This window comes from Pseudomonas sp. AOB-7 (assembly GCF_003696305.1).
Classification (GTDB): domain Bacteria; phylum Pseudomonadota; class Gammaproteobacteria; order Pseudomonadales; family Pseudomonadaceae; genus Aquipseudomonas.
Genome location: NZ_RFFK01000017.1, coordinates 1 through 54,963, shown reverse-complemented (window position 1 = coordinate 54,963; position 54,963 = coordinate 1). Strand labels below are relative to the sequence as shown.

Genomic DNA, 54,963 nt, shown 5'->3' with positions numbered 1-54,963 from the left:
GTGGCCTCGTGCTTTCTTGTTGGAATCGCCCGGTTTTCCCCGGGAGGCCCTGGATACTGCTTCAACCCTGGCCCGCGGACATATCCGAGGGCGTCACGTTGCGTACCGATTACGGCCATGCGGCGCCCCAACCTCCGTCTGGAGGGGGCGCCGCGCGCTTGGCTGGCGAACCCTATCTGGAGTAGGGTCGGTGTGAGCGGGCGCGGAAGGAGAGGGCGATGCGCAAGTGGCAATGCGTGGTCTGCGGTTTCATCTATGACGAGGCCGAGGGCCTGCCCGAAGAGGGCATAGATCCCGGCACGGCCTGGGAGGACATCCCCGCCGACTGGGTATGCCCGGACTGCGGCGTGGGCAAGACGGATTTCGAGATGATCGAAGTGTCCTGAGCGGCGCGGTTTCTTTCACTGGATCAATGGCGACGGCCCGCGGGCCGTCGCGTCGTATGCGAAGCGAGGAGTTGTGAACATGAGTGCACCTGTGGTGATCGTCGGCACCGGCCTGGCCGGCTACAACCTGGCCAAGGAGTGGCGCAAGCTGGACGGCGATACGCCGCTGCTGCTGATCACCGCCGACGACGGGCGCTCCTACTCCAAGCCGATGCTGTCCACCGGCTTCGGCAAGAACAAGGACGCCGACGGCCTGGCCATGGCCGAGGTGGGCGCCATGGCCGAGCAGCTCAAGGCCGAGATCCGCACCCACACCCGCATCACCGGCATCGACCCGGAGCACCAGCGCCTGTGGATCGGCGAGGAAGCCGTGGCCTATCGCGACCTGGTGCTGGCCTGGGGCGCCGAGCCGATCCGCGTGCCGGTGGAAGGCGACGCGCAGGACGCCATCTACCCGATCAACGACCTGGAGGACTACGCACGCTTTCGCGCGGCGGCGGCCGGCAAGCACCGCGTGCTGCTGCTCGGCGCCGGCCTGATCGGCTGCGAGTTCGCCAACGACCTCAGCGCCGGCGGCTATCAGGTCGAGCTGGTGGCGCCCTGCGAGCAGGTCATGCCCGGCCTGCTGCACCCGGCCGCCGCGGCGGCGGTGCAGGCCGGCCTGGAAAGCCTCGGCGCGCGTTTCCATCTCGGCCCGGTGCTGGCCAGCCTCAACCACAAGGGTGAGGTGCTGCAGGCGCTGCTGTCCGACGGCAGCCTGATCGACTGCGACCTGGTGGTGTCCGCCGTCGGCCTGCGCCCGCGCATCGAGCTGGCCGCCGCCGCCGGCCTGGCGGTGGGCCGCGGGGTAGTGGTCGACCGCCGGCTGCAGACCTCCCACGCCCATATCTATGCCCTCGGCGACTGCGCCGAGGTGGACGGCCTCAACCTGCTCTACGTGATGCCGCTGATGGCCTGCGCCCGCGCCCTGGCCAAGACCCTGGCCGGCGAGCCGACGGCGGTCAGCTATGGCCCCATGCCGGTGACGGTGAAGACCCCGGTGTGCCCGCTGGTGGTGTCGCCGCCGCCGCGCGGCAGCCAGGGCGAGTGGACGGTGGAAGGCAGCGGCGGCGATATCAAGGCGCTGTGCCGCGACGCCGCGGGCAGCCTGCTGGGCTACGCCCTGACCGGCAGCGCCGTGCAGGAAAAACTGGCGCTGAACCGGGAGCTGCCGGCGCTGTTGGCATGATTGCCGGCGGTTCTGTCGGATACGCCACGAAAATGCCCGGCCAAAGTGTCGGACGAGACTGGCGCAGTGCGATGCGGCATGCCATTCTCCCTGGGGTCTGCCGCAGCGCAGAGCTGTTGCGGCGCCTTGGGCGCTGTTCTGGAAGGACAGCACGGACACAACAACAAAAAACCGTCAAAGAGGCATCTATGCGTAAACCGGAACTCGCCGCCGCCATCGCCGAAAAGGCTGATCTGACCAAGGATCAGGCCAATCGTGTACTCAACGCCGTACTGGAAGAAATCACCGGTGCACTGAACCGCAAGGACAGTGTGACCCTGGTGGGCTTCGGTACCTTCGTCCAGCGCCACCGTGGCGCCCGCACCGGGAAGAACCCGCAAACCGGTCAGCCGGTCAAGATCAAGGCCAGCAACACCGTCGCCTTCAAACCGGGCAAGTCCCTGAAAGACGCGGTCAACTGAGCCTGTCGCCCGGAGCCGCTCGGCTCCGGGCCTCTCCCGTCTGGGTGCGTACGACGCAGCCGGCGCCTTCAGCGTCCCCACCGTGCTTTTGGCAGGCTGTAGTCCTGCAAGAAAACCACTACAATGCGCGGCCATCATCTTCGATAATTGGGGCCTGTGCATGAAATTCCGTTTTCTCCTGTGGATGCTGGGCCGCCTCATGGCCAAGGCCAGTCGCGACAACCCGGCGTTTCGTCAGCAGCTCGAAGGCCGCGATATGGTGTTCCAGCTGCATACCCTGGACGGCAAGGTGGCGCGCCACTTCATCGTCGCGGGCCAGCGCATCAGCAGCAAGCGCGGCCCGGCCAGTCAGCCCGCTTTCGCCATCGGCTTCAAGGATGCCGCCTATGGTTTCGCCACCATGACCGCGAAGAACAAGCAGCTGGCCTTCATGCAGGGCATCCAGAACAAGGACATCCAGATCCAGGGCAACCCGGCGCTGGTGATGTGGTTCCAGGGGCTGACCAAGCACCTGACACCGAAGAAGAAGGTCGATTCGGCGAAAAAGGCCGCCTGATCCCCAGTTGCGCGCGCCGTCGCTGGTCGGCGCGCCGCGCTTTGGTTAGGCTGCCCGGCAAGTCCCAGTGGAAAGCCTGGCCATGCGTCTGATCGTCCTGCCCCTCCTGCTGTTGGCGGCCGCCTCGCTGCGGGCCGAGCCGGCCTCTCCCCACGCGCTGTTGCCGTTGTTCGAACTGGCCGGTATCCATCTGCTCTGCGAGCAGAGCGCGCCCTTGCTGCAACGCGGCCAGGAGCCGGCCGAGCAGCAGCGCCTGGGGCAGCTGTTCGCCGGCCCGGCGCTGTGCCTGGAGCTGGCCAAGCGGGTCAGCGCCCAGCTCGATGCCGCGCAGCTGGCGCAGGCCCGCGAGCGCCTCGACAGCCCGCTGGCGCGGCGTTTCACCGCCGCCGAACGGGCGGTCGGCGAGCAGCCGCAGGGCCTGGTCGAGTATCGCCAGCGCCTGGCCGCGCAGCCGCCGCGCGGTGTGCGCCTGGAACTGGTCAAGCGTCTGGATGCGGCGGCGCACACCACGGTGCTGGCCAGCCTGCTGCGTTACGAGGTGGGCAAGACCCAGGCGCTGCTGGCGCTGCGCGCGCGCGGCGAGAACCTCGACGAGGCCGAGCTGCAGGCGCAGACCCAAGCCCAGGCCGCGGCCATTCGCCAGTCCAGCGCGCAGGCGGTGGAATCCTTCATGCTCTATGCCTACCGGCAGATGCCCAGCGAGCAGTTGGCCGAGTATGCCGCGCTGTACGAGCACGCCAGCGTCAACCGCCTGCTCGCCGCCAGCGTGGCGGCGGTACCGCAGCTGTTCGGCGAACGCCGCGAGCAATTGCGCCAGGCGCGCTAGGCGGAGCAAGCCTCGGAAGCGTCGGGCGGAGCGCTGCGCGCGCCCCGTTGGGCTTCGCTGCGCTCAGCGCCAAGCTACGCGCGCCCGTGCATGACCCCACGAGCAGCGCGCGGGTGGCGTCGGCTCAGTGCGGATGCTGGAACTGCGCCGCCAGTTCGCGCAGCGCCACTTCGGCGGCCAGCACCTTGCTCACCGCGTCGTCGGCCTTTTCCCGGCTCAGGCCCAGGGCCTCGAACAGTTCATCGGGAATCTCTTCCTGCGGTCCGGCGCCGATGCCGCGGTTGCGCAGCAGGCGCACGGCCAGGCACACCAGGTTGGCGAAGGCGGCGTGATCGCCGGCGTAGCTGGGGTCGTGCTGGAAGCGCAGGGCGCAGGCCAGTTCCTCGGGCATGTCCCAGTGGCGCATCAGCCAGGCGCCGATCTGTTCGCGGGTGATGCCCAGCAGGTGCTGCTCGATATGGCTGGCCGGCAGGTGCGGGTTGACCTCCAGGTGCCGGCAGATCAGCGAGAAATGCGGCGGGAACACGTGCGCCAGGACCAGGTAGCCGAAGTTGTGCAGCAGCCCGGCGAGGTAGGTCAGGCCGGCTTCCGGGCGCTGCGCACGGGGCATGGCGCGGGTCAGGCCCTCGATCACCGCGGCGCTGTAGATCGCCTGCTGCCAGTAGGGCGTGGCGTGCTGCGGCTGGTCCTTGGGCAGGCTGAGGGTCTTGCCCAGGGCCAGGCCGAGCGCCAGGTTGATCACCAGGTCGAAGCCCAGCACGCGGACGATGGCGTCCTCCACCGAGCGGATCTTGCCCGGCGCGGCGTAGTAGGGCGAGGCGGCCCAGCTGACCACCTGGGCGGCCAGCGCGGGGTCGGTCTCGACCACGCCGGTGATGTCGTCCACCGTGGCGTCGGGGTCGACGCGCAGCTTGATGATCTTCTGCGCGGTCTCCGGCAGCGGCGGAATCTCGATGGTTTCCTCCAGGCGCTGCTGGATGCGCCGCGCGGTGAAGGCCTGCACCGCCTGGGTGATCTCGGCGCGGTCGTCGTCGGGGCGGTCGAGGTTCGGCCTGATCGCGCTCAGCGGCTCGCCGAAGCGCGCTGCGCTGGCCTTGCTCAGCAGCGTCTTGTAGGCCTCGGTGGGAATCTCCAGCAGCACGCCGGGCTGGCCGGATTCCACCAGCAGGCTGGGCACCTGCAGCAGGCGCTCGTCGTACAGGCAGGGCGAGCTGGTCAGCGGTGGCAGGCCGGGCAATAGCGCCAGGTTGTGCTTGCCGAGCATGCGCTCCAGCCGCTCCGGCTTGACCGCGGTGAGCTGGCGCCCGGTGAGTTCGGCCAGGCGGCCGAGGTCGAGCAGCTGGCTGCGCGGGTAGAGCACCAGCAGGGCGCCCACGGCATCCTCCAGCAGCACCGCCTGCAGTCGGGCGGCGGCCGGCAGGCCGGGGCGCTCGGCGCAGACCCGGTAGGGCACGGCGAGCTTGTCCAGCAGCTGCAGGATCACCGCGGGCGGCTGCGGATGGGCGTTGGGGGCGAGGGCGGCTTCAGTCATTTCGGGTATCCGGCGGTGGCGCATGTGCCCCGGAGTATAACCAGCGGGCATCGACGCGAAGGTTCGGGGCGACGGTCGCCCTGTGATTCAGTTCACACTTGACCGTATTGTTGGCCGTGACGCAACCAGCGTTCCAGCAACGGCGCGACATGCTGCGGCCAGCGCTCCAGCAGGGCGGCGGCGGCGTCGCGCACGGCCGGCAGCAGGTCGGCGTCGCGCATCAGGTCGGCCACCTTGAACTGCAGCAGACCGGTCTGGCGGGTGCCGAGCATCTCGCCCGGTCCGCGCAGCTCCAGGTCCTTCTCGGCGATGACGAAACCGTCGGTGGTCTCGCGCATGATGCCCAAGCGTTCGCGGCCCAGTTGCGACAGCGGCGCGTGGTAGAGCAGCACGCAGTGGCTGGCGGCGCTGCCGCGACCGACCCGCCCGCGCAGCTGGTGCAGTTGCGCCAAGCCCAATCTTTCCGGGTTCTCGATAATCATCAGGCTGGCATTGGGCACGTCGACGCCCACCTCGATCACCGTGGTGGCCACCAGCAGCTGCAGCCGGCCCAGCTTGAATTCGTCCATCACCGCGGCCTTCTCGGCCGGTTTCATGCGCCCGTGGATCAACCCCACGCGCAGCTCGCCCAGCGCACTGGAGAGCTCCTCGAAGCTGGTCTCGGCGGCCTGGCAGGTGAGTTCCTCGGATTCCTCGATCAGGGTGCACACCCAGTAGGCCTGGCGCCCCTGCTGGCAGGCACTGCGCACGCGCTCGACCACCTCGTCGCGGCGGCTGTCGGCGATCACCAGGGTGTTGACCGGGGTGCGCCCCGGCGGCAGCTCGTCGAGGATCGAGGTGTCCAGGTCGGCGTAGGCGCTCATCGCCAGCGTGCGCGGGATGGGTGTGGCGGTCATGATCAGCTGGTGCGGGCAGAGCCGGCCGTCGATGCCCTTCCGGCGCAGGGCCAGGCGCTGCTGCACGCCGAAGCGGTGCTGCTCGTCGATGATCACCAGCGCCAGGCGCTTGAACCGTACTTCGTCCTGGAACAGCGCATGGGTGCCGACCACCATCGGGCAGCCCGCGGCTATCTGTTCCAGCGCGGCCGCGCGGGCCTTGCCCTTGAGCTTGCCGGCCAGCCAGGCGACGTCCAGGCCGAGCGGCGCCAGCCACTTGCTGAAGTTGAGAAAGTGCTGCTCGGCGAGAATCTCGGTCGGCGCCATCAGCGCCACCTGATAGCCGGCCTCCAGCGCCTGCAGCGCGGCCAGGGCGGCGACCACTGTCTTGCCGGCGCCGACGTCGCCCTGCACCAGGCGCAGCATGGGTTCGCTTTGCGCCAGGTCGTAGGCGATCTCGGCGCCGACCCGCTGCTGCGCGCCGGTGGGGGCGAAACCGAGGTTGGCGAGGTACTGCTGTGGCAGTCTTTTCGCCGGCGGCAGGGCCGGCGCCTGCTGCGCGCGCACCTGCTCGCGCAGGCGTTGCAGCGACAGCTGGTGGGTCAGCAGCTCCTCGAAGGCCAGCCGGTGCTGGGCCCAGTGGCGGCCCTCGGCGAGCTCCTCGACATCGGCGTCCGGCGGTGGCCGGTGCAGGTAGCGGATGGCATCGCTCAGCGGCGCCAGGCGGTAGTCGCGGGCCAGCTCGTCGGGCAGCCAGTCCGGCAGGCTGTGCGGGCCGAGGCGGGCCAGGGCCAGTTGGCTCAGGCTGCGCAGGCGCTGCTGGGTGAGGCCCTCGGTGGTCGGGTAGATGGGCGTCAGGCTCTGTTCCACCGGGGCCGGCTCGTCGCCGCTCTGCGCGCGGTATTCCGGGTGGTAGATCTCCAGGCCGGTGGCGCCGGGGCGTACTTCACCGTAGCAGCGCAGCGCGGTGCCGCGCTTGAGGCCGTCGCGCTGCGCCTGGCTGAAGTGGAAGAAACGCAGGCTCAGCGTGCCGCTGCCGTCCTGCAGACGCACCAGCAGGCTGCGGCGCCGGCCCATGACCACGTCGGCACCGGCGACGATGCCTTCGACCACCGCATCCTGCCCCGGTCGCAACGCGCCGATGGGGGTGATGCGGGTGCGATCCTGATAGCGCAGCGGCAGGTGGAACAGCACGTCCTGCAGGTTTTCCAGGCCGACCTTGGCCAGCTTCTCGGCCAGGGCCGCACCCACGCCCTTGAGCGCGGTGACGGAAACCGTCGCCAACTCGGTCATGCTGCGACCTCAGGCGCTCTTGGCCTGCGGGTTGCGGGCGACCGAGCAGAGGCGGATGGAGTCGGCCAGCACTTCGATGGCGTTGGGCCGCGGGAAGCTGGCGCGCCAGGCGATGGCCACGGTGCGGAAGGGTACCGGCGCGCTGAGCGGACGCACCTCGATCACGCCGGGCGCGTAGTGGTGGCTGTCCACCGCGGAGAACGGCAGGATCGACACGCCGAGGCCGGAGGCGACCATATGGCGGATGGTCTCCAGCGAGCTGGATTCCACCGTGGTGTGCTTGCCGTGGTCGTCGCCGCCCTTGCGCAGGGTCGGGCAGGCCTCCAGCACCTGGTCGCGGAAGCAGTGGCCCTCGCCGAGCAGCAGCAGGCTCTTGTCGTTGAGCAGCTTGGTGTCGATGGTGTCCATCGCCGCCCAGGGGTGGCCGGCTGGCAGCAGGGCGTAGAACGGCTCGTCGTACAGCGGCTTGGTCAGCACATCGGCTTCCTGGAACGGCAGGGCGATGATGATGGCGTCCAGCTCGCCGGTGCGCAGCTTGTCGCGCAGGATATGGGTGAAGTTTTCCTCGATATACAGCGGCATGTCCGGGGCGACCCGGTGCAGCTGCGGAATCAGGTGGGGGAACAGGTAGGGGCCGACGGTGTAGATGGCGCCGATCTTCAGCGGTGCGGCCAGCTGGTTCTTGCCGGCCTGGGCCAGTTCGCGGATACCCTGGGCCTGCTCCAGCACCTTCTGCGCCTGGGTGACGATGCCCTCGCCGACCGGCGTCAGGCGTACCGCGCTCTTGCTGCGCTCGAAGATCAGCACGCCGAGCTCGTCCTCCAGCTTCTTCACCCCGACCGACAGGGTCGGCTGGCTGACGTGGCAGCGCTCGGCGGCGCGGCCGAAGTGCTGTTCCTGGGCGAGGGTGACGATATAGCGCAGTTCGGTGAGGGTCATAGTGTTTATCCATTAAGTTGCCGACAAGCATAGCCTTTGCATACGAATGAACCAACCGGGCCAACAGGCTGTTTAAAAACTATCTGCGTTGTCATCGCTGCGTTAAAAACAGGCTCAAAATGCTCATTTACAGCTCGTAAACTCCGTTTTTTCGTCTGTTTTTGCCTTGCGCTGACTGCCTCGCCGACGTTTTTAAACGGCCTGTTACACTGCGCCTTCGCACAAATCTCGGGGAGAAAAGCATGTCCGCATGCAACAGCCTGCTGATCGCCGGGTGCGGCGACGTCGGCACCCGTCTCGGCCTGCGCCTGGCCGAAGTCGGTTGGCGGGTGCACGGCCTGCGCCGTACGGTGGCGCAGTTGCCCGCCGCCATCGCGCCGGTGGCCGGCGATCTGCACGCAGACGCCTGCCCGGCGGCCTGGCCGCAGGGCGAGCTGGATTACCTGGTGTATTGCGCGGCGGCCAGCCAGCACGACGAGGCCGGCTATCGCGCCGCCTATGTCGACGGCCTGCGCCACGTGCTGGCCTGGCTGGCGCAGCACGGCCAACGCCCGCGGCGCATCCTGTTCGCCTCCAGCAGCGGGGTATACGGGCAGCAGCAGGGCGAGTGGGTCGACGAGGATTCGCCGGCCGAGGCGCAGAGCTATTCGGCGCGGATCATGCGCGAGGCCGAGCAACTGGCACTGGGCAGCGGCCTGCCGGCCAGCGTGGTGCGCCTGACCGGCCTCTACGGCCCTGGCCGCGAGTGGCTGCTGAGCCAGGTGCGCGGCGGTTATCGGGCCAGCGAGACGCCGCCGCTGTACGGCAATCGCATTCATGTCGATGACGCAGCGGGGCTGTTCGCCACGCTGCTGCAGGCGGACGCCGCGGGTGCGCCCTTGGCCGACTGCTACCTGGGCGTCGACGACGAGCCGGCGCCGCTGCACGAGGTGGTGGCCTGGCTGCGCGGGCAACTGGGCGTCAGCCACTGGAGCGACGAGCAGCGCGTGCGCCGCGCCGGCAGCAAGCGCTGCAGCAACGCCCGCGCCCGCGCACTGGGCTGGGCGCCGCAGTACCCGAGCTACCGCGAGGGCTATGCGGCGATTCTGGCGGGGCGCTAGATGGACGCCAATCGCCTGCTGGCCAAGCCCTGGCTGCCGGGTGTGGAGCTGTTCCATGCCGACTTCTCCGGGCAGGCGTTCGGCCGCCACAGTCACGATGCCTTCGCCGTCGGCGCCATTCTGGCGGGCGTCGGCGGCTACCAGTGCCGTGGTCAGCGCCATGCCCTGCCGGCCGGTACCCTGTCGCTGATGAATCCCGAGGAGCCGCACACCGGCCACGCCGAATCGCCGCGGCTGGTCTACCGCATGCTCTATATCGAGGAGGCGCGGCTGCCGGCGCTGCTCGGGCGCAAGCGCCTGCCCGATGGCTTTCGCAGCCTCAATCCGACCGACGACGGTCAGGTCGCCGCGGGTCTGGCGCGTCTGGCGCAGGAGTTCGAGCGCGGCGACGCGCTGGCGCTGGAGAGCGAGTTGCTGGCCGTGCTGGAACTGGTGTTCGTCCGCCATGGCGGCCTGCGCGCGGCGCGCCCGGCGCCGCGCGACGGCGGAGTGACGGCCTTCGTGCGCGACTACCTGGAGGCGCACTATGCCGAAGCGGTCAGCCTGGAGCAGTTGGCCGGGCTGGTGCAGCGCCATCCGCGTCACCTGATCGAAGCCTTTCGCCGCGCCTATGGCGTACCGCCGCACACCTACCTGCTGCAGCGCCGCGTGCGCGAAGCCAAACGCCTGCTGCTGAGCGAGCAGGCGCCGCTGGCGGTGGCGCTGAGCCTGGGTTTCTACGATCAGGCGCATTTTGCCGGGACCTTCAAGCGTTTTACCGGCGTCACCCCCGGCCAGTTCCGGCGCGGCGCGGTGACCTGAGTTTTCTCCAAGACTCCGGCGCAGAGCCCTCGGGAAACTGATCGCCCTGTTCGCCGGAGGTCGCTTTCGATGTCTGCCTTGTTCGTGCTGGTGGCCAGCACCCATTTCGCCGCCCTGCTGTCGCCGGGGCCGGACTTCTTGCTGCTGATTCGCACCGCCCTCGGCGACGGCCGGCGTCAGGCCGATGGTTGCGCCGCCGGTATCGCCCTGGCCAATCTGCTGAGCATGCTGCTGGTGTTGCTCGCCCTGGGCCTGTTGCCGGGGCAGGGTGGTGGCTTCTGGCGGGGGCTGCAGGCGCTGGGCGGCGCCTACTTCGCCTGGATCGGCCTGCAGGCCTTGCTGTCGCGGCGTGAGCTGCACCTGCCATCGGGCCAGCAGGCGGCGGCCGGCAGCTGGTGGCGCGGGCTGCGCCAAGGGCTGCTGGCCAGCAGCCTCAATCCCAAGCTGCCGCTGTTCTATGCCGGGTTGTTCGGCGTACTGCGCGAGGCGGCCATGCCGGTCTGGGGGCTGGTCCTGGCCATGGCCTGGATGACCCTGGTGGTCTGGCTGTGGGATCTGGCGCTGGTGCGCCTGCTCGGCCGGCGACGCTGGCGGGGCTGGCTGCAGCGTCGGGTACGCTGGCTGGACCGCGGCTGCGGGGCGCTGCTGCTGGCGCTGGGGAGCTGGCTGCTGCTGGGCGCTTTGCGCTGAAGGGGGGGCGGCTGGTGCGGATGCAATCCGGCAATTGCCTGCCGCCACAGTCCCGGATCGCATCCGGGCTAGGTGGCAGCCAGCTTGCCGGCGATCGCCGCGACGCCGCTCAGCGCCGCCTGAGCAGCCAGCGCTGCGGGCCGGGCTGGTACTCGGGCATCTCGTCGAACTGGGCGCGGTTGTGCGCCTCGAAGATGCGCAGCTGGTCGCCCTCGTGGACGAACAGCCAGGGGCTGCCCTGGTCGCCTGCCTGCAGCCACAGGCTGTCGTGCTCGCCGCTCATCGCCGCGCAGTCGCCGGCCAGGCACAGGGCGAAGCGTTCGGCGCCGGGCAGGCCCTGGACCTGGCCGTCGGCGGCGAAACGCACCAGGCCGCCCTGGCCCAGGCCCTCGGCGATCAGCCAGTCGCCGCCGAGGTAGTCGCGGTACAGCGCCTGCTCGAAGCTGCTGCCCAGCGGCGCGCCGTTGCTCTGGCCGGCACTGCGGGCGAAGCGCTGCTCCGGCCAGTAGCCGCTGGCCACCTGGGTCAGCTGGCCGCCGTGCAGGCTCAGCTGCTCCTGGTAGTCGCCGTAGAAGGTCACCTGCCAGCGCCCGTCGCCGGCCGCCTGCAGGCGCCCTTCGGCCAGTTCGAAACCGTTGCTGTAGCTGGCCTGCTGGCGCTCGGGGTCGATCTGCCATTCCAGGTTCGGCCCGTAGGCCAGCAGCGCCTCGCGCAGGCGGCCGCTTTCGCGCGCGGCGTCGATGGCCGCCTGGTTGATCCAGGTGCCGCTCGGGTCGTTGCTCGGGGTGCCGGCGCAGCCGACCAGCAGGGCGCTGCACAGCAGCAGGGAAAGCAGGCGCATGGCGGTCTCCATGCCGGGCGGGAAGAGAGGGCGGGGCAGCGGGCCCCGCCGCAGGACTTACTCGAGAACCAGAATAGCGTCCATTTCCACCTGCGCGCCGCGCGGCAGGGCGGCCACGCCGATGGCGGCACGGGCCGGGTAGGGCTGCTCGAAGTAGCGGCCCATGACTTCGTTGACCTTGGCGAAGTGGGAGAGGTCGGTGAGGAAGATGTTCAGCTTGACGATGTCCTTGAACGAGCCGCCGGCGGCTTCGGCCACCGCCTTGAGGTTCTCGAACACCTGCACGGTCTGCGCCTCGAAGCCTTCGACCAGCTCCATGCTGACCGGGTCCAGCGGGATCTGTCCGGACATGTAGAGGGTGTTGCCGGCCTTGATCGCCTGGGAGTAGGTGCCGATGGCGGCCGGGGCCTTGTCGCTGGTGATGACGGTCTTGCTCATGAATCGCTCCTTGGAAAAGGCAGCTTCAAGCCATGGGCCTCGAGCTGCAAGTAAAGGCGGCTGTCAGGCTACAGGCTGCAAATGGCAGGCTCAAGAAACCGGCTGGTGCTTGTCGCTTGCAGCTTGAAATTTGTCGCTGGCGCTAGGCGCGCACCCGGGTGATACGCATCACGCCCTTGATCGCGCGCAGCTTCTTGATCACCCGGGCCAGGTGCACGCGGTCATGCACGCTGACCACCAGTTGCACCACGCTGATGCGGCCGTCGCGTTCGTCCATGCTGATCTTCTCGATGTTGCCGTCGGCGGCGTTGACGCTGCTGGCCAACAGGGCGATCAGGCCGCGCTGGTGCTCCAGCTCGACGCGCAGTTCGACGTTGAACTCGCCGGTGACATCCTTGGCCCAGTTGAGCTGGATGCATTTCTCCGGGTTGTGGCGGATATCGACGATGTTGCGGCAGCTTTCCATGTGCACCACCATGCCCTTGCCGGCCGACAGGTGGCCGACGATGGGATCGCCTGGGATAGGTGTGCAGCATTTGGCGTAGCTCAGCACCAGGCCCTCGGTGCCGCGAATGGCCAGCGGCCCCTCGCTGCTCGGCAGGGTCTCGTCGCCACTTTCGGCCAGCAGGCGGCGGGCCACCACGTAGGCCATGCGGTTGCCCAGGCCGATGTCTTCGAGCAGGTCCTCGATGACCTCCTGGCGGTACTCGCCGAGCACGGCCTGCACACGCTCGGGGGCGATCTTCTCCAGGTGCGTGTCGAAGCTGGCCAGCACCTTGTTCAGCAGGCGCTCGCCGAGGCTGATGGATTCCGAGCGGCGCTGCTGCTTGAGGGCGTGGCGGATATGGGTGCGTGCCTTGCCGGTGACCACGAAGTTGAGCCAGGCCGGGTTGGGCCGCGCGCCCGGTGCGGTGACGATTTCCACCGTCGAGCCGCTCTCCAGCGCCTGCGACAGCGGCGCCAGGCGGCGGTTGATGCGGCAGGCGATGCAGGTGTTGCCGACGTCGGTGTGCACCGCGTAGGCGAAGTCGACCGCGGTGGAGCCCTTCGGCAGCTCCATGATGCGGCCCTTGGGCGTGAACACGTAGACCTCGTCGGGGAACAGGTCGATCTTCACGCTCTCGATAAATTCCAGCGAGTTGCCGGCGCGCTGCTGCAGCTCCAGCACGCCCTTGACCCACTGCCGTGCCCGGGCGTGGTTGCCCTTGGGCGTTTCGTCCTCGTTGGACTTGTACAGCCAGTGCGCGGCGATGCCGTTGTTGGCCATCTCCTCCATCTCGCGGGTGCGAATCTGGATCTCGATGGGCACGCCGTGCATGCCGAACAGCGTGGTGTGCAGCGACTGGTAGCCGTTGGCCTTGGGAATCGCGATGTAGTCCTTGAAGCGGCCGGGCAGGGGCTTGTACAGGTTGTGCACGGCGCCGAGCACGCGGTAGCAGGTGTCGACCTTGTCGACGATGATGCGGAAGGCGTAGACGTCCATGATCTCGTTGAACGCCCGGCGCTTGCCGCGCATCTTCTGGTAGATGCTGTAGAGGTGCTTCTCGCGGCCGAGCACCTCGCCCTCCATGCCTTCGCGCTGCAGGCAGGCCTTGATCGACTCCTCGATCTTGTTGACGATTTCCTTGCGGTTGCCCCGAGCGCGGCGCACGGCGGCGCGGATGCGCTCGGAGCGCATCGGGTGCATGGCCTTGAAGCCCAGATCCTCGAACTCCACGCGCATGGCGTGCATGCCCAGGCGGTTGGCGATGGGCGCGTAGATTTCCAGGGTTTCCTTGGCGATGCGCCGGCTTTTCTCGTGCGGCATGGCATCGAGGGTGCGCATGTTGTGCAGGCGGTCGGCGAGCTTGACCAGGATCACGCGGATGTCGCGGGCCATGGCCATGGCCATCTTCTGGAAGTTCTCGGCCTGCGCCTCGGCCTTGGTCTCGAAGTTCATCTGGGTCAGCTTGCTGACCCCGTCGACCAGTTCGGCCACGGTCTCGCCGAACTGCGCGTTGAGCGCTTCCTTGGCGATGCCGGTGTCTTCGATGACGTCGTGCAGCATGGCGGCCATCAGGCTCTGATGGTCCATGTGCATGTCGGCGAGAATGCTGGCCACGGCCAGCGGGTGGGTCACGTAGGCTTCGCCGCTGCGGCGGCGCTGGCCATCGTGCGCCTGTTCGGCGTAGAAGTAGGCGCGGCGGACCAGGTTGACCTGGTCGTGGCCGAGGTAGGCCGAAAGTCGGTCGGCGAGAGCGTCTATGCCAGCCATGGGAGGTTCCCCCGTTGGCAGCCGTGGCTCTGCGCCGCGCGACTTCGACCCGGCTTCATCGGTTTACAGAGGCTCGTTGGCCTCTTCCTCGAAGGCGGCGAACAGCGGTTCTTCTTCGACGATGTCTTCCTGGGCGACCACTTCGTAGTCCACCAGGCCGGCGGCGATTTCGCGCAGGGCGACGACGGTGGGCTTGTCGTTTTCCCAGGCCACTTTCGGCTCTTTGCCGCCGGTGGCCAGCTGGCGCGAACGCTTGGTCGCGAGCATGACCAGTTCGAAGCGGTTATCAACGTTGTCCAGGCAATCTTCGACGGTAACGCGAGCCATGGTGTTCCTCGTAACTTGTGCGGATAGGCTTGGCCCGAGCGGGCGAGCGGACTGAATAGTCTAAAAAATCACCAGCGACAATGGAAGCGCTGATTTTCTGCGGCGCCACCGTCAGGCGGCGCGCGCCGGGTCAGGCCAGCAACTCGCTGAGCAGACCGGCGTGGCGCTGCTGCTGGGTTTCCTGGCGCAACTGGTTGCTGCGGAAAATCGCCTTGAGGTCGCTCAGGGCGTGGGCGAAATCGTCGTTGATCACCAGGTAGTCGTACTCGACGTAGTGGCTCATCTCGCTGACCGCCTCGCGCATGCGCCGCTCGATGATCTCGCCGCTGTCCTGGCCACGGTTGGTCAGGCGGTGGCGCAGCGCTTCCTGAGTCGGCGGCAGGATGAAGATGGATTTGGCCTGCGGCATCAGCCGGCGCACCTGCTGCGCGCCCTGCCAGTCGATTTCCAGGATCAGGTCGAAGCCCGCGGCCAGGGTCTGCTCGACCCAGCGCTGCGAGGTGCCGTAGAGGTTGTCGAAGACCTGAGCATGCTCGAGGAACTCGCTGCGCTCGAGCATGGCGTTGAACTGGGCGTGGTCGACGAAGTGGTAGTTGACTCCGTCCTGCTCGCCCGGACGCATGGCGCGGGTGGTGTGCGACACCGACACGCGAATCTGCGCCTCGCTGTCGATCAGCGCCTTGACCAGGCTGGTCTTGCCGGCGCCGGAGGGCGCGGAAACGATATAGAGGGTACCGGTGGTGACGGTCATGGATGCTTCCCGGAAAACGTTATGCGAAGCCTAGCAGCGGCTTACTCGATGTTCTGTACCTGTTCGCGCATCTGCTCGATCAGGACTTTCAAATTGACCGCGGCCTGGGTGCTGCGCGTATCGAACGCCTTGGAGCCGAGGGTGTTGGCCTCGCGGTTGAGTTCCTGCATGAGGAAATCCAGGCGCCGGCCGGCGGCGCCGCCGGCCTTGAGCACCCGGCGCACCTCACTGACGTGGGTACTCAGGCGATCCAGTTCCTCGGCGACGTCGCTCTTCTGCGCCAGCAGCACCAGCTCCTGCTCCAGGCGCTGCGGGTCGAGTTCGGCCTGCAGTTCGGCGAAACGGGTCTCGATCTTGGCGCGCTGAGCGGCGAGCATCTGCGGCACCAGCTCGCGCAATGCGGCGACCTCGGCGAGGATGGCGTCCAGGCGCTCACCCAATAGCTTGGCCAGTTCGGCGCCTTCGCGGGCGCGGCCGGCCTTGAGCTCGCCCAGCGCCTGGTCGAACAGCGCCAGGGCGGCGGCATTCAGCGCCTGCGGGTCGGCGGCGTCGGCCACCAGCACGCCGGGCCAGCCCAGCACTTCCAGCGGGTTGAGCGGCGCCGGTTGCTGGATCAGCGCGGCGACCTGCTCGGCGGCGGCGATCAGTTGGCGGGCGCGCTCGCCGTCGACCTGCAGCGGCTTGCCGGCATTGTCCTCGGCGAAGCGCAGGGTGCATTCCACCTTGCCGCGCGACAGGCTCTGGCGCAGGGCTTCGCGCACCGCGCCTTCGAGGTCGCGGAAGGCGTCTGGCAGGCGCAGGTGCGGTTCCAGGTAACGGTGGTTGACCGAGCGCAGCTCCCAGCTCAGGGTGCCGTGCGCGGTTGCCTGCTCGCAGCGGGCGAAGGCCGTCATGCTGTGAACCATGGGGTACCTCTCGGAAAGTCGGCTCGAAAGGCGGGCGATTGTAGCGCAGTGCGTCGGCCCTACCCAATTCGGCATGTCGCCTGTGCCGCCGGGCCCCTATAATGCGGGCAGATTTCACTCAAGAAGTAGGTATTGTCCCGATGAAACGTCCCAGTGGCCGCGCCGCCGATCAGTTGCGCTCGATTCGCATCACCCGCAACTACACCAAGCACGCCGAGGGTTCGGTACTGGTGGAGTTCGGCGACACCAAGGTGATCTGCACGGTCAGCGTCGAGTCCGGCGTGCCGCGTTTCCTCAAGGGCCAGGGCCAGGGCTGGCTGACCGCCGAGTACGGCATGCTGCCGCGCGCCACCGGCGAGCGTAACCAGCGCGAAGCCAGCCGCGGCAAGCAGGGCGGGCGCACCCTGGAGATCCAGCGGCTGATCGGCCGTTCGCTGCGCGCCGCGCTGGACATGAGCAAGCTGGGCGAGAACACCCTGTACGTCGACTGTGACGTGATCCAGGCTGACGGCGGCACCCGCACCGCCTCGATCACCGGCGCCATGGTCGCCCTGATCGACGCGCTGAAGGTGCTGAAGAAGCGCGGCGCACTCAAGGGCGAGCCGCTCAAGCAGATGATCGCCGCGGTGTCGGTGGGCATCTACCAGGGCGAGCCGGTGCTCGATCTGGACTACCTGGAAGACTCCGCCGCCGAGACCGACCTCAACGTGGTGATGACCAATGCCGGCGGTTTCATCGAGGTGCAGGGCACCGCCGAAGGCGCGCCGTTCCAGCCGCACGAGTTCAACGCCATGCTGGCCCTGGCGCAGAAGGGCATGAGCGAGCTGTTCGAACTGCAGCAGGCGGCGCTGGCCGACTGACCTTTTCCCCGAGCAAGGAGCACCACCATGAGCGACGACGCGCAAACCCCGATTCCGACGCCCAGCCAGGAAGCCCGTCAATGGGCGATGTTCTGCCACTTCGCCGCCTTTTTCGGCCTGGTGTTCCCCTTCGGCAACCTGCTCGGCCCGCTGATCGTCTGGCAGATCAAGAAGGACCTCGATCCCTTCGTCGACGCCCAGGGCAAGGAGGCGCTGAACTTTCAGATCAGCGTGGCGCTGGCGGCGGTGGTCTGCTTCATCCTGATGGTGGTGGTGATCGGTTTCCCGCTGCTGGTGCTGCTGGGCATCGCCGCGCTGGTGCTGACCATCATCGCCGGGATCAAGGCCAACGAAGGCCAGGCTTACCGCTATCCCTTCGCCTGGCGCCTGCTGAAGTAGCCACGGGCGCAATAAAAAAGCCGGCGCGATGCCGGCTTTTTTCTACCTGTCGATCAGACGCTGAGAATCCAGTCGTAGTCGACGATCAGCGGCGCATGCTGGGAGAAGCGCGGCTGGCGCGGCAGGCGCGCGGTGCGCACGCTGCGGCGCATGCCTGGGGTGAGCAGCTGGTAGTCGAAGCGGTAGCCCAGGTTGAGCATTTCCGCCTGCTCGCTGTCCGGCCACCAGCTGAACTGGTCGCCTTCGCGGCTGACTTCGCGCAGGGCGTCGACATAGCCCATGCTGCCGATCACCTCATCCAGCCAGGCGCGCTCGGGCGCGAGGAAGCCCGGCGACTGCTGACAGTCGCGCCAGTTCTTCACGTCCAGCTTCTGGTGCGCCACGTGCAGTGAGCCGCAGTAGATGTACTCGCGACGCTTGCGCCGTTGCTTGTCCAGATAATGGGTGAAGTCGTCCATGAACTTGAACTTCTGGTTCAAGCTCTCGTCGCTGTCCCGCCCCGATGGCAGCAGCAGGGTAGCGATACTTACCTTGTCGAAATCGGCCTGCAGGTAGCGCCCATAACGGTCGGCCATTTCAAAGCCGAGGCCGCTGATCACCGCCTTGGGTTGCAACCGCGAATAGAGTGCCACGCCACCTTGGCTGGGCACTTCACCATCGCATGCATAGAGGAAATAACCATCCAGCTGGAAGGCTTGGTCGTCCATTTCAAAGGCGGAGGCACGGGTATCCTGCAGGCAGATCACGTCGGCATTCTGGGCTTGCAGCCAGCTGAGCAATCCTCGCTCGGCCGCAGCCTGAATACCATTCACGTTCACACTGATGATCCGCATAAATGGCCCCCAAAAACACGTGCGTGTATGATACCCGAGCTCATCTCAATTAGCTAAATCCGTGCCGCCCGGGGCTTTTTCATGCAAGCGTACCAGCGCGATTTCATCCGTTTTGCCATCGAACGCGGGGTGCTGCGTTTCGGTCAGTTCACCCTCAAGTCCGGGCGCACCAGCCCCTATTTCTTCAACGCCGGGCTGTTCGACAGCGGCCTGGCGCTGGCCCAGCTGGGGCGTTTCTACGCCGCGGCCATCGTCGACAGCGGCATCGACTTCGACGTGCTGTTCGGTCCGGCCTACAAGGGCATCCCGCTGGCGGCGACCACCGCGGTGGCGCTGGCCGAGCACCACGGCCGCGACCTGCCCTGGTGCTTCAACCGCAAGGAAGCCAAGGACCACGGCGAGGGCGGCACCCTGGTCGGCGCGCCGCTCAAGGGCCGGGTGCTGATCGTCGACGACGTGATCACCGCCGGCACCGCGATCCGCGAGGTGATGCAGATCATCCAGGGCCAGGGCGCCCAGGCCGCCGGCACGCTGATCGCGCTGAACCGCCAGGAGCGCGGCCAGGGCGAGCTGTCCGCCATTCAGGAAGTCGAGCGCGACTTCGGCATGCCGGTAGTGAGCATCGTGTCACTCGAGCAGGTGTTGGAATATCTGGCGGGGGATGCTGAACTGAAGCAGTATCTGCCGGCTGTGCAAGCCTATCGCGCCGAGTACGGAATCTAGTCCAGCACAAGGTATCTGCCTCTTATGCCCAAGCCGCTCCTGACCCGCTGTACGCTGCTGCTCAGCTTGCTACTGCCGTTGTCGGGGGTGGCCGCCGAGCTGTATCGCTACGTCGACGACAAGGGCGTGACGGTGCTCAGCCGCCAGGGCGTGCCACCGGAGTTCATCGCCAAGGGCTACGAGGTGCTCAACGACCAGGGCCGGGTGCTGCGGGTGATCCCGCCGGCGCCGACGGCCGAGGAGTTCGCCCGGATGCAGGCGGACAAGGCGCGTGCCAGCAGCGATGCGCAGTTGCTGCGGCTTTACACCAACCTGGACGACGTCGACCGGGCCCGCGAGCGCAAGCTCGCCGAGCTGGACGGGGTGACCAGCGTGGCGCGCGGCAACCTGCAGTCGGTGCGTACCCAGCAGGCCAACCTGCAGAGCCAGGCCGCCGACCACGAACGTGCCGGACGGGCGGTGCCGGAGCACCTGTTGGTGCAGATCAACAATCTCAAGGACGAACAGCAGCGCCTGCTGCGCGATATCGCCCGCTACCAGGAGGCGCGCAAGAAGGCCGAGGCCGATTTCGCCGCCGACCGTGCGCGGTTGGCCGAGCTGTTCGGCGCGCCTAAGGCCAAGCCCTAAGCGCTGGCGCCTCAGCTCTGCGGCGCCGTCCTCTCGAAGCCCAGAATCTTCTCCCGCAGCCAACCCGGCAGCGGCGCGCTGCTGCGCGTGGCACCATCGGCATGCACGTAGACGATCTCGCCGCTGGTGAGCAGCTCGCCGTCGCGCCAGATGCCGAGGGCGAAGGTCAGGCTGGAGCGGCCGAGGCGGGCGGCGCGGATGCCGATCTGCAGCTGCTCGTCGAAGCGCGCCGGGGCGCGGTATTCGAGCAGGGTGCGGATGGCGAAGAAGTCGCCGCCGTCTTGCGCCAGATCGGCCGGGTAGGCCACGCCGAGGGCGCGGAAATACTCGGTGATGGCGACGTCGGCGTAGGTCAGGTAGTGGCCGTTGAAGACGATGCTCTGTGGATCGACCTCGGCCCAGCGCACGCGCAGGGGGTGGAAGAAGCTGAACTGGCTGGGTTCTGGCCGGCTGCTCATGGGCGCTCCGTTACAGGGGGTGCCTGGCGAGCGTCGCTCTTGCGCGGACTTGCGGCAAGTTCGAGTCGCCATACAGATGGCCGGTGATAAAGCGGCTCGATGGCCGGCGTTAGCCCACAGGGTGTCGCGGGGCCGCCCAGGCCGTGCGCACCGGCTTTGCGAGTACGCCGGTTGGGTGGTACGGCCCGGGCACCCTCTCCCGGAGGGAGAGGGGCATCGGCAGGCCGCTAGCGGCCGCTTTTCAATGGCGCTTGCGGTTGGTGATCAGGGTGCCGACGCCGCTGTCGGTGAAGATCTCCAGCAGCACCGCGTTGGGCACCCGGCCGTCGACGATGTGCGCGCTGTGCACGCCGCCCTGCACCGCTTCCAGGGCGCAGCGGATCTTCGGCAGCATGCCGCCGTAGATGGTGCCGTCGGCGATCAGCGCGTCGACCTGCTCGGTAGTCAGGCCGGTGAGCACTTCGCCCTGCTTGTCCATCAGGCCGGCGATATTGGTCAGCAGCATCAGCTTCTCGGCCTTGAGCGCTTCGGCGACCTTGCCGGCCACCAGATCGGCGTTGATGTTGTAGGACTCGCCGTCCGGGCCGACGCCAATCGGTGCGATCACCGGGATGAAGTCGCCCTTGACCAGCATGTTGAGCAGGTCGGTGTTGACCCCGGTGACCTCGCCGACGTGGCCGATATCGATGATTTCCGGCTGGGTCATTTCCGGCGTCTGCCGGCTGACCTTGAGCTTCTTGGCGCGGATCAGCCCGGCGTCCTTGCCGGTCAGGCCGATGGCGCTGCCGCCGTGCTGGTTGATCAGGTTGACGATGCTCTTGTTGACCTGGCCGCCGAGCACCATCTCCACCACGTCCATGGTGGCGGTGTCGGTAACGCGCATGCCGTCGATGAAATGACTCTCGATGGACAGGCGCTTGAGCAGATCGCCGATCTGCGGGCCGCCGCCGTGCACCACCACCGGGTTGATGCCGACGGCCTTCATCAGCACGATGTCGCGGGCGAAGCCCTGCTTGAGCTCCTCGCTTTCCATGGCGTTGCCGCCGTACTTGATCACCAGGGTCTTGCCGACGAAGCGGCGGATATAGGGCAGGGCTTCGGACAGTACCTTGGCAACCTGGGCGGCGGCGTCACGCTCGAGGGTCATGGGGGGCTCCTGGAACAAATCGATCAAAAGGGCAGTTGCAGGTCGGGGGCGACCTTGTGCAGTTGGCCGCGGAACACATCCTGGATACGCTGCAACTCTTCCTGGGTGTCGGCCTCGAAGCGCAGCACCAGCACCGGCGTGGTGTTGGAGGCGCGGATCAGGCCCCAGCCCTTGGGATAGTCGACGCGCACGCCGTCGATGCTGGTGAGGTTGGCTTCGCCCCACTGGCCTTCGCGCTGCAGGCGCTCGATCAGCGGGAACTTGCTCTGCTCGGTGACCTGGATGTTGATCTCCGGGGTGGCGATGTCGCTGGGGAAGGCGTTGAACACCAACTCGGCATCGCGCTTGTCGAGGCTGAGGATTTCCAGCAGGCGCGCGGCGCTGTAGATGCCGTCGTCGAAGCCGTACCAGCGCTCCTTGAAGAAGATGTGCCCGCTCATCTCGCCGGCCAGCAGCGCGCCGGTTTCCTTCATCTTCTTCTTGATCAGCGAGTGGCCGGTCTTCCACATCACCGGGCGACCGCCGTAGCCGCTGATCAGCGGGGTCAGGCGGCGGGTGCATTTGACGTCGAAGATGATGTCGGCGCCGGGATTGCGCGACACCACGTCCTTGGCGAACAGCATCAGCAAGCGGTCCGGGTAGACGATGGTGCCGGTGTTGGTCACCACGCCGACGCGGTCGCCGTCGCCGTCGAAGGCCAGGCCGAGGTCGGCGTTTTCCGCCTTGACCCGGGCGATCAGGTCGACCAGGTTCTCCGGCTTGCCCGGGTCCGGGTGGTGGTTGGGGAAGGTGCCGTCGACTTCGCAGAACAGCGGGATCACGCTGCAGCCGAGGGCCTCGATCAGTTGCGGGGCGATCACCCCGGCGGCGCCGTTGCCGCAATCGACCACCACCTTGAGCGGCCTGGCCAGGGCGATGTCGTCGCGGATGGTCTTGAAGTAGCGCTCCAGCACGTCGACCTGTTGCACGCTGCCGACGCCGCTGGCCAGGTCGTTGTTGTCGATGCGTGCCTTGAGCGCCTGGATCTGTTCGTTGGCCAGGGTGTCGCCGGCGATGACGATCTTGAAGCCGTTGTAGTCCGGTGGGTTGTGGCTGCCGGTGAGCATCACCGCGGAGCGGCCTTCGAGCACGTTGGCGGCGAAGTACACCACCGGGGTCGGCACCATGCCGACGTCGGTGACCTGGCAGCCGCAGTCGAGCAGGCCCTGCACCAGTTGCTGCAGCAGCTCGGGGCCGGACAGGCGGCCGTCACGGCCGACGATGACGTTGGGCTCGCCCTGCGCCAGGCTCTGCGAACCGACGGCGCGGCCGATCCAGTAGGCGGTTTCTGCGGTCAGGCTGTCGCCCACCACACCGCGGATGTCGTAGGCGCGGAAGATGTCGGCGGGGAGGGTCGGGGCGCTTTGGCTAATGGTCATTGCGGGTGTCTGCTCCAGTCCCAGGAGATCCTGGTCGTCGTCGAGAATGTCGATATCGAGGATATCGGTGTCCTGGAACAGCGGGTCGACCGCCTCCGCCGGCTTGCTCGCGGGCTGGGCGGCGGGGGCCGCGGTTGTTCCGTTGCCTGTGGCACTGCCGGCACTTTCGTTGCTGCGGCGCGGCAGGCGCGCCAGGCCCTGGGCCAGGCTGTCCAGGGCCGGCAGGCTCAGGCTGATGGCTTTGACGGCTTTGCCCGCGGAGAGTTCTTTGAGCATCTGCGCGAGTCGCTGAACGTCGTCGAGCAGGCGGCGCTGCTGCGCGCCCTGCAGCAGCATCAGGCCGATCAGCGCGCCGCCCAGGGCGAGCAGGGCGGCGAGGCCGAGCAGGGTCGGCGGCAGGCCGCTGGCCAGGGCCGGGCCGGGGGCGAAGCTGAGCGTCCAGTTGGGGTTGCCGGTGGCGAAGCTCTGCGCTGTGCCGCCCTCGCTCTGGCCGCGTTGCAGCAACACCTGGGGCGGGCTGTTGCCGAACTTCTGCACCAGTTGCAGCTGGCCGAGCTCCGCCGGCAGCGGCGGCAGGCTGGCGAGCAGGCGCTGGAGGTCGACGGCCAGCAGCAGGGTGCCCTGCGCCGGCTGGTTGTCGTTCAGGCGCAGCGCCACGGCGCTGTAGGCCAGCCAGCGGTCGCCGACCCGATAGGCCTCCACTGCCGGCTGCTGGCCGCTTTCGGCGCGGCGCAGCATGTCCAGTCCGGCGAAGTTCATCGGCGCAGCGCGGCTGCCGTCCTGCACCGCTTCGGCGCGGCGGTTGAGGTGGGCGTCGACCACGCCGTCCCAGTAGCCCAGGCGTCGCTCGGCGTCGCGTTGCTGTTGGTTGTCGCCGCTCTGCAGCGCCTGCAGCAGCTCGGGGTTGCGCGCGGCGGCGAGGTTGTCGGCCAGCAGTTGCTTGAGTGCCTGCTGCACGGCGGCGGCCTGGCTGCTGCCGATGGCCTGGGTCAGCTCGGCCTGGCGGGCCTGGCTGTCGCTGTTCTGCGCGAACCACAGCAGGGCGCCGCCGGCGCCGATGCCGAGGGCGGCGGCGAGCAGGCCGGGCAGCAAGGGGCCGAGCGCTTTGCCGGTCGGCTGTTTCGCTGCCGCGGCGTCGTTCAGAGGCCTGTCGGCTTCCTTGGCGGTGCGCTTGAAGAGTTTCACGCGGGGGCTCCTCGGCGGGTCGTCCGTGTTGGCATTGGGCTCAGTGGCTGCCGGAGTGGCCGAAGCCGCCGGCGCCGCGCTGGCTCTCGTCGAACTCCTCGACCAACTCGAAATGCGCCTGCACCACCGGTACCAGCACCAGCTGGGCGATGCGCTCGCCGACGGCGATGCGGAACGCGCTCTGGCCGCGATTCCAGCACGACACCATCAGCTCGCCCTGGTAGTCCGAGTCGATCAGGCCGACCAGGTTGCCGAGGACGATGCCGTGTTTGTGGCCCAGGCCCGAGCGCGGCAGGATCAGCGCGGCCAGGTTCGGATCGCCGATATAGATCGACAGGCCGGTGGGGATCAGCAGGGTCTGGCCAGGCTCGAGAACGACGTCCTCCTTGAGCATGGCGCGCAGGTCGAGGCCGGCCGAACCGGGTGTGGCGTACTGCGGCAGGGGAAAGTCCTGGCCGAGGCGGGGGTCGAGGATCTTGGCTTGCAAAGCGTGCATGGTCAGTTCTTGTTCAGGCGGTCGGCGATAAGGGTGATCAACTGGCGGGCGATCTTGCCCTTGCTGGTCTGGGCGAAGCTGCTCTGCTGCAGCTCGCGGTCGATCACGGTGATGGCGTTTTCCTCGCTGTTGAAGCCGATGCTGGGGTTGGCCACATCGTTGGCGACGATCAGGTCGAGGTTCTTGTCGCGCAGCTTGCGCGAGGCGTATTCGAGCAGGTTCTCGGTCTCGGCGGCGAAGCCGACGCTGAACGGGCGATCGGCGCGGCCGGCGATGGTGGCGAGGATATCCGGGTTGCGCACCATTTGCAGGAGCAGCCCATCACCGCTGGTGGGGTCTTTCTTCAATTTGTGCTGGGCGACCACTTCCGGGCGGTAGTCGGCCACTGCGGCGGCGGCGATCAGCACGTCGCAGGGCATCGCCGCTTCGCAGGCAGCGAGCATGTCGCGGGCGCTGACCACGTCGATGCGGCTGACCCGGTCCGGCGTCGGCAGGTGCACCGGGCCGCTGACCAGGGTCACCCGCGCGCCGGCTTCGGCGGCGGCCTCGGCCAGGGCGAAGCCCATCTTGCCGGAGCTGTGGTTGGTGATGTAGCGCACCGGGTCGATGTTTTCCTGGGTCGGCCCGGCGGTGATCAGGATATGCAGGCCGTCCAGCGCCTGGCGCTGGAAGCAGTCGGCGGCCAGTTGCGCCAGCTGCTCGGCTTCCAGCATGCGGCCGAGGCCGACGTCGCCGCACGCCTGGGCGCCTGCGGCCGGGCCGAACAGGCGCATGCCGCGCTGCTGCAGCAGTTCCAGGTTGGCCTGGGTGGCGGCGTCGCGCCACATCGCCTGGTTCATCGCCGGGGCCAGGGCAATCGGCGCATCGGTGGCCAGCACCAGGGTGGTCAGCAGGTCGTTGGCGATGCCCTGGGCCAGGCGCGCGATCAGGTCGGCGGTGGCCGGGGCGATGAGGATCAGGTCGGCCCAGCGCGCCAGCTCGATATGGCCCATGGCGGCTTCGGCGGCCGGGTCGAGCAGGTCGAGGTGCACCGGATGGCCGGAGAGGGCCTGCAGGGTCAGCGGGGTGATGAACTCGCGCCCGCCCTGGGTCATCACCACGCGCACTTCGGCGCCCTGATCCTTGAGTCGGCGCACCAGTTCGGCGCTCTTGTAGGCGGCGATGCCGCCACCGACGCCGACGATGATGCGTTTGCGATACAGCCGCTGCATAGGCCTGCCTTTTATATACAGGTGGATGTGCGCCACGGTGCCAACGCCTCCCCAGGCCGGCCCCGCGTAAAAAGATGGGCTACGATAGCACAGCGCCCGCAGCGGAGCAGCGGGCGCCTGGCTCGGACAAGGAGGTGAGATGAGCATTCGCGATTGGCCCGCGGCGGAGCGCCCGCGGGAAAAACTCCTGGCCCAGGGCGCCGCCTCGCTGACCGATGCGGAGCTGCTGGCGATCTTCCTGCGCACCGGGGTGGCGGGTAGGAGCGCGGTGGACCTGGCGCGCCAGCTGCTCGCCGAGTTCGGCAGTCTGCGGGCCCTGCTGCAGGCCGATCTGGCCGATTTCAGCCAGCACCTGGGCCTGGGCCCGGCCAAGTACGCGCAGTTGCAGGCGGTGCTGGAAATGGCCCGCCGCCACTTGGCCGAACGGCTGCGCCGCGACTCCGCGCTGGAAAGCCCGCAGGCGGTGCGCGACTACCTCAAGGCGCTGCTGCGCCACGAGCCGCACGAGGTGTTCGGTTGCCTGTTCCTCGACGCCAAGCACCGCGTGCTGGCCTTCGAGGCGCTGTTTCACGGCAGCATCGACAGCGCCAGCGTCTACCCGCGGCAGGTGGTCAAGCGCGCCCTGGCGCACAACGCCGCCGCACTGATTCTGACCCACAACCATCCATCCGGCGTCGCCGAGCCGAGCCAGGCCGACCGCGTGCTGACCCAGCGCCTCAAGGACGCGCTGGCGCTGGTGGACGTGCGGGTGCTCGACCATTTCATCGTCGGCGACGGCGAGCCCTTGTCGATGGCCGAGCTGGGCTGGATGTAGCAGGGCGGTGAAGGCAACCGTGCAGGACGCACCGGTGCGCCCTGCCCACGAGTGTGCCCGGCTCAAGGTGCCAGGCTTACCGCGGCGAAATTCAGCCGGCCAAAGGGGCTGACGGTATAGCCCTGCACCTTGTCGCTAATCAGGGCGAAGGCGGTGGGGTGGGCCAGCGGCAGCCACAGCGCCTGCTCCTGGATGATCTGTTGCGCCTGCCGATACAGGCGGCTGCGTTCGGCCTGGTCGCTGCTGGCCTTGCCGGCGGCGATCAGCTGGTCCAGCGCTTCGTCGCAGTAGCGGGCGAAGTTCAGCCCGGACTGCACCGAGGCGCAGGCGAATTGCGGGGTGAGGAAATTGTCCGGGTCGCCGTTGTCGCCGGCCCAGCCCATGAACAGCAGGTCGTGCTCGCCGGCCTTGGCGCGGCGAATCAGCTCGCCCCATTCGATCACGCGGATCTCGGCAGCGATGCCGACCTTGGCCAGGTCGGCCTGCAGCAGCTGGGCGCCGAGGCTGGGGTTGGGGTTGAGCAGGCTGCCGCTCGGCCGGGTCCAGATGGTGGTCTTGAAACCCTCGCTCAGGCCGGCCTCGGCCAGCAGGGCGCGGGCCCGTTCCGGGTCATGGGGGTAACCGGGCAACTCGTCGGCATAGCTCCAGGTATTGGGCGGGTAGGGCCCGCTGGCCGGCTCGGCGCTGCCCTCGAACACCGCCTTGACGTAGCTGGCCTTGTCGAAGGCCAGGTTGATCGCCTGGCGCACCTGCGGCTTGTCCAGCGGCGGGTGCTGGCTGTTGATGCCGACGAAGGCGGTCATAAAGGCCGCGGTCTGCGCGCTTTTGAGCTTGGCGTCGGCGGCGATGGCCTGCACGTCCTGCGGCTTGGGCGACAGGGCGATCTGGCATTCGCCGCGGCGCAGTTTCTGCAGGCGCACGTTGCTGTCCGGGGTGATGGCGAACAACAGGCGGTCGACGGCCGGCTTGCCGGCGAAGTACTCGGGGTTGGCGCGGTAGCGCACCACGGCATCCTTCTGGAAGCGCTCGAAGACGAAGGGACCGCTGCCCACCGGCGCGCTGTTGAGTTTTTCCGGGGTGCCGGCTGCGAGCAGCTGGGCGGCGTATTCGGCCGGGTAGATCGAGGCGAAGCCCATGCTCAGGGTGGCGAGGAAGGTGGCGTCGCGGCGGTTCAGGCGGATGCGCACGCTATGCGCATCCGGCGCCTCGACGCCGGCGATCAGGCTCGGCCACTGCATCGATTGGGCGTGCGGGTAGCCGCTGGCGGCGCTCTGGTGCCAGGGGTGGGCGGGGTCGAGCATGCGCTGGAAGCTAAATAGCACGTCGTCGGCATTCAGCGGCCGGCTCGGGGTGAACTCGGCGGTCTGGTGGAAGCGCACGTCGTCGCGCAACTGGAAGTCGTAGACCAGGCCGTCGTCCGAGATCGACCAGCTGCGCGCCAGGCTCGGCAGCAACTGGCCCTGTTCGGCGTCGAACTCCACCAGGCGGTTCATCAGCACGTCGGCCGAGGCGTTGGTGGTGGTCAGCGAGTTGTACTGCACCACGTCGAAACCTTCCGGGCTGGCCTCGGTGCACACGCTGAGGGTGGCGGCCTGGGCCAGTAGCGGGGCGCAGAGCAGGGCGGCGAGAGCCAGGCGCATGGCGAACTCCTTCTTCACGGAACGCCGGGTTGGCCGGCAACGACCTAACCCTAGTCGATTTGCCGGGAGCTGAATACCGCTTCGGGCGACGAATGGTCGAGCCTGGGTGAACCCCGGCAGGCTCCGGGGCGGCTGGGTGGCGGGGAGCGGGGGACTGTTTTTATCCTGCGCTTTCCCTTGTTGCGCCAGGGGCTTTCTGGTATAAAGCAGCGCTCTTTTCTAGGGGCCCGGTTCTTGCGCTTTGCAGTGCGCCCGGTAAGACCCTCGAGAAACGCGGCGCCGAGCGCCAATGACATTGAGTTTAAGCGGCCAACCCATGCCGGGTTGGGCATGTGGTTTTAGAGGGCTGAGGCATGTCGAGAGTCTGTCAAGTTACCGGTAAGGGTCCGGTAACCGGGAACAACATTTCCCACGCAAACAACAAAACCCGTCGTCGTTTCCTGCCGAACCTGCAGCACCATCGCTTCTGGGTCGAGTCCGAGAATCGCTTCGTGCGTCTGCGCGTCTCTGCCAAGGGCATGCGTGTCATCGACAAGCGTGGCATCGACGTAGTGCTGGCCGAGCTGCGCGCTCGCGGCGAAAAGGTTTAAGGAGAGAGTCATGCGTGAATTGATCCGTTTGGTGTCCAGCGCCGGTACCGGCCACTTCTACACCACCGACAAGAACAAGCGCACCACCCCCGACAAGATCGAAATCAAGAAATTCGATCCGGTCGTGCGTAAGCACGTGATGTACAAGGAAGCCAAGATCAAGTAATTGATCGGCGACCTGTTGAAGAAGCCCGCCGCATGGCGGGCTTTTTTGTGCCTGCGATTTCTGCGGCGCCGGGTATCGCCATGCTCGACCCGGGCGCCGTCGCCGGATCTGCAGGCGGAGCCCGCTCCAGCCTCGCAACGATGTCTCGGCCCCTGGGCTTGGCGGCGATTTCGGCCCATGCTGTAACGAGGCACGCCAGACCTGCTCTAATGGCTGGCCGTCGCCGAGGACTTGTTGATGCACGCCATGCTGCCCCTGCTCGACCAGCTGGCCTTTCCGCCCATCCGTCGCGGTGTGCTGGAAGCGCTGCAGGTCAACCTGACTTACCGCTGCAACCAGCGCTGCCTGCATTGTCACGTCAACGCCGGGCCGACCCGCACCGAGGCCATGAGCGACGAGTGCCTGGCGGTGCTGCATCGGGTGATCGATGCCCATCCGGTGCACACCCTGGATCTCACCGGCGGCGCCCCGGAGCTGCACCCGCGCTTTCGCGAGATAGTGCGGCACGCGCGGCGCGAGGGCCTGCGGGTGATCGACCGCTGCAACCTGACCATACTCGGCGAGCCGGGCCAGGAAGACCTGGCCGAGTTCCTCGCCGGCGCCGGCGTCGAGGTCACCGCCTCGCTGCCCTGCTACTCGCGCGAGAACGTCGACCGCCAGCGCGGCGACGGGGTGTTCGCCGCCAGCATCGCCGGCCTCAGGCGGCTCAACGCCCTCGGCTACGGCCAACCCGGCAGCGGCCTGCTGCTCAACCTGGTGTACAACCCGCAGGGCCCCAGCCTGCCGCCGCCGCAGGCGGCGCTGGAGGCCGACTACAAGCGCCACCTGGCCGAGGACTTCGGCGTCCGCTTCGACCACCTGCTGTGCATCACCAACCAGCCCATCGCCCGCTTCGGCAGCACCCTGGTCAGCAAGGGCCAGTTCGCCGCCTATATGCAGCTGCTGCGCGACAGCTACCGGCCGGAGAATCTGGAGGGCCTGATGTGCCGCAGCCTGGTCAGCGTCGACTGGCAGGGCTACCTCTACGACTGCGACTTCAACCAGATGCTCGATCTGCCGCTGGCGTTGATCGGCCGTGAGCGTGCCCATCTGCGCGACCTGCTCGATGCGCGTCTGGACGGCAACCCCATCGTCAGCCGCGACCACTGCTTCGCCTGCACCGCCGGGCAGGGCTCCAGTTGCGGCGGTGCGCTGCATGACTAGGCCGTGCGCCGTGCGCACCTACGAGACGCGCGGGAGGCGCTGACCGATGAATAGCCGCAAACTGGCCCTGATGGGCCTGATCTTGGCGCTGCTGGGCAGCTTCTTCGTCTTCGACCTCGGCCAGTACCTCAGCCTCGACGCGCTCAAGGCGCAGCAAGCCGCGCTGAATGCCCAAGTCGCCGCCCAGCCCTGGCAGGCCGCCGGGCTGTTCTTTCTCGCCTATGTGCTGGTAACGGCGCTGTCCCTGCCGGGTGCGGCACTGATGACCCTGCTCGGCGGCGCGCTATTCGGTCTGCTCGAAGGCTTGGTGCTGGTGTCCTTCGCCTCGACCCTGGGCGCCAGCCTGGCCATGCTCAGCAGCCGTTTCCTGCTGCGCGACTGGGTGCAGCAGCGCTTCGGCCGGCGTCTGGCCGGGATCGATGCCGGGGTCGAGCGCGAGGGGGCCTTCTACCTGTTCGCCCTGCGCCTGGTGCCGGTGTTCCCGTTCTTTCTGATCAACCTGGCCATGGGCCTGACCCGCCTGCCGCTGCGTACCTACTGGTGGGTCAGCCAGCTGGGCATGCTGCCCGGCACCCTGGTCTACGTGAACGCCGGGCGCGAGCTGGGCCAGCTGGAGTCGCTGGCCGGCATCCTCTCGCCGGGGCTGCTCGGCGCCTTCGTTCTGCTCGGCGTTTTCCCCTTGCTGGCCCGGCGTGCGCTCGATGTGCTCCAGGCGCGCCGGGTCTATGCCGGCTGGCACAAGCCCAAGCGCTTCGAGCGCAACCTGCTGGTGATCGGCGCCGGCGCCGGCGGCCTGGTCAGCGCCTATATCGCCGCGGCGGTCAAGGCCAAGGTCGGCCTGATCGAGAAGCACCGGATGGGCGGCGACTGCCTGCACAGCGGCTGCGTGCCGTCCAAGGCGCTGCTGCGTTCGGCCAAGCTGGCCCATGAGCTGGGCCGTGCCGAGGCGCTGGGCCTGCGCGGGGTGCAGGGCCAGGTGGATTTCGCCGCGGTGATGCAGCGCATCCAGAATGTGATCGCCGCCATCGAGCCGCATGATTCGGTCGAGCGCTACAGCGGCCTGGGCGTCGAGGTGATCCAGGGCCAGGCGAAACTGGTGTCGCCCTGGGCGGTGGAGGTGAACGGTGAGCGTATGACCGCACGCAGCATCGTCATCGCCGCCGGGGCGCGGCCGCGGGTGCCGGAGATTCCCGGCCTGGAGCAGGTGCGTAGCTATACCAGCGAGAGCATCTGGAGCCTGCGCCAGCAGCCGCGCTGGCTGCTGGTGCTGGGCGGCGGGCCGGTGGGCTGCGAGCTGGCCCAGGCCTTCCAGCGCCTGGGCAGCCAGGTGATCCTGCTGCAGCGCAATGCGCGCCTGCTGCCGCGCGAGGACGAGGACGCCAGCGCGCTGGTGCTGACCAGCCTGCGCGACGACGGTGTCGACGTGCGCCTGCGCCACGTGGTCGAGCGCTTCGAACTGGTCGAGGGCGAGCAGCGCGTGCTGGTGCGCGACTTAGGCAGCGGCGAGCAACGCAGCATCGCCTTCGACGCCGCGCTGCTGGCGCTCGGTCGCCAGCCCCATGTCGCCGGCTATGGCGCCGAGGAACTGGGGCTGGCGTTGCGCCCCGACGGCAGCCTGGAAACCGACCAGTACCTGGCCACGCGCTTTCCCAATATCTACGCGGTGGGCGACGTCACCGGGCCCCACCAGTACACCCACGTTGCCGCGCACCAGGCCTGGTACGCCGCGGTCAACGCGCTGTTCGGCGGCCTCAAGCGCTTCAAGGTGGACTACCGCACCATCCCCCATTGCACCTTCACCGACCCCGAGGTGGCGCGGGTCGGCCTGAGCGAGCGCGAGGCGCAGGAGCAGGGCGTCGCCTTCGAGCTGACCCGCTTTGGCCTCGACGACCTGGACCGGGCCATAGTCGACGACGTCGCCCGCGGCTATGTGAAGGTGCTGACCGAGCCGGGGCGCGACCGCATTCTCGGCGTGAGCATAGTCGGCGCCCAGGCCGGCGAGTTGCTCGCCGAGTACGTGCTGGCGATGAAGCACGGCCTCGGCCTGAACAAGATCCTCGGCACCACCCACAGCTACCCGACCCTGAGCGAGGCCAACAAATACGCGGCCGGGCAATGGAAGCGCGCCCATGCGCCGCAGGGGCTGCTGCGCTGGGTCGAGCGTTTTCACGCCTGGAGGCGCGGCTGATGCGGGCGCTGTGGCTCGCGCTGCTGTTGGTCGCGGCGCCGGCACTGGCGGAGAACCGGCTGACGCCGTGGACGGCCGGCCCGCCGGGCGGCCCGTGGTCGCCGCCCTGGCGCCTGGCCGATATCCCGAAGATCACGCCGGCGCAGCGCAGCCTGGTCGAGCAGGACGGCCGGTTGGTGCTGCGCATCCAGGCCGCTGCCGCCGCCGGCGGCCTGCTGCATCCGCTGGAGCTGCCCGGCGAGCGGCCCTGGCAACTGAGCTGGCAGTGGCGCAGCGAGCAGCGGCTGGAACAGGCGCGCTTCGCCACCCGCGAGGGCGACGACTACGTGGCGCGGGTCTATGTGCTGCTGGATTACCCGCTGGAGTCGCTCACCTTCCTTACCCGGCAGAAGCTGCGCCTGGCGCGCACCTTCTTCGACCCCGACTTGCCGGCGGCGACCCTGAGCTACGTCTGGGACAACCGCAAAGCACCGGGCAGCCACGCCCGCAGCGCCTACAGCGAGACGGTGGAGATGCGCGTGCTGCGCGGCCCGGAGGCGCCGCTGGGGCAGTGGCTGGCGGAGTCGCGCGACCTGCGCAGCGACGCCATCGCCGCCTTCGGCCGCGCGCCGCGGCGCATCCTCGGCGTGGTCTTCGCCGCCGACAGCGACAACACCGGCGAGCGCGTCGACAGCTCTTTCGCCGCGCCCGAGCTAATCGAGACCCGCTAGGGTGCGCCGTGCGCACCGCGGCCAGGTGAACGTCAGGCGGTCTGGGGGCGCCCGCCGGCGGCTTGCGGGGCGCGACGGGTCCAGCGATTGGCGCGGGTGAAGGTGCCGAAGTCGTTGAAGCGCACGCCCATCTCGCGCATCACCTGGTGGGCGAAGGGCACGGTCAGCTGGCGGATGTAGAAGGGCTCCTTGACCACGAAATGATGGATCGCGTGGCTGCTGCCGAAATTGCAGCAGAACGCCTGCAGCGGCCACAGCCACCAGGGGTTGAGCACCTGGGTCTGCTGGATCACGTTGCCCGGCTCGACGTCGCCGTAGTAGTGCATGTTGGAGCTGACGAAGTGCAGGCAGAAGGTGCGCAGCACATTGGGCCCGACCAGCACCACCACGGCGACGTTCACCACCTGCATCAGGCCCAGGGTGGTGGCCGACCAGGCGATCGGGGCGCCCAGGGCGGCGGCGGCCCAGTCGAGCAGATGGAAGCCGAGGAACAGGTACCAGGTCGCCCAGTTGAGCAGGCCCAGCGGCGCATAGACCTTGAGCGTGCGGCTGAGGATCAGCCGGCGGTGCTCGGGGTTCTTCGCCCGTAGCCAGCGAATGAAGGAACTCATCATGTTGTCGCCGACCATCAGCAGGCGCGCCAGGCCCCAGGGCTCGCCGTTGGTGATGGCGCGCTCCTCCATGTCGGCCTCGCTGCCGGAGACCTTGTGGTGGTTCAGGTGCAGGTGGCGGCGCACCCAGGGGTTGATGGTGCTCGGCCGCGCCAGCCAGACCAGCGCCAGCATCAGGTTGTGCGGCACCGGGCGTTTGCGGAAGTACATCGAGTGGATCAGGTCGTGCTCCAGCTCGTGGGTCAGCGAGGCGAAGAAGGCGTTGAGCAGCAGGCAGGCCCACCAGGCCATGTGCCCGCCGATATACAGCGCGGCCGAGCCGAGCATGCCGGCCAGGGCGAAGGCGAGGATGGCGGCGCCGAGGGCGTCCTGGTGCTGCAGGATCGGGTAGCGCTGGCGCAGGGCGTTGCCGTGGGCCATCACCCGTTCGCGGATCAGCGCGGCGCGTTGCTGGTCATTAAGGCTTGCGGGGGAGGGGGACATGCCGACATCCTCTTGTGCTTGGACAGTGACGCTACTGTGCCGCCGCGCCCGCCAACGCGCCCGACCGAGCACGCCAACCTGCCTACCGGACACGCCAACCTGCAATGACCGCCGAACCCACCACCCTGGCCAGCTGGACCCGCGCCCTGCGCAAGCAGCTCGACGCCCTGGGCCTGGACAGCGCCGCGCTGTGCCACGCCGCCGGCCTCGAACCGGCGCTGCTCGACGACCCCAACGCGCGCTGCCCGTTGTCGGTGACCACGCGCCTGTGGCAACTGGCGGTGGCGGCCAGCGGCGACCCGGCGCTGGGCCTGAAGACCTCGCAGTACGTCAGCCCGACCACCTTCCACGCCCTGGGCTATGCGCTGATCGCCAGCAGCAGCCTGCGCGAGATGTTCGAGCGCATCGTGCGCTACCACCGGGTGGTCAGCGACGCCCTGGAACTGGAGCTGCGCCAACTGGACGACGCCTACGAGTTCCGTTTTCGCGTGCCGCCCGGCAGCCCGCCGCCGGCCCCGGAGGCGCTCGACGCCTTCGCCGCAATCTACGTGCGCAGCTGCCGCAATCGCCTGAGCCGTGATTTCGCCCCGCTGCTGGTGCAGCTGCAGCGCCCGGCGCCGGCCGATCCCGCGCCCTGGCAGGCGGTGTTCCGCGCGCCGCTGCAGTTCGATGCGGCCGAGAGCCTGCTGCGCTTTCCCCGCGCCGCCTTCGAGCAGCGCCTGGACGACGGCAACCCGGAGCTGGCCGAACACAACGAGGCGGTGCTCAAGCGCAGCCTGGAACAACTTCGCGCCGCCAGTTGCAGCGAGCGGGTGCGCAGCTGCCTGGAGACGCAGCTGCCGGACGGCGAGCCCTCGGCCGAGCGCATCGCCCAGGCCCTGCACCTGAGCCTGCGCAGCCTGCAACGCCACCTGGCCGAGGAGGGCACCAGCTACGAGGCGCTGCTCGGCGACACCCGCCACGCCCTGGCCCTGCGCCATATGCGCGATCCACGCTGCTCCATCGGCGAGGTCGCCTACCTGCTCGGCTTCAGTGACAGCAGCAGCTTCGGCCGCGCCTTCAAGCGCTGGACCGGGCAAACGCCGAGCCAGTACCGCGACGGCTTGAAGCAGCCATGAGCCAGTACGACCTGCTGCTGGCCGGTGCCGGCCATGCCCACCTCGGCGTGCTGCGCCGCTGGGCCCTGGTGGAGCGCCCGCCGGGACGCATCGCCCTGCTCAGCCCCGGCCCCGAGGCCTGGTATTCGGGGATGCTGCCGGGTCTGCTGGCCGGGCGCTACGCCGCCGCCGACTGTCGCCTGGAACTGCAGCCGCTGTGCCGCGCGGCCAAGGTGGAGCTGATCGAGGGCGAGATCGCCGCGCTGGATGCCACCAGCCGCCAGGTCGAACTTGCAGATGGCCGGCGCCTTGCGGCCGAGTGGCTGGCGCTCAATGTCGGCGCCGCGGTGGCCGCGCCGCCGCAGCAGGGCGACGCCATGCAGCTGCTGGCGGTGAAACCCTTCGCCGGTTTTCTCGCCGGCTGGCAGCAGTGGCAGGCCGAGCCACGGCGCCTGGCCATCCTCGGCGGCGGCGCGGCGGGGGTCGAGCTGGCCCTGGCGCTGGCCGGGCAGGTGCCGGCGCTGGCGCTGTTCTGCGCCGGCCCGCTGCTCGCCGGGCACGCCCCGGGCCTGCGCCTGCGCGCCCTCGGCCACCTGCGTCAGCGCGGCGTGCAGGTGCGCGAGCACTGCCCGATCGGGCGGATCGAGGACGACTGGCTGCTCAGCGGCGACGAGCCGGTGTGGTGCGGCCGGCGTCTGCTGCTGGCCAGCGGCGCACGCGCCTGGCCCTGGCTGGCGGCCAGCGGCCTGGCCTGCGACGAGCAGGGTTTCGTCGCCATTCGCCCGAGCCTGCAGAGCCAGTCCCATGCCCAGCTGTTCGCCGTCGGCGACTGCGCCAGCCTGGCTGGCGCGCGGCGCAGCGGCGTCTACGCGGTGCGCCAGGGCCCGGTGCTGGCGGCCAACCTGCAGGCGGCGCTGCAGGGCCGGCCGCTGCGCCAGTACCGCCCGCAGCGCCACAGCCTGGCGCTGCTGGCCACCGGCGACGGCGGCGCGCTGCTCGCCTGGCACGACTGGAGCGCCGGCGGGCAGTTCTACGGGCGCTGCAAGGATTGGCTGGATCAACGCTTTATCCAGCGTCATCGTCTGGTGGGTTAAGGTCGCAGCCAGCTGCGACCAAAGTGCGATGGTGCTGCTGCTTCCAAGGTGTTCGAATCGATTCCATCCTGCCCGAGTTGCGCGCGTCTTTGCCGCCGGGCCTGTCGATCGCGTAGCCTGCGTCAGGTTGCGCGGGAAGTTCGAGGAGAACCCGCCGTGACCCCGTCCGCCTACAGCGCCTCGCCGCGCCCAAGAACAAGAACTCTGAGGTCGGTCATGCAAGCTGCCTTTGTCCGTTCCCCGATTGCCTGCCTGTTGCACGCCCTCGGCCTGGCCGGGTTGATGCTGGTCTACCAGCAGACGGCGCTTCCGCTCTATGTCAGCGTGCCGTCCCTGCTGCTGCTGGCGCTGTGGCCCTGGCTCGGCCCCTGGCAGCGTCGCGACGAGCCTGCGGCCGCGCAGCAGCCGGCCGGCGGCGACTTCGTCGAACTCAGCCGCGGCCTGTCGCGGCACACCTGCCACAACGCGCTGTCCGCCGCCCAGGTGGCGCATGCGGTCAAGCAGCTGGCCGAGCGCCTGCAGTCGCAACTGGCGGCGGTGGCGCAGGTCAGCCAGGCCGCCGAGGCCATCACCCACACCGAGCAGGACAGCGCCGCCCGCGCCGAGCAGACCCTGGCCGCCGCGCGCCAGGTACGCGATGCCAGCGCCAGCGGCCAGGCCGAGCTGAGCCAGGCCATCGCGCGCATGCAGCAGCTCAGCGCGCAGACCCTGGCCAGCCGCGAGCTGATCGACGGCCTCGGCAGCCGCACCGAGCAGATCGAGCAGGTCACCCAGGTGATCCAGTCCATCGCCAGCNGCCGCGGTTTCGCCGTGGTCGCCGACGAGGTGCGCAACCTCGCCGCGCGCACCGCCAGCGCCACCGAGGAAGTCAGCCAGATGGTCGCCGACATCCGCCAGCAGAGCGCCGCGGTGGTCGCCCATATCCAGCGTCAGAGCGGCGAGCTGGAGCAGGCCGCGCAGCAGATCGAGACGGCCGGCAGCCAGCTGCACGGCATCGCCGAGCAGGCCGAGGAGGTCGAGCAGCAGGTGGCGCAGATCAGTGCCGGCACCGCCGACAACCACCAGCGCCTGGCCAGCCTGTCCGCCGCCGCGGTGCAGCTGCAGAGCGACGTGCAGGGCAGCGAGGCGCAGACCCGCCAGCTCGCCGGCGCCGCCGAACAGCTGGTGGGCCAGGCCGAGACGGTCAGCGAGCAGCTTGCCGAGGTCGGCCTCGACGCCTACCACCAGCGCGCCTACGACCTCGCCCGCGAGGGCGCCGCGGCCATCGCCGCGCAGTTCGAGGCGGACGTCCAGGCCGGGCGCATCGGCCTCGACGACCTGTTCGACCGCCACTACCAGCCGATTGCCGGCACCCAACCGCAGAAGTACCGCACCCGCTTCGACCATTACGCCGACCAGGTGCTGCCGGCGCTGCAGGAGCCCTTGCTCGCACGCCACGAAGGGCTGGTGTTCGCCATCGCCACCACCCCCGAAGGCTACGTGCCGACCCACAACGCCGCCTTCAACCACCCGCCCAGCGGCGACCCGGCCAGGGACGCCGCGCGCAGCCGCGGCAAGCGCCTGTTCAACGACCGTACCGGCAGCCGTTGCGGCAGCCACCGCCAGCGCCTGCTGCTGCAGACCTATATGCGCGACACCGGCGAGCTGATGCACGACCTGTCGGTGCCGATCCAGGTTCAGGGCCGCCACTGGGGCGGCCTGCGCCTGGGCTACAAGCCGGAGCCGTAGGGTCGCCCCGACCGCGGCATCATCCAGGCGGCGGTGAGCGTCGGCGTTGCCGGGGCTGGTGCACCGCCTTGCCGCTATCGAACCTGCGGTGCGCGTGGTACGCGCAGGCCCCCGGACGCCACGGCGCATCGGCCAGGCTTGCTCCCGTTGTCGGGCCGGCGCGACAAGCGCCCGGCTCACAGCACGCGGTACACCTGGCCGGTCTGCCGGCCCTCGGCGCTCTTGGCGTAGGCCAGCGCCACCGTGGCCGCCGGCACCGCCTTGAAGCCGCGGAAGTAGGGGCCGTAGGCCGGCAGCGACTCCTCCAGGATGGTCGGGCTCACGCCGTTGATGCGCAGGCCGCGCGGCAGTTCGATGGCGGCGGCGCGGACGAAGCCGTCCAGCGCGGCGTTCACCGTGCTGACCGCCGCGCCGTAGCGGATCGGGTCTTCGCTGAGCACGCCGGAGGTGAGGGTGAAGGAGGCGCCGTCGTTGGCGAACTCGCGGCCGATCAGCACTAGGTTGATCTGGCCCATCAGCTTGTCGTCCAGGCCCACGGCGAACTCCTTGGCGCTGAGTTCCTCCAGCGCGCCGAAGTGGGCGTTGCCGGCGGCGCTGATCAGCGCGTCGAACGGGCCGGTCTGCTCGAACAGGCGGCGGATCGACGCCGGATCGCTGATGTCCACCTGCAGCTCGCCGCTGTGGCGGCCGACACGGACGATGTCGTGGCGCTCGCGCAGCTCGCGGTCGATGGCCTGGCCGATGGTGCCGCTGGCACCGACGAGGATGATTTTCATGCTGGGGCTCCTGAGTGAGGGGGTGTGGAACCAGCTTAGGCGGGATTGGGTTGCCAATAATCCGGGCAATGTGAAACCTTTGGTTCTCATATGGAAACAATGAGTGCCGCGCCATGAGCGAGCTGGAAGACCTGGTCGCCTTCGCCCTGCTGGTCGAGGCCGGCAGCTTCACCGCCGCCGCCGAGCGCCTGGGCTGCAGCAAGGGCCAGTTGTCCAAGCGCATCAGCGGCCTGGAGCGCAGCCTCGGCAGCCAGCTGCTGCACCGCACCACGCGGCGCCTGCACCTGACCGCCGCCGGCGCCGCCCTGCTGCCCGAGGCCCAGGCGCTGCAGGCCCAGGCCCAGCGCGCGCGGCAGGCGGTGCGCAGCCTGCAGGACGAGGTGGCCGGCACGGTGCGCCTGACCGTGCCGGTGTCGCTCGGCGAGACCTTCTTCGATGCTCTGCTGCTGGATTTCGCCAGCCGCTACCCGCGGGTGCGCGTCGAGCTGGACCTGGCCAACGCCTACCGCGACCTGCTGGCCGATGGTTTCGACCTGGCCATCCGCTCCGGCGTGGAGCAGGACGAGCGCCTGGTGGCGCGGCCGCTGTTCGCCCTGCAGGAGATCACCTGCGCCGCGCCGGCCTACCTGGCGCGCCACCCGGCGCCGCAGACGCCGGCCGAGTTGAGCCGGCACCAGTGCCTGCTCAACACCCACTACAGCGGCTTCGAGCAGTGGCTGTACCACCGCCAGCACCGCCTGGAGCGGGTGCCGGTGTCCGGGCAGCTGGCCAGCAACCACTACAGCCTGCTGAAGAAGGCGGCGCTGAGCGGCGCCGGCATCGCCCGCCTGCCGTCCTACATGGTCCAGGACGAGCTGGCCGGTGGCTGCCTGCAATGGCTGCTGCGCGACTACCAGACGCGCAGCACCCCGGTATTCCTCGTCCACCCCTGGCAGGGCGCCCTGCCGCGCCGTACCCAGGCGCTGGCGGACTACCTGCTGGGCTGGTTCGAGCGCAGCCGCCTGGCGCTGGACGGCCTCAGCGCCTGAGCTCGCCGGCCACCTGCTGGATCTGCTGGCGCAGCCAGCGGCGCAGGCGATCGGCGTCGGTGCGCTCGTGCCAGATCTGCATCACCTCCACCTGCGGCAATTCCAGGCCGGCCGGCAGGGGGTGCAGCACCAGCGAGGCGTCGCGCGCCACCGCTTCCTCGGCCACCGAGCGCAGGCAGGTCAGCAACAGTTCGCTGCCGCGCACCAGGCGGCTCGGCGCGATGAAGCTGGACAGCCCGGCCGCCACCCGGCGCGTTTGCCCCTGGGCCTGCAGGGCGCGGTCGACCAGGCCGTTGAGGTCGCCGGTGAGGGTGGTCAGCAGGTGTTCGCAGGCCAGGTAGGCCGGCAGGTCGAGCCCCCCGGCCAGGCGCGGATGGTCGCGCGCGGCCAGCACCACGAAGTCCTCGGAGAGCAGGCGCTGCTGGCGGAAGGTGTCCGGCAGGTTGGCGTAGAAGCCGGCGATGGCCAGGTCGCAGGTGCCTTTCTCCAGTTCCTCGCGCGGCAGCAGGCCGCGGGTGTTGTGGGTGATCAGCAGCAGGTTGGGCGCCTGCTCGCGCAGGCGCGGCAGCAGGGCGGGCAGCAGGGTCTGTTCGATGTAGTCGGTGGTGTAGAGGTGGATGCGCTCGGCGCGCTGCAGGAAGTCGCGGCCCTCGCACTGGTCGTAGAAGGCCTCCAGCTCGGCCACCAGGCCCTGCACCAGCGGCGCCAGCTCATGGGCCCGCGGCGTTGGCGTGAGGCCGCGCGGGGCGCGCACGAACAGCGCATCGCCCAGCTCGTGGCGCAGCTTGTTCAGCTTGTGGCTCAGCGCCGGCTGGCTCAGCGCCATGCGCGCGGCGGCCTGCGAGGCGTTGCGCTCCTGGTAGAGCATGTGGAAGACCAGCAGCAGGTTGAGGTCCTTGTTGGCGATATTCACTTTTTGGATACCAGAAATAAAAGCTTTCGAATTATCGAATCATAACCGCCCGCCTAAGATTCGCCTCATCCGAACGGACCCACGTTCGCCTCATTCAACGGAGACCGCCCATGAAGACCTTCCACCCGCTGGCCCTGGCCGTGCTCGCCGGCCTCGCCGCCACCCCGGCCTTCGCCGCCGAGCCCAAGGGCCAGGTGCTGGTGCTGCTGTCCAGCGAGAACCAGCTGGCGCTCAAAGATGGCCGGCACTACGCCACCGGCTACTACCTCAACGAGTTCGGTGTGCCGGCCGACCGCCTGCTCAAGGCCGGTTACGAGCTGGTGCTGGTGACGCCCAAGGGCAATGCGCCGAGCGTGGATCAGAAGTCCGTCGACCCGCAGTACTTTGGCGGTGACGCGGCCGAGATGCAGCGCATCCAGCAGGTGGTGGCCGGGCTGCCTGGCATCGACGACAGCCTGTCGCTCGACGAAGTGCTGGCCGGCGACCTGGAGCAGTACGAGGGGCTGTTCATCCCCGGTGGCCACGCACCGCTGATCGACCTGGCCAACAACCCGCAGGTCGGCGCGCTGCTGCGCCATTTCCACCAGGCCGGCAAGCCCACCGCCGCCATTTGCCACGGCCCCATCGCGCTGCTGGCGGCGCAGACTGACCCGCAGGGCTACGAGGCGGCGCTGGCTCGCGGCGACCAGCCGGCGGCCAAGGACTGGACCTACCAGGGTTACCGCATGACCATCTTCTCCGACCCGGAGGAGGCGGTGTTCGAAGGCTCCCTGGAGGGTGCGCGCATCCGCTACTACCCGGCCCCGGCAATGGCCGCCGCCGGTGGCGACATGCAGTACGCCAAGGCCTGGCAGCCGCACGTGGTGGTCGACCGCGAGCTGATCACCGGTCAGAATCCCTTCTCCGACAAGGCCCTGGCCGAGGCCCTGCTGACCCTTCTGGAGCGGAACTGAGCGATGAAATACCTGCACACCATGGTGCGCGTCCGGGATCTGGATGCCTCCCTGCGCTTCTACCGCGATGCCCTCGGCCTGGAAGTGCTCAAGCAGCGCGAATACCCCCAGGGCCGCTTCACCCTGGTCTACCTGGCCGCCCCGGGCGATCGGGATGCCCAGGTCGAGCTGACCTACAACTGGGACACCGAGGACTACGGCAGCGCGCGCAACTTCGGCCACCTGGCCTACGCGGTGGACGACATCTACGCCGCCTGCCAGCGCCTGCAGGAACACGGCGTGACCATCAACCGCCCGCCGCGTGACGGCCACATGGCCTTCGTGCGCTCGCCGGACCAGATCTCCATCGAGCTGCTGCAGAAGGGCGAGCCGCTGGCGCCGGCCGAACCCTGGGCGTCCATGCCCAACGTCGGCAGCTGGTGAGCGCACCGTGCGCCTTAACGCCGACTTCGCCCTGCCCGTGGTGATCCGCCCGGGCGATGCGCCCTGGGTTGCCTCGCCGCTGGCCGGGGTGGAACGGCAGATGCTCGACCGCATCGGCGAGGAGCTGGCGCGGGCCACCTCCATCGTGCGCTACGCGCCGGGCTCGCACTTCAGCGCGCACGGGCATCCGGGCGGTGAGGAGTTCCTGGTGCTGGACGGGGTGTTCTCCGACGAACGTGGCGACTACCCGGCCGGCACCTACGTGCGCAATCCCATCGGCAGCCGCCACACGCCCTTCAGCCGCGAAGGCTGCACGATTTTCGTCAAGCTGATGCAGTTTGACCCGGCCGATCGCGCCGAGGTAGTGATCGACAGCCGCCGTGCCGAGTGGACGCCGGGGGCGCTGCCCGGCCAGCACGAGCTGGCCCTGCACGCGTTCGCCGGCGAGCAGGTGCGCCTGCAGCGCTGGGCGCCCGACACCGCGCAAGCGCCGCATGACTATCCCGGCGGCGCCGAGTTTCTCGTGCTCGAAGGCAGCCTGCAGGACGAGCGCGGGGTGTATCCGGCGGGCAGCTGGCTGCGCTACCCGGCGCAGTTCAGCCATAGCCCGGGCAGTGCCGAGGGCTGTCTGGTCTGGTGCAAGACCGGGCACCTCGCGCCCTAGACGCCTGTACTGGCGGGTGCGGCGGGCGGTCTTCAACTGCTCGGCGAGCAGCGCGCACCTATACTGGGAGAGAGCGGACGCAGCGGCGCCATCTGCGGCCGTCCCTGGCCCCGGCATGGCGCGGGAGGCATCCCGATGCCCGGCTTGCGCCTGCTGCTTGCCGTGCCGCTGCTGGCGCTGGTGGCCTGCACCTCCGCGCCCCCGGTGCAGGTGTCGGCATATACCTGGCGCCAGGTCGACCGCGATATCGCCGCCGCCTCGCGCAGCGCCGCCAGCCAGGCCCGCGAGCAGGCGCTGGCGGCCATGGATCGCTGGCTGGACCTGGTCTACCGCCAGACCGACACCGCCTATATCCCCTGGTTCTCCAGCTACTGGACCCAGCGCTGGCTGGGCTTCAAGGTCGCCTGGTACAAGCTCGACGGCGAAGGCGAGCGCGATGAGACCGTGAGCCGGCTCGCCCAGTACCTGCAGGAGCGGTACCAGGACCTGGTGCTGGAGCCGGTGGCCAGGGATATCGCGCCGCCGCAGATTCTCCAGCAGTCCACCCAGTTCTACCTGCGCCAGCTCGACCAGCAGCTGCCGGGCATCGCCCAGCGCCATGGCATCCCCGCGGCGCAGTTCGACCAGCATCTGCAGGCCATTGCGGCCATCGCCGTGCCGCCCGGCGCCTCGCTCTACCAGGTGCTCCGCGCCAAGCCGCTGGAGCGCCTGCCGGCCTATGCCGCGCTGATCGAGCGGATCGGTGCGCAGCCGGGCAACGCGCTGGCCTGGTCGGCGCATCCGGGCATCTCACAGGTGACCCGCAGCACCAGCGAACGCCTGGTCGACGACCTCACCACCAGCGGCGCCGCCAGCGTGATTTCCTCCATGGTCGGGCGCGCGGCCGGCCTGGTGGTGTCCATCGGCGCCTCGGTGTTCCGCGCCATGGTTCACGAGCGCGAGCGCCCGGTCACCGAGATGCAGCTGCGCCGCCACCTCAACGACGCCTTCGACGAGCAATGGCTGGCGCTGGTGCGCGACCCCGAGCGCGGCGTGATGGCCGGCATCGAGCACCTGTCCCGGCAGATCGAGGCCAGCCTCGGCGGACCCGGTGCGCTGCTGCCGCGCTACCGACCGGTGCTGGCCGATGGGCAGCCGCTATGGCGCGAGCCCTGAACGCGCCGGCGCGCATTGTTTAGCCAGGGAATAACTGAATGTGTAAAAAATGCGATTTAACCGGGATTCGCCGCCATGCGAGTCTCCTTGGCCATGACTCCCGTCGCCCAGCGTCATCGCCACCCGCCCAGCGCCAGTCCGTTACGGACCCGCCTCGGCGCCGACCGGCTCAACCCCCTGCTGACCATCATCCTCGCCTTCTGGGCGCTGTGGCACTGCCGTCACGCGCGTCCACCGGACCCCGCGCCCGCCTGCTGACAGCAAGGGCTGCGCCATGCCCGCAGCCGTCCAACCCAGCCTTGTCTGCCGTAGCCAGGCGCTCGACCATCGAGCCGGCCGTGCGGACCCCGAGCGCCGAATTGGCGCAAGCGAGCGCAACATGACGAGTTTTGCCCCCGTGCAGGAAGCCGAGGATTTCCTCGCGCACAACCCCGATATCGAACTGATCGAGCTGTTCGTCCTCGACGCCAACGGCGTGCCGCGCGGCAAGCTGCTGCACCGCGAGGAGCTGCTGGCGCTGTACCGCAGCGGCCGGCCGCTGCCGAGCACCATGCTCGGCCTGACCCTGCAGGGCGAGGACGTCGAGGACTCCGGCCTGGTCTGGGAGGTCGGCGATATCGACTGCCGCGCCTACCCGCTGCCCGGCAGCCTGGTGCGCCTGCCCTGGCGGCAGATTCCCACCGCCGCGGTGCAGGTGTCGATGCACCCGAGCGAGGGCCTGCCGGCCACCGTCGCCGATCCGCGCCAACTGCTGGTGCGGGTGATCGAGCAGCTCGAAGCCGACGGCTACCACCCGGTGATGGCCTGCGAGCTGGAGTTCTACTTGCTCGACCAGAAACCGGACGCCCAGGGCCGCCCGCAGCCGGCGCTGGACGCCGACGGCGGCCGCCCGCGGCAGACCCAGGTCTACGGCCTGCGCGAGCTGGAGCAGATCGAGCCGTTCCTCAAGGATTTGTACGCCGCCTGCAAGGCCCAGGGCATCCCGGTGCGCACGGCGATTTCCGAATACGCCCCCGGCCAGGTGGAGATCACCCTGGAACACGGCCCGGCGCTGGCGGCGATGGACCAGGCGGTGCGTTACAAGCGCCTGGTCAAGGGCGTGGCCCATGCCCACGGCATGCAGGCCTGCTTCATGGCCAAGCCCTTCGCCGAGATCGCCGGCACCGGCATGCATATGCACGTCAGTCTGGCCGACGGCGACGGCGCCAACCTGTTCGCCAGCGAGGACCCGGCCGGCACGCCGCTGCTGCGCCAGGCGGTCGGCGGCATGCTCGCCAGCCTGCTCGATTCGCTGCTGCTGTTCTGCCCCAACGCCAACTCCTACCGGCGCTTCCAGGCCAACAGCTACGCGCCGCTGGCGCCGACCTGGGGCGTGGACAACCGCACCGTGAGCCTGCGCGTGCCGGGCGGCCCGGCCCCAACCCGGCATGTGGAGCACCGCATCTGTGGCGCCGACGCCAACCCCTATCTGGCCGCCGCGGCGATCCTCGCCGGCATCCACCGCGGCATTCGTGAGGGGCTGGATCCGGGCGAGCCGGTGCAGGGCAACGGCTATGCCCAGGCCAAGGAGCTGCTGCCCACCGACTGGCTGACCTCGATCCAGGCGCTGGAGCGCTCCGGCTGGGCGCGCGACGCCTTCGGCGCGGAGTTCCTCAAGGTCTTTCTCGCGGTCAAGCGCGCCGAGTACCGCCAGTTCATGGGCGAGGTCGGCGAGCAGGACTGGCGCTGGTACCTGAGCAACGCCTGATGGCCCCTATTTGAAAGGATCGCGGCTGAAGCCCCTCCCACATGGGACGCACGTTTAGCCGCGACGACTGATGATTCATCGGTGCGCACGGCCTAGGCGGCCCCGCACCCCCTACGGCGGCTAACCGCCCTGAAGGATATGCAATGAACGCCATCACCCAACCCGTCAAACCCGCCGCCGAGCGTGCGCCGTCCTACTACTCGGCCTCGCTCAACTTTGAGACCGACTACCCGACGCTGCAAGGCAGCGTGAGCGTCGACGTGGCCATCATCGGCGGCGGCTTCACCGGCGTCGCCACCGCCGTGGAGCTGGCCGAACGCGGCCTCAAGGTGGCCGTGATCGAGACCCACAAGATCGGCTGGGGCGCCACCGGGCGCAACGGCGGCCAGGTCACCGGCAGCCTGTCCGGCGACGAGGCCATGCGCAAGCAGATGCGCAACAGCCTGGGCGAGGAGGTGGACGACTTCATCTGGCACCTGCGCTGGCGCGGCCACCAGATCATCAAGAGCCGGGTGGAAAAGTACGGTATCGACTGCGACCTCAAGCACGGCCATCTGCACGCGGCGATGAAGCCGGTGCACATGGACGAGCTCAGGGCTTCCTATGAGGAAGCTGTGCGCCGCGGCATGGGCGAGGAGGTGACCCTGCTCGACGCCGCCGGCGTGCGCGCCCAGCTCGGCAGCGAGCTGTACTGCGGGGCGATCAGGAACAACCGCAACATGCACCTGCATCCGCTCAACCTGTGCATCGGCGAGGCCAAGGCGGCCGAGAGCCTGGGCGCGCTGATCTTCGAACATTCCGAGGTGCTGGAGATCGTCCACGGCGCGCGTCCGGCGGTGGTCACCCGCGGTGGGCGGATCGAGGCCAAGCAGGTGCTGCTGGCCGGCGACGTCTACCACAAGCTCGAGCGCAAGCAGCTCAAGGGTCTGATCTTCCCGGCCATGGGCGGCATCGTCACCACCGCGCCACTGGGCGAGCTGGCCCGCGAGATCAACCCGCAGGACCTGGCGGTGTACGACTGCCGCTTCGTGCTCGACTACTACCGCCTCACCGCCGACGGCCGCCTGCTGTTCGGCGGCGGCTGCAACTACTCCGGGCGCGACTCGCGGGATATCGCCGGCGAGCTGCGCCCTTGCATCGAGCGTACCTTCCCGCAGCTCAAGGGGGTGCAGATCGACTTCCAGTGGAGCTGCGCCATGGGCATCGTGATGAACCGCATCCCGCAGCTGGGCAAGCTGTCGAGCAACGTCTGGTACTGCCAGGGCTACTCCGGCCACGGCATCGCCACCACCCACATCATGGGCGAGATCATGGCCAAGGCGATCACCGGCGATCTGGAGCAGTACGACACCTTCGCCGCCTGCAGGCACATCAAGGTGCCGCTGGGCGACCAGCTCGGCAACCCGATGCTGGCCGCCGGCATGTGGTACTACCAGATGCTGGAGAAGCTGCGCTGAGCACAGCGCGTCAGTGACGGCTGCCCGGCTGCGCAACCTCCGCGCCTGCTGCGCGCAGGCCGACGAGATTCGGCATGCGGCTGCGGATCAGCTCGGCGAACAGGCGCAGCTTGGCCGGGTAGCTGCGCGCGTGTGGGTAGATCAGGTAGACCGGCAGGGGCGCGGCCTGCCATTGCGGGATCAGCTGGACCAGGCGGCCTTCCTCGATATCGCGGGCGACTATCCAGGCCGAGCTGACGCAGGCGCCGAGCCCGGCGAGCGCGGCGCTGCGCAGGGCATAGAGGCTGTCGGTGCTCATCCGCGGCTGGATCGCAAAGCGGTGCGAGCGACCGTCACGCAGGCAGGTCAGCACCACCTCGTTGGTGTAATAGGTGCGTAGCGCCAGCCAGGGCAGGCGCTGCAGCTGTTCGGTCGAAGCGGGCAGCGGCCCGTCGCCGACGAGCTCCGGCGCCGCGACCACGATCCGCGGCACTTCACCGAGGCGGATGGCGACCACCGACGGGTCTTCGATGAAGCCGACCTGAATCGCACAGTCGATGCCCTCGGCGGTGAAGTCGGGCCGGCGATCGTGCAGCACCCACTCCACGCCCACCTTCGGGTAGCGACGCAGGTACTCCCCCAGCGGGGCGATCAGCTGGTCCTGGCCGAAGGCGTGAGGGACCTGCACGCGCAGCGTACCGCGAGGGTCTTCGCGTGCGCCGATCAGCTCATCTTCCATCTCCGTCCAGCTTTCCAGCACCTGCCTGGCGTAGGTGTAGCAGCGCTCGCCATCGCCGGTCAGCTGCATGCCGTGGGTGGTTCGGTTGAGCAGCTGCAGGCCCAGCGAGCGCTCCAGCGTCTGCAGGCGACGGCTGACGGTGGGCTGCGTGGTGTTCAGCTGCGCGGCGGCGGCCGACAGGCTGCCGGCGTCGACGATGCGGATGAAGGTGCGCAGCAGTTCGATGCGATCGAGGCTGGTGACGAGTTCGCTCATACGTAAAGTGCATAACTGATTTGCCTGGAAGGCTACTACAGCGCCTTTCGATACGCGATGAGAATGACGCCCTTGTTCAAGCCTCTGGGAAAACGCTCATGACCTCGACACCTTGCTCCCCCGCGCTGGCGCACAGCGCACCCGCGTTGTCGCGCGGGCTCGTGCTTCTCCTGGCCACGGGGGCCGGGCTGAGCGTTGCCACCCTCTACTACAGCCAGCCGATGCTGGGTGTGCTGGGCGCCGACATCCAGGCTGGCGAGCGTGCCGTCGGCATGGTGCCGATGCTGACGCAGCTCGGCTACGCCCTGGGCATCCTGCTGCTGGCGCCGCTGGGGGACCGCTACGACCGGCGGCGGATCATCCTGGCCAAGGCCGGCATGCTGATGCTGGCCCTGCTGCTGAGCAGCATCGCGCCGGGCGTGGGGGCCCTGCTGGTCGCCAGCCTGGCCATCGGCCTCGCCGCCACCATGGCCCAGGACATCGTCCCGGCCGCCGCGACCATGGCCCCGGAGAGCGAGCGCGGCACGGTGGTGGGCACGGTGATGACCGGTCTGCTGCTCGGCATTCTGCTGTCGCGGGTGATGAGCGGACTGATCGCCGAGCAGTTCGGCTGGCGCGCGGTGTATGGGGTGGCGGCGATCTCCATCGCGCTGTTCGCCCTCGGTGCCTGGCGGGGCCTGCCGCGCTTCGCCGCGACCACCTCGCTGGGCTATGGCGCGCTGCTCGGCTCGATGCTGAAACTCTGGTCGCGCTATCCGGCCCTGCGCCGTGCGGCGCTGGCCCAGGGGCTGTTGTCGGTGGCGTTCAGCGCGTTCTGGTCGACGCTGGCGGTGATGCTGCATGCCCGCTTCGGCCTGGGCAGTGCGGCGGCCGGGGCGTTCGGCCTGGCCGGTGCGGCGGGTGCCCTGGCGGCGCCTCTGGCCGGGCGCCTGGCCGATCGCCGCGGTCCCGAAGGCGTGACCCGCCTCGGCGCGGCATTGACGCTGGGCTCGTTCGCCCTGCTGGGTCTGGTCGAGGCGCTGCCGTTCGAGGCCCAGCTGGGTCTGATCGTGGTCGCCGCCATCGGCTTCGACTTCGCCATCCAGGCGACGCTGGTCGCCCATCAGACCATCGTCTACGGCATCGACCCGCCGGCGCGCAGTCGCCTGAATGCGGTGCTGTTCACCGGCGTCTTCGTCGGCATGGCGAGCGGCGCCGGGCTGGGCAGCATGGCGCTGGCGCAGTGGGGCTGGAGTGGGGTGGTGGCGCTGGCCATCGTCGCCTCCTGTGGCGCGTTGCTGGTGCGGCTGCTGCCGGCATCCAGGCCGTGACGGACCTGGTCGAGCGCATGCCAGTGGAGCGGGGCAGAGCGCTCTGGGACGCGGCGCTGCCGGCCCAGGGTCTGGCCCGCTGGACAGCCTCCTCCCGACTTCTGGACACAAAGGGCCGCTGCGCGGGCGCGGGCCGGATAAAGCTGTCCGAAATCCTGGAAACGACCTGCGCTTCAGCCCGCTGCTGACGCCAACTCATTGAAAATATTGAGCCTTGCCGGTTGGCATGAATATTCCAAAGACGCCAGGGCGAGCGTCTGGCGGGCAGCCGCAGTTCGGAGCTGTCCCAGGGTGGTTCGCGCACCTCCAGAAAACAACGTCAATAACGGAGTACGCCCATGACCAAGCGATCCTTGCCCCCAGGCATGGCGGATCAGCGTCTTTGCCGCTTTTTCACTGCCGCCCTGTGTTCCCTGCTGATGCTCCTGCTGTGGCCGACCACGGTCACGGCGGGGCAAACTTACTCCTACACCTCGCCACAACAGGCCTACAGCGGCTCGCGGGAGCGCACTTACAAAGTGTATGTTCCCGCCGGAATAACCAGTCCGGCGCCCCTGGTCATGGCCCTGCATGGCTGCAAGCAAAGCAACGACGACGTGCTCAACGACTGGGGGCTCAAGGCGGCGGCGGATCGCTACGGCTTCATTCTGGTGGCACCCTTCATCACCAGCTACGACGGCCTGCGCAACGAGAACTGCTGGGGCTTCTGGTTCGAGCAGCATGTCCACCAGGGCGGCGGGGAGGTCGCGGACCTGCACCGCATCGCCCAGCAGGTGGAAGCCAACTTCGTCATCGACGCCAACCGGCGCTTCATCACCGGCCTGTCGTCCGGCGGGGCCATGGCCCTGGTCGCAGCCGTGGCCTACAACGAGTACTGGGCGGCGGCGGCGCCGGCGGCAGGCTTGCCATACCGGGAAACGGCGTCTTCGGTCTCGCTGTCCGGGCAATGCCCCGGCTCGGCCACCTTCCGCAGCGTCAGCCAGGTTGCGGCCGACATGCGCAGCGAAGTCAACGACGCCTACCCGATCCCCCTGATGATCCTGCAGAACAAGAACGACTGCACCGTGCTGCAGACCGCGGCCAACACCATGCGCGACGCTCAGCTGCAGGTGTTCGGCAGCGCCAGCCGCAACACCCCGGCGACCACCAAGGCCTCCGATACCGGCTGCTCGCCCTACCATCAGAACGACCATGGCTGCCGTCGCATCGCCTACACCCAGGACGGCACCACAGCGACTCGTTCGCTGGTGGAGACCGTCATCTACGACGGCCCGCTGAGCACGCCCAACACCCTGGATACCAACCACGGCCATTACTGGATCGGCGGCGCCCAGGGCAACAACGGCAAGTGGTCGGTACAGGTCGGCCCGAGCTACCCGGACATCGTCTGGGACTTCTTCAGCCGCCACAGCCGTGACGGTAGCCAGCCGCAGGGGCATCCGGTAATCACGCTGAACGGCGACAACCCGCTGTCCTGGCCGCTGGGCAGCGCGTTCAGCGATCCGGGCGCCACGGCGAACGATCCGGAGGACGGCAGCCTGCCGGTCAGCGCCGACTGCAGTGCGGTGAACCCGAGCGTCGTCGGCAGCTACAGCTGTCTCTACTCGGCCACCGACAGCGACGGCAACCGCACCACGCTCACCCGTACCGTGGAGGTCTACGATCCCAGCGCCCCGGTGGAAACCTGCCAGGTCGTCAGCGCTTCGCCCTATGCCCACATCGGCGCCGGTCGCGCCTACGCCGGCGGCACCTCCAACCTGCGCGCCTACGCCAAGGACGACGGCGTGGACATCGGTGGCTCGTTCGACACCTGGAGCAACGTTCCGCTGTACGAGGGTGAGCCGGGGCGCTGGTATGCCCAGCGACCCGCCGCGTGCGGCGGCAGTGGCCCGGGCTTCACCTGCCAGGAGTGGAACGCCAGCAATCTCAGCCACGTGATGGCCGGGCGCGCCTATTACGGCTACTACACGGTCGGCGGCAACCAGTACCTGGGCAGCCTGTCGGGGCTGAGCACCTGGGTCAAGGAAACCGCCCAGGGCCATTTCCAGACCGGACGCTGCAGCAACTGAGGCGGCGCCTGGCGGGCAGGAGCGTGCCCGCGCACGGCTGAAACGAGAGGCGAGTGCCGTTGACGGCTCGCCTCTCACCCCCCTCCGCCCCGTCAGGCGGCCTGTCCGGATTTCTGGACATGTCTGGCGGACTCTTCGCGCAACTGTCCAGATTTCAAGACTTGGCCGCTGTGCTGGGTGAGCGAGTGCCTTCTAACTTGTTGTTTTATAAAGACATTGAAAGCTGGCACAGAGATCGCATTGGCGTATGGGCTAACGGCTGGCGCCGCTGCGGCGCGGAGCATTCCGCGTCGGCGCGAGCGACCGGGCCGTTGTTCGAAAACAATTACAACAAGAAGGAACTCCAGCATGTCCGTCACACATTCGTTTTCCCGCCTGACCCTGGGTATCTCTGCCGCCGCGCTGCTCGCCGGCAGTCTGCTGGCCGGCCCGGCGCTGGCCAGCGAGAAGATCCGCTGGCAGGTGCCGTTGGCCTTCCCCTCCCACCTGGTCGGCCTGACCACGCCGGTCAAGCACCTTTCCGAATCGCTCAAGGCCATCTCCGGCGGCGACATCCAGCTGCGTTACTACGAGCCGGGCGAGCTGGTGCCGCCGTTCGAGATCATGAACTCGGTGAGCAGCGGCAAGTACCCGGCCGGCTACACCTGGATCGGCTACGACCAGGGCAGCATCCCGGCCCTGCCGCTGTATTCCGGCGCGCCCTTCAACATGGAGCCGCCGGCCTACCTGGCCTGGTACTACCAGGGCGACGGCAAGAAGCTGCTGGAGGAGATCTACGCGCCGCACAAGATCCACCCGATGCTGTGCAGCATCATCGGCCCGGAGGGCGCCGGCTGGTTCGCCAAGCCGATCGAGCAGATGAAGGACTTCGACGGCCTGCGCATCCGCTTCGCCGGCATCGGCGGCAAGGTGCTGGAGAAGCTCGGCGCCTCGGTCACCATGATCCCCGGCGGCGAGATCTACCAGGCGCTGGAGCGCAAGACCATCGACGCCACCGAGTTCTCCCAGCCGGCGATCGACAAGATGCTCGGCCTCGACCAGATCATCAAGAACTACATCATGCCGGGCTGGCACCAGACCCTGACCACCTCGCACCTGCTGGTCAACCAGGACGTGTGGGACAAGCTGGAGCCGCAGAGCCGCGCGCTGATCGAGATGGGCTGCGAGTCGGCCACCCTCAAGGGCTTCGCCGAGAGCGAGTGGGCGCAGCCGTTCGCCCTCGCCGCCTACCAGCAGGAAGGGGTCAAGCCCCAGGTGCTGCCCGCACCGGTGCTGCAGGAGCTGCAGAAGGTGACCAACGAGGTACTGGACGAGATGGCCGGCCAGGACCCCATGTTCAAGCGCGTGCTGACCAGCCAGCGCGAGTTCATGGCGCAGTACGCCGGCTGGAACCGCATGGGTTACCTGCCGCGCGACTTCAACCAGCAGAACTGATCGCCCAGCGCGAACCCGCACGGGCCCGGCATCGCCGCGGCCCGCTGCACCTGTCTGCCTGATTCGTTCGAGGTTCCCCGATGCAACAACCCGCATCCGCCGCTCGCGCGCCTGGCGCCGAGCTGCCGCACAACCGCCTGTCCCACCTGCTGGAACGCTTCATCGTCGCCATCGGCCAGGCCAGCGCCTGGTTGTGGATCGCCGTGCTGCTGGTGGTGCTGTGCAACGTGTTCAGCCGCTTCGTCCTGGCGCGCGGCTCGATCGCCCTGGAGGAGCTGTCCTGGCACCTGTTCGGCGCCGCCACCCTGCTGGCCCTGGCCTACGCCGTGGTGCGCGACGACCACGTGCGCGTCGATGTGCTGCGCGAGAAGTTCGCGCTGCGCACCCAGGCCTGGATCGAGCTGCTGGGCATCGTCCTGCTGGCGCTGCCGGTGATCGTCCTGATGATCGACAGCCTGCTCGCCTATGCCCACACCGCCTTCGTCTACCTGGAGCATTCGCAGGCGCCCAGCGGCCTGCCCTATCGCTTCCTGTTCAAGAGCGTGCTGCCGCTGGGCCTGGCGCTGACCGCCATCGCCCTGTTCGCCCGCGCCACGCGCTGCAGCACCCTGCTGCTGAATTTCCCCCGGGCCATCCCTGCGCCTGACGCCGACCGCGATGGCGGTCCGACGCATCCCTGATCACGAGGCTGAAAAGATGGGTCTGGAACAAATTCTGGTCATCGCCATGTTCGCCGCCTTCATGGGCCTGCTGCTGCTCGGCTTTCCCGTGGCCTGGTCGCTGGCCGGCGTCGGCCTGGTATTCGCCGTCGCCGGCCATGTGCTGGTGGAGTATTTCGACGCCAACCTCTGGTTCACCTGGGGCGGCACCATCGGCGTACTGGACGCGCGCATCTACGGCATAGTCGCCAACGAGCTGATGGTGGCGCTGCCGCTGTTCATCTTCATGGGCATCATGCTCGACCGCTCCGGCATCGCCGAGCGCCTGATGCACAGCCTGGTGCGCGTGCTCGGCCCGCTGCGCGGCGGCTACGCCGTCACCGTGGTGATAGTCGGCGTGCTGCTGGCCGCCTCCACCGGCATCGTCGGCGCCTCGGTGGTGCTGCTCGGCCTGCTGTCGCTGGGGCCGATGCTGCAGGCCAACTACAACAAGCGCCTGGCGGTGGGCACCGCCTGCTCGGTGGGCACCCTGGGCATCCTGATTCCGCCGAGCATCATGCTGGTGCTGATGGCCGACCGCCTCGGTACCCCGGAGGCCTCGGTGGGCAAGCTGTTCATGGGCGCGCTGATCCCGGGGATGATGCTCGGCGTCCTGTATGTGCTGTACATCCTGATCGCCGCCTGGCTGAAGAAGGACTTCGCCCCGGCGCCGAAGAACCGCCAGCCGCTGGACGCCCGCGCCCTGCTCGACGTGTTCCTCGCCGTGGTGCCGCCGCTGGCGCTGATCCTCGCCGTGCTCGGCTCGATCTTCTTCGGTATCGCCACCACCACCGAGGCCTCGGCGGTGGGCGCCGCCGGCGCCGTGCTGATGGCCTACGCCAGCGGCCGGCTGAACCTGGCCGTGCTCAAGGAGTCGCTGTACCAGACCAGCCGCACCACCGCGTTCATCTTCGGCATCTTTATCGGCGCCACGGTGTTCGCCGCGGTGCTGCGCGGCCTCGGCGGCGACGACGTGGTGCGCGCGGCGCTGACCAGCCTGCCGTTCGGCCAGACCGGCGTGCTGCTCACGGTGCTGCTGATCACCTTCCTGCTGGGCTTCTTCCTCGACTGGGTGGAGATCACCCTGATCGTCCTGCCGCTGGTGGCGCCGGTGCTGTTCGCCATGGGCGTGGACCCGCTGTGGTTCGCCATCCTCTTCGCCCTGTGCCTGCAGACCTCCTTCCTCACCCCGCCGGTGGGCTTCGCCCTGTTCTACATCAAGGGCGTGTGCCCGCCGGGGATCACCACCCGGCACATCTACCTCGGCGTGCTGCCCTTCATCCTCCTGCAACTGCTCGGCCTGGCCCTGGTGTTCCACTTCGAGGCGCTGGCCACCTGGTTGCCCAACGAGGTGTATGGCGGGCCATGACCGCCATCGCCGCATGCGCGATGCCCTGCCCAGGTGGCAGGGCTTGCGTCATTTCCCGGATCAACCGATGGAGGCGCAACTGCCATGGCCATTTCCCGCGACGACCTCGAC

General features: G+C 68.7%; 54 protein-coding genes. 34 read left to right on the top strand and 20 right to left on the bottom strand.

Annotation, left to right across the window (positions count from 1 at the left end; translation table 11 throughout):
* The first annotated feature begins 218 nt into the window (after nt 1-218).
* The 5 genes from rd to EA796_RS21240 all read left to right on the top strand — a co-directional run bounded on the left by rd (nt 219) and on the right by EA796_RS21240 (nt 3,457).
* On the top strand, nt 219-386 hold the full coding sequence (gene rd / locus EA796_RS21260; protein ID WP_122110063.1) for a rubredoxin: 168 nt from the start codon (nt 219-221) through the stop codon (nt 384-386).
* 79 nt (nt 387-465) lie between these two features.
* A complete protein-coding gene (locus EA796_RS21255) occupies nt 466-1,614 on the top strand; it encodes an NAD(P)/FAD-dependent oxidoreductase (protein WP_122110062.1) in 1,149 nt (382 codons plus the stop codon).
* Nucleotides 1,615-1,802: 188 nt separating this feature from the next.
* Entirely contained in the window at nt 1,803-2,075 is a 273-nt protein-coding gene (locus EA796_RS21250; RefSeq protein ID WP_003242571.1) for an HU family DNA-binding protein, read from the top strand.
* Nucleotides 2,076-2,235: 160 nt separating this feature from the next.
* A complete protein-coding gene (locus tag EA796_RS21245) occupies nt 2,236-2,631 on the top strand; it encodes a helicase (RefSeq protein WP_122110061.1) in 396 nt (131 codons plus the stop codon).
* Nucleotides 2,632-2,713: 82 nt separating this feature from the next.
* Entirely contained in the window at nt 2,714-3,457 is a 744-nt protein-coding gene (locus EA796_RS21240) for a hypothetical protein (protein ID WP_178082591.1), read from the top strand.
* A 124-nt stretch (nt 3,458-3,581) separates the two neighbouring features.
* On the opposite strand, the gene EA796_RS21235 is transcribed toward EA796_RS21240, so the two are convergent.
* The 3 genes from EA796_RS21235 to EA796_RS21225 form a co-directional block, all read right to left on the bottom strand.
* Nucleotides 3,582-4,988, bottom strand: a complete 1,407-nt coding sequence (locus EA796_RS21235) for an aminoacyl-tRNA deacylase and HDOD domain-containing protein (protein WP_122110059.1) — start codon at nt 4,986-4,988, stop codon at nt 3,582-3,584.
* A gap of 92 nt (nt 4,989-5,080) precedes the next feature.
* On the bottom strand, nt 5,081-7,156 hold the full coding sequence (gene recG, locus EA796_RS21230) for an ATP-dependent DNA helicase RecG (protein WP_021444297.1): 2,076 nt from the start codon (nt 7,154-7,156) through the stop codon (nt 5,081-5,083).
* 9 nt (nt 7,157-7,165) lie between these two features.
* Entirely contained in the window at nt 7,166-8,095 is a 930-nt protein-coding gene (locus EA796_RS21225; protein WP_021444296.1) for a hydrogen peroxide-inducible genes activator, read from the bottom strand.
* Nucleotides 8,096-8,337: 242 nt separating this feature from the next.
* Between EA796_RS21225 and EA796_RS21215 the strand changes: the two genes are divergently transcribed.
* The 3 genes from EA796_RS21215 to EA796_RS21205 all read left to right on the top strand — a co-directional run bounded on the left by EA796_RS21215 (nt 8,338) and on the right by EA796_RS21205 (nt 10,686).
* A complete protein-coding gene (locus EA796_RS21215; RefSeq protein WP_122110058.1) occupies nt 8,338-9,195 on the top strand; it encodes an NAD-dependent epimerase/dehydratase family protein in 858 nt (285 codons plus the stop codon).
* Complete coding sequence (locus EA796_RS21210; protein ID WP_122110057.1) at nt 9,196-9,996, top strand: AraC family transcriptional regulator; 801 nt, start codon at nt 9,196-9,198, stop codon at nt 9,994-9,996.
* A gap of 69 nt (nt 9,997-10,065) precedes the next feature.
* Nucleotides 10,066-10,686: a LysE family translocator gene (locus EA796_RS21205; RefSeq protein WP_122110056.1), complete on the top strand. Its 621-nt coding sequence runs from the start codon at nt 10,066-10,068 to the stop codon at nt 10,684-10,686.
* Nucleotides 10,687-10,795: 109 nt separating this feature from the next.
* Here EA796_RS21205 and EA796_RS21200 read toward each other — a convergent pair whose 3' ends face one another.
* From EA796_RS21200 to EA796_RS21175, 6 genes are all read right to left on the bottom strand, one after another.
* Entirely contained in the window at nt 10,796-11,527 is a 732-nt protein-coding gene (locus tag EA796_RS21200; RefSeq protein WP_122110055.1) for a hypothetical protein, read from the bottom strand.
* 57 nt (nt 11,528-11,584) lie between these two features.
* On the bottom strand, nt 11,585-11,965 hold the full coding sequence (locus EA796_RS21195; protein ID WP_021446454.1) for a RidA family protein: 381 nt from the start codon (nt 11,963-11,965) through the stop codon (nt 11,585-11,587).
* Between the two features lie 142 nt (nt 11,966-12,107).
* Nucleotides 12,108-14,219, bottom strand: a complete 2,112-nt coding sequence (gene spoT / locus EA796_RS21190; RefSeq protein ID WP_122110054.1) for a bifunctional GTP diphosphokinase/guanosine-3',5'-bis pyrophosphate 3'-pyrophosphohydrolase — start codon at nt 14,217-14,219, stop codon at nt 12,108-12,110.
* Between the two features lie 63 nt (nt 14,220-14,282).
* Complete coding sequence (gene rpoZ / locus EA796_RS21185; RefSeq protein ID WP_003242550.1) at nt 14,283-14,546, bottom strand: DNA-directed RNA polymerase subunit omega; 264 nt, start codon at nt 14,544-14,546, stop codon at nt 14,283-14,285.
* A gap of 130 nt (nt 14,547-14,676) precedes the next feature.
* Nucleotides 14,677-15,297: a guanylate kinase gene (gene gmk / locus EA796_RS21180; RefSeq protein WP_122110053.1), complete on the bottom strand. Its 621-nt coding sequence runs from the start codon at nt 15,295-15,297 to the stop codon at nt 14,677-14,679.
* Between the two features lie 41 nt (nt 15,298-15,338).
* Nucleotides 15,339-16,202: a YicC/YloC family endoribonuclease gene (locus tag EA796_RS21175; protein WP_122110052.1), complete on the bottom strand. Its 864-nt coding sequence runs from the start codon at nt 16,200-16,202 to the stop codon at nt 15,339-15,341.
* Between the two features lie 140 nt (nt 16,203-16,342).
* On the opposite strand from EA796_RS21175, the gene rph reads away from it, so the two are divergent.
* Entirely contained in the window at nt 16,343-17,062 is a 720-nt protein-coding gene (gene rph / locus EA796_RS21170; RefSeq protein WP_122110051.1) for a ribonuclease PH, read from the top strand.
* Nucleotides 17,063-17,089: 27 nt separating this feature from the next.
* Nucleotides 17,090-17,461 (top strand): DUF4870 domain-containing protein, encoded by a 372-nt coding sequence (locus tag EA796_RS21165; protein ID WP_122110050.1) that lies wholly within the window; start codon nt 17,090-17,092, stop codon nt 17,459-17,461.
* Between the two features lie 53 nt (nt 17,462-17,514).
* On the opposite strand, the gene EA796_RS21160 is transcribed toward EA796_RS21165, so the two are convergent.
* A complete protein-coding gene (locus EA796_RS21160; RefSeq protein WP_122110049.1) occupies nt 17,515-18,294 on the bottom strand; it encodes an exodeoxyribonuclease III in 780 nt (259 codons plus the stop codon).
* An 81-nt stretch (nt 18,295-18,375) separates the two neighbouring features.
* On the opposite strand from EA796_RS21160, the gene pyrE reads away from it, so the two are divergent.
* The gene (gene pyrE / locus EA796_RS21155) at nt 18,376-19,017 is read left to right on the top strand and encodes an orotate phosphoribosyltransferase (protein WP_122110048.1); all 642 of its coding nucleotides are present in this window, start codon (nt 18,376-18,378) and stop codon (nt 19,015-19,017) included.
* A gap of 24 nt (nt 19,018-19,041) precedes the next feature.
* Nucleotides 19,042-19,644: a DUF4124 domain-containing protein gene (locus EA796_RS21150; protein WP_021446446.1), complete on the top strand. Its 603-nt coding sequence runs from the start codon at nt 19,042-19,044 to the stop codon at nt 19,642-19,644.
* Nucleotides 19,645-19,655: 11 nt separating this feature from the next.
* Here the strand turns inward: EA796_RS21150 and EA796_RS21145 are convergent, their stop codons facing one another.
* The 5 genes from EA796_RS21145 to coaBC all read right to left on the bottom strand — a co-directional run bounded on the left by EA796_RS21145 (nt 19,656) and on the right by coaBC (nt 25,559).
* Nucleotides 19,656-20,102, bottom strand: a complete 447-nt coding sequence (locus tag EA796_RS21145; RefSeq protein ID WP_122110047.1) for a thioesterase family protein — start codon at nt 20,100-20,102, stop codon at nt 19,656-19,658.
* Nucleotides 20,103-20,343: 241 nt separating this feature from the next.
* A complete protein-coding gene (gene argB / locus EA796_RS21140; RefSeq protein ID WP_021446444.1) occupies nt 20,344-21,249 on the bottom strand; it encodes an acetylglutamate kinase in 906 nt (301 codons plus the stop codon).
* A gap of 23 nt (nt 21,250-21,272) precedes the next feature.
* Nucleotides 21,273-22,667 carry a phosphomannomutase/phosphoglucomutase gene (gene algC / locus EA796_RS23370; protein ID WP_218567645.1) on the bottom strand — a complete coding sequence of 465 codons (1,395 nt, stop codon included), beginning with the start codon at nt 22,665-22,667 and terminating at the stop codon, nt 21,273-21,275.
* A 1,225-nt stretch (nt 22,668-23,892) separates the two neighbouring features.
* Nucleotides 23,893-24,348 (bottom strand): dUTP diphosphatase, encoded by a 456-nt coding sequence (dut, locus tag EA796_RS21130; protein WP_122110045.1) that lies wholly within the window; start codon nt 24,346-24,348, stop codon nt 23,893-23,895.
* Between the two features lie 2 nt (nt 24,349-24,350).
* Nucleotides 24,351-25,559, bottom strand: a complete 1,209-nt coding sequence (gene coaBC / locus EA796_RS21125) for a bifunctional phosphopantothenoylcysteine decarboxylase/phosphopantothenate--cysteine ligase CoaBC (protein ID WP_122110044.1) — start codon at nt 25,557-25,559, stop codon at nt 24,351-24,353.
* A gap of 139 nt (nt 25,560-25,698) precedes the next feature.
* On the opposite strand from coaBC, the gene radC reads away from it, so the two are divergent.
* On the top strand, nt 25,699-26,373 hold the full coding sequence (gene radC / locus EA796_RS21120) for a DNA repair protein RadC (protein ID WP_122110043.1): 675 nt from the start codon (nt 25,699-25,701) through the stop codon (nt 26,371-26,373).
* Between the two features lie 62 nt (nt 26,374-26,435).
* Here the strand turns inward: radC and EA796_RS21115 are convergent, their stop codons facing one another.
* On the bottom strand, nt 26,436-28,013 hold the full coding sequence (locus tag EA796_RS21115) for an ABC transporter substrate-binding protein (protein ID WP_122110042.1): 1,578 nt from the start codon (nt 28,011-28,013) through the stop codon (nt 26,436-26,438).
* 353 nt (nt 28,014-28,366) lie between these two features.
* Between EA796_RS21115 and rpmB the strand changes: the two genes are divergently transcribed.
* The 5 genes from rpmB (at nt 28,367) to EA796_RS21090 (ending at nt 32,870) form a co-directional block, all read left to right on the top strand.
* Nucleotides 28,367-28,603, top strand: a complete 237-nt coding sequence (rpmB, locus tag EA796_RS21110) for a 50S ribosomal protein L28 (RefSeq protein ID WP_021444015.1) — start codon at nt 28,367-28,369, stop codon at nt 28,601-28,603.
* A 10-nt stretch (nt 28,604-28,613) separates the two neighbouring features.
* Nucleotides 28,614-28,769 (top strand): 50S ribosomal protein L33, encoded by a 156-nt coding sequence (gene rpmG / locus EA796_RS21105; protein WP_003464575.1) that lies wholly within the window; start codon nt 28,614-28,616, stop codon nt 28,767-28,769.
* 237 nt (nt 28,770-29,006) lie between these two features.
* Nucleotides 29,007-29,972: an arsenosugar biosynthesis radical SAM (seleno)protein ArsS gene (gene arsS / locus EA796_RS21100; RefSeq protein ID WP_021443891.1), complete on the top strand. Its 966-nt coding sequence runs from the start codon at nt 29,007-29,009 to the stop codon at nt 29,970-29,972.
* A 46-nt stretch (nt 29,973-30,018) separates the two neighbouring features.
* Nucleotides 30,019-32,160: an FAD-dependent oxidoreductase gene (locus tag EA796_RS21095; RefSeq protein ID WP_122110041.1), complete on the top strand. Its 2,142-nt coding sequence runs from the start codon at nt 30,019-30,021 to the stop codon at nt 32,158-32,160.
* Complete coding sequence (locus EA796_RS21090; RefSeq protein ID WP_158603105.1) at nt 32,160-32,870, top strand: DUF3047 domain-containing protein; 711 nt, start codon at nt 32,160-32,162, stop codon at nt 32,868-32,870. The genes EA796_RS21095 and EA796_RS21090 overlap by 1 nt, the downstream gene beginning before the upstream one ends.
* Nucleotides 32,871-32,902: 32 nt before the next feature.
* On the opposite strand, the gene EA796_RS21085 is transcribed toward EA796_RS21090, so the two are convergent.
* Entirely contained in the window at nt 32,903-33,964 is a 1,062-nt protein-coding gene (locus EA796_RS21085) for a fatty acid desaturase (protein WP_122110039.1), read from the bottom strand.
* Nucleotides 33,965-34,068: 104 nt separating this feature from the next.
* Here EA796_RS21085 and EA796_RS21080 point away from each other — a divergent pair, with 104 nt between their 5' ends.
* From EA796_RS21080 to EA796_RS21070, 3 genes are all read left to right on the top strand, one after another.
* Nucleotides 34,069-35,082: an AraC family transcriptional regulator gene (locus EA796_RS21080; RefSeq protein ID WP_122110038.1), complete on the top strand. Its 1,014-nt coding sequence runs from the start codon at nt 34,069-34,071 to the stop codon at nt 35,080-35,082.
* The gene (locus tag EA796_RS21075; protein ID WP_122110037.1) at nt 35,079-36,155 is read left to right on the top strand and encodes an FAD-dependent oxidoreductase; all 1,077 of its coding nucleotides are present in this window, start codon (nt 35,079-35,081) and stop codon (nt 36,153-36,155) included. The genes EA796_RS21080 and EA796_RS21075 overlap by 4 nt, the downstream gene beginning before the upstream one ends.
* 216 nt (nt 36,156-36,371) lie before the next feature.
* Nucleotides 36,372-37,883, top strand: a complete 1,512-nt coding sequence (locus EA796_RS21070; RefSeq protein WP_178082590.1) for a methyl-accepting chemotaxis protein — start codon at nt 36,372-36,374, stop codon at nt 37,881-37,883.
* A gap of 176 nt (nt 37,884-38,059) precedes the next feature.
* Here EA796_RS21070 and EA796_RS21065 read toward each other — a convergent pair whose 3' ends face one another.
* On the bottom strand, nt 38,060-38,659 hold the full coding sequence (locus EA796_RS21065) for a short chain dehydrogenase (protein WP_122110036.1): 600 nt from the start codon (nt 38,657-38,659) through the stop codon (nt 38,060-38,062).
* A gap of 113 nt (nt 38,660-38,772) precedes the next feature.
* Here EA796_RS21065 and EA796_RS21060 point away from each other — a divergent pair, with 113 nt between their 5' ends.
* Nucleotides 38,773-39,687 (top strand): LysR family transcriptional regulator, encoded by a 915-nt coding sequence (locus EA796_RS21060; RefSeq protein WP_122110035.1) that lies wholly within the window; start codon nt 38,773-38,775, stop codon nt 39,685-39,687.
* Here EA796_RS21060 and EA796_RS21055 read toward each other — a convergent pair.
* A complete protein-coding gene (locus EA796_RS21055; protein ID WP_122110034.1) occupies nt 39,677-40,600 on the bottom strand; it encodes a LysR family transcriptional regulator in 924 nt (307 codons plus the stop codon). The two genes, EA796_RS21060 and EA796_RS21055, sit on opposite strands and share 11 nt — an antisense overlap.
* Nucleotides 40,601-40,710: 110 nt before the next feature.
* Between EA796_RS21055 and EA796_RS21050 the strand changes: the two genes are divergently transcribed.
* From EA796_RS21050 to EA796_RS21020, 7 genes are all read left to right on the top strand, one after another.
* Entirely contained in the window at nt 40,711-41,553 is an 843-nt protein-coding gene (locus EA796_RS21050) for a type 1 glutamine amidotransferase domain-containing protein (RefSeq protein WP_122110033.1), read from the top strand.
* Between the two features lie 3 nt (nt 41,554-41,556).
* Entirely contained in the window at nt 41,557-41,976 is a 420-nt protein-coding gene (locus EA796_RS21045; RefSeq protein WP_122110032.1) for a VOC family protein, read from the top strand.
* A gap of 7 nt (nt 41,977-41,983) precedes the next feature.
* Entirely contained in the window at nt 41,984-42,640 is a 657-nt protein-coding gene (locus EA796_RS21040) for a cupin domain-containing protein (protein ID WP_122110031.1), read from the top strand.
* Nucleotides 42,641-42,775: 135 nt separating this feature from the next.
* Nucleotides 42,776-43,795, top strand: coding sequence for a hypothetical protein (locus tag EA796_RS21035; protein ID WP_178082589.1), 1,020 nt, complete (start codon nt 42,776-42,778; stop codon nt 43,793-43,795).
* Nucleotides 43,796-43,870: 75 nt separating this feature from the next.
* On the top strand, nt 43,871-44,053 hold the full coding sequence (locus EA796_RS21030) for a hypothetical protein (RefSeq protein WP_082457777.1): 183 nt from the start codon (nt 43,871-43,873) through the stop codon (nt 44,051-44,053).
* A 121-nt stretch (nt 44,054-44,174) separates the two neighbouring features.
* Nucleotides 44,175-45,542, top strand: a complete 1,368-nt coding sequence (locus EA796_RS21025) for a glutamine synthetase family protein (protein WP_122110030.1) — start codon at nt 44,175-44,177, stop codon at nt 45,540-45,542.
* Between the two features lie 143 nt (nt 45,543-45,685).
* Nucleotides 45,686-46,999 (top strand): FAD-binding oxidoreductase, encoded by a 1,314-nt coding sequence (locus EA796_RS21020; RefSeq protein WP_122110029.1) that lies wholly within the window; start codon nt 45,686-45,688, stop codon nt 46,997-46,999.
* Nucleotides 47,000-47,009: 10 nt separating this feature from the next.
* Here the strand turns inward: EA796_RS21020 and EA796_RS21015 are convergent, their stop codons facing one another.
* Nucleotides 47,010-47,972 carry a LysR family transcriptional regulator gene (locus EA796_RS21015; protein WP_122110028.1) on the bottom strand — a complete coding sequence of 321 codons (963 nt, stop codon included), beginning with the start codon at nt 47,970-47,972 and terminating at the stop codon, nt 47,010-47,012.
* Between the two features lie 98 nt (nt 47,973-48,070).
* Here EA796_RS21015 and EA796_RS21010 point away from each other — a divergent pair, with 98 nt between their 5' ends.
* From EA796_RS21010 to EA796_RS20990, 5 genes are all read left to right on the top strand, one after another.
* Complete coding sequence (locus EA796_RS21010) at nt 48,071-49,282, top strand: MFS transporter (RefSeq protein ID WP_122110027.1); 1,212 nt, start codon at nt 48,071-48,073, stop codon at nt 49,280-49,282.
* A 338-nt stretch (nt 49,283-49,620) separates the two neighbouring features.
* Nucleotides 49,621-51,351 (top strand): PHB depolymerase family esterase, encoded by a 1,731-nt coding sequence (locus EA796_RS21005; RefSeq protein ID WP_122110026.1) that lies wholly within the window; start codon nt 49,621-49,623, stop codon nt 51,349-51,351.
* 348 nt (nt 51,352-51,699) lie between these two features.
* The gene (locus EA796_RS21000; RefSeq protein ID WP_122110025.1) at nt 51,700-52,785 is read left to right on the top strand and encodes a TRAP transporter substrate-binding protein; all 1,086 of its coding nucleotides are present in this window, start codon (nt 51,700-51,702) and stop codon (nt 52,783-52,785) included.
* 80 nt (nt 52,786-52,865) lie between these two features.
* Entirely contained in the window at nt 52,866-53,465 is a 600-nt protein-coding gene (locus EA796_RS20995; RefSeq protein WP_122110024.1) for a TRAP transporter small permease subunit, read from the top strand.
* Between the two features lie 16 nt (nt 53,466-53,481).
* On the top strand, nt 53,482-54,852 hold the full coding sequence (locus EA796_RS20990; RefSeq protein ID WP_122110023.1) for a TRAP transporter large permease subunit: 1,371 nt from the start codon (nt 53,482-53,484) through the stop codon (nt 54,850-54,852).
* The last annotated feature ends 111 nt before the right edge of the window (nt 54,853-54,963 follow it).

Bases quoted from the DNA above. Each gene is read 5' to 3' on its own strand.
- rd (WP_122110063.1), top strand. From the start codon at position 219: ATGCGCAAGTGGCAATGCGTGGTCTGCGGTTTCATCTATGACGAGGCC.
- EA796_RS21255 (WP_122110062.1), top strand. From the start codon at position 466: ATGAGTGCACCTGTGGTGATCGTCGGCACCGGCCTGGCCGGCTACAAC.
- EA796_RS21250 (WP_003242571.1), top strand. From the start codon at position 1,803: ATGCGTAAACCGGAACTCGCCGCCGCCATCGCCGAAAAGGCTGATCTG.
- EA796_RS21245 (WP_122110061.1), top strand. From the start codon at position 2,236: ATGAAATTCCGTTTTCTCCTGTGGATGCTGGGCCGCCTCATGGCCAAG.
- EA796_RS21240 (WP_178082591.1), top strand. From the start codon at position 2,714: ATGCGTCTGATCGTCCTGCCCCTCCTGCTGTTGGCGGCCGCCTCGCTG.
- EA796_RS21235 (WP_122110059.1), bottom strand. From the start codon at position 4,988: ATGACTGAAGCCGCCCTCGCCCCCAACGCCCATCCGCAGCCGCCCGCG.
- recG (WP_021444297.1), bottom strand. From the start codon at position 7,156: ATGACCGAGTTGGCGACGGTTTCCGTCACCGCGCTCAAGGGCGTGGGT.
- EA796_RS21225 (WP_021444296.1), bottom strand. From the start codon at position 8,095: ATGACCCTCACCGAACTGCGCTATATCGTCACCCTCGCCCAGGAACAG.
- EA796_RS21215 (WP_122110058.1), top strand. From the start codon at position 8,338: ATGTCCGCATGCAACAGCCTGCTGATCGCCGGGTGCGGCGACGTCGGC.
- EA796_RS21210 (WP_122110057.1), top strand. From the start codon at position 9,196: ATGGACGCCAATCGCCTGCTGGCCAAGCCCTGGCTGCCGGGTGTGGAG.
- EA796_RS21205 (WP_122110056.1), top strand. From the start codon at position 10,066: ATGTCTGCCTTGTTCGTGCTGGTGGCCAGCACCCATTTCGCCGCCCTG.
- EA796_RS21200 (WP_122110055.1), bottom strand. From the start codon at position 11,527: ATGCGCCTGCTTTCCCTGCTGCTGTGCAGCGCCCTGCTGGTCGGCTGC.
- EA796_RS21195 (WP_021446454.1), bottom strand. From the start codon at position 11,965: ATGAGCAAGACCGTCATCACCAGCGACAAGGCCCCGGCCGCCATCGGC.
- spoT (WP_122110054.1), bottom strand. From the start codon at position 14,219: ATGGCTGGCATAGACGCTCTCGCCGACCGACTTTCGGCCTACCTCGGC.
- rpoZ (WP_003242550.1), bottom strand. From the start codon at position 14,546: ATGGCTCGCGTTACCGTCGAAGATTGCCTGGACAACGTTGATAACCGC.
- gmk (WP_122110053.1), bottom strand. From the start codon at position 15,297: ATGACCGTCACCACCGGTACCCTCTATATCGTTTCCGCGCCCTCCGGC.
- EA796_RS21175 (WP_122110052.1), bottom strand. From the start codon at position 16,202: ATGGTTCACAGCATGACGGCCTTCGCCCGCTGCGAGCAGGCAACCGCG.
- rph (WP_122110051.1), top strand. From the start codon at position 16,343: ATGAAACGTCCCAGTGGCCGCGCCGCCGATCAGTTGCGCTCGATTCGC.
- EA796_RS21165 (WP_122110050.1), top strand. From the start codon at position 17,090: ATGAGCGACGACGCGCAAACCCCGATTCCGACGCCCAGCCAGGAAGCC.
- EA796_RS21160 (WP_122110049.1), bottom strand. From the start codon at position 18,294: ATGCGGATCATCAGTGTGAACGTGAATGGTATTCAGGCTGCGGCCGAG.
- pyrE (WP_122110048.1), top strand. From the start codon at position 18,376: ATGCAAGCGTACCAGCGCGATTTCATCCGTTTTGCCATCGAACGCGGG.
- EA796_RS21150 (WP_021446446.1), top strand. From the start codon at position 19,042: ATGCCCAAGCCGCTCCTGACCCGCTGTACGCTGCTGCTCAGCTTGCTA.
- EA796_RS21145 (WP_122110047.1), bottom strand. From the start codon at position 20,102: ATGAGCAGCCGGCCAGAACCCAGCCAGTTCAGCTTCTTCCACCCCCTG.
- argB (WP_021446444.1), bottom strand. From the start codon at position 21,249: ATGACCCTCGAGCGTGACGCCGCCGCCCAGGTTGCCAAGGTACTGTCC.
- algC (WP_218567645.1), bottom strand. From the start codon at position 22,667: ATGACCATTAGCCAAAGCGCCCCGACCCTCCCCGCCGACATCTTCCGC.
- dut (WP_122110045.1), bottom strand. From the start codon at position 24,348: ATGCACGCTTTGCAAGCCAAGATCCTCGACCCCCGCCTCGGCCAGGAC.
- coaBC (WP_122110044.1), bottom strand. From the start codon at position 25,559: ATGCAGCGGCTGTATCGCAAACGCATCATCGTCGGCGTCGGTGGCGGC.
- radC (WP_122110043.1), top strand. From the start codon at position 25,699: ATGAGCATTCGCGATTGGCCCGCGGCGGAGCGCCCGCGGGAAAAACTC.
- EA796_RS21115 (WP_122110042.1), bottom strand. From the start codon at position 28,013: ATGCGCCTGGCTCTCGCCGCCCTGCTCTGCGCCCCGCTACTGGCCCAG.
- rpmB (WP_021444015.1), top strand. From the start codon at position 28,367: ATGTCGAGAGTCTGTCAAGTTACCGGTAAGGGTCCGGTAACCGGGAAC.
- rpmG (WP_003464575.1), top strand. From the start codon at position 28,614: ATGCGTGAATTGATCCGTTTGGTGTCCAGCGCCGGTACCGGCCACTTC.
- arsS (WP_021443891.1), top strand. From the start codon at position 29,007: ATGCACGCCATGCTGCCCCTGCTCGACCAGCTGGCCTTTCCGCCCATC.
- EA796_RS21095 (WP_122110041.1), top strand. From the start codon at position 30,019: ATGAATAGCCGCAAACTGGCCCTGATGGGCCTGATCTTGGCGCTGCTG.
- EA796_RS21090 (WP_158603105.1), top strand. From the start codon at position 32,160: ATGCGGGCGCTGTGGCTCGCGCTGCTGTTGGTCGCGGCGCCGGCACTG.
- EA796_RS21085 (WP_122110039.1), bottom strand. From the start codon at position 33,964: ATGTCCCCCTCCCCCGCAAGCCTTAATGACCAGCAACGCGCCGCGCTG.
- EA796_RS21080 (WP_122110038.1), top strand. From the start codon at position 34,069: ATGACCGCCGAACCCACCACCCTGGCCAGCTGGACCCGCGCCCTGCGC.
- EA796_RS21075 (WP_122110037.1), top strand. From the start codon at position 35,079: ATGAGCCAGTACGACCTGCTGCTGGCCGGTGCCGGCCATGCCCACCTC.
- EA796_RS21065 (WP_122110036.1), bottom strand. From the start codon at position 38,659: ATGAAAATCATCCTCGTCGGTGCCAGCGGCACCATCGGCCAGGCCATC.
- EA796_RS21060 (WP_122110035.1), top strand. From the start codon at position 38,773: ATGAGCGAGCTGGAAGACCTGGTCGCCTTCGCCCTGCTGGTCGAGGCC.
- EA796_RS21050 (WP_122110033.1), top strand. From the start codon at position 40,711: ATGAAGACCTTCCACCCGCTGGCCCTGGCCGTGCTCGCCGGCCTCGCC.
- EA796_RS21045 (WP_122110032.1), top strand. From the start codon at position 41,557: ATGAAATACCTGCACACCATGGTGCGCGTCCGGGATCTGGATGCCTCC.
- EA796_RS21035 (WP_178082589.1), top strand. From the start codon at position 42,776: ATGCCCGGCTTGCGCCTGCTGCTTGCCGTGCCGCTGCTGGCGCTGGTG.
- EA796_RS21030 (WP_082457777.1), top strand. From the start codon at position 43,871: ATGCGAGTCTCCTTGGCCATGACTCCCGTCGCCCAGCGTCATCGCCAC.
- EA796_RS21025 (WP_122110030.1), top strand. From the start codon at position 44,175: ATGACGAGTTTTGCCCCCGTGCAGGAAGCCGAGGATTTCCTCGCGCAC.
- EA796_RS21020 (WP_122110029.1), top strand. From the start codon at position 45,686: ATGAACGCCATCACCCAACCCGTCAAACCCGCCGCCGAGCGTGCGCCG.
- EA796_RS21015 (WP_122110028.1), bottom strand. From the start codon at position 47,972: ATGAGCGAACTCGTCACCAGCCTCGATCGCATCGAACTGCTGCGCACC.
- EA796_RS21010 (WP_122110027.1), top strand. From the start codon at position 48,071: ATGACCTCGACACCTTGCTCCCCCGCGCTGGCGCACAGCGCACCCGCG.
- EA796_RS21005 (WP_122110026.1), top strand. From the start codon at position 49,621: ATGACCAAGCGATCCTTGCCCCCAGGCATGGCGGATCAGCGTCTTTGC.
- EA796_RS21000 (WP_122110025.1), top strand. From the start codon at position 51,700: ATGTCCGTCACACATTCGTTTTCCCGCCTGACCCTGGGTATCTCTGCC.
- EA796_RS20995 (WP_122110024.1), top strand. From the start codon at position 52,866: ATGCAACAACCCGCATCCGCCGCTCGCGCGCCTGGCGCCGAGCTGCCG.
- EA796_RS20990 (WP_122110023.1), top strand. From the start codon at position 53,482: ATGGGTCTGGAACAAATTCTGGTCATCGCCATGTTCGCCGCCTTCATG.